This window comes from Scytonema hofmannii PCC 7110, from assembly GCF_000346485.2.
GTDB lineage: Bacteria > Cyanobacteriota > Cyanobacteriia > Cyanobacteriales > Nostocaceae > Scytonema > Scytonema hofmannii.
The window spans coordinates 9737026-9794696 of the sequence record NZ_KQ976354.1; the positions used below are offsets into that span (position 1 = coordinate 9737026).

General features: G+C 41.2%; 56 protein-coding genes and 1 pseudogene (2 of these 57 only partly in view). 28 read left to right on the forward strand and 29 right to left on the reverse strand.

Annotated features, from left to right (window positions below; genetic code table 11):
• Both murC and murB read left to right on the forward strand, forming a co-directional pair.
• On the forward strand, positions 1 to 1335 hold the 3' portion of the coding sequence (gene murC / locus WA1_RS41015; RefSeq protein ID WP_017742839.1) for a UDP-N-acetylmuramate--L-alanine ligase. It extends 129 nt beyond the left edge of the window; the window shows 1335 of its 1464 coding nt (coding positions 130–1464); its start codon lies beyond the left edge, outside the window; it ends in the stop codon at positions 1333 to 1335.
• Between the two features lie 162 nt (positions 1336 to 1497).
• Entirely contained in the window at positions 1498 to 2496 is a 999-nt protein-coding gene (murB, locus tag WA1_RS41020; RefSeq protein ID WP_017742840.1) for a UDP-N-acetylmuramate dehydrogenase, read from the forward strand.
• Positions 2497 to 2549: 53 nt separating this feature from the next.
• On the opposite strand, the gene WA1_RS41025 is transcribed toward murB, so the two are convergent.
• On the reverse strand, positions 2550 to 3026 hold the full coding sequence (locus WA1_RS41025; RefSeq protein ID WP_081403037.1) for a low molecular weight protein-tyrosine-phosphatase: 477 nt from the start codon (positions 3024 to 3026) through the stop codon (positions 2550 to 2552).
• Positions 3027 to 3120: 94 nt separating this feature from the next.
• Positions 3121 to 3471 carry a YbaB/EbfC family nucleoid-associated protein gene (locus WA1_RS41030; protein ID WP_017742842.1) on the reverse strand — a complete coding sequence of 117 codons (351 nt, stop codon included), beginning with the start codon at positions 3469 to 3471 and terminating at the stop codon, positions 3121 to 3123.
• 731 nt (positions 3472 to 4202) lie between these two features.
• On the opposite strand from WA1_RS41030, the gene WA1_RS41035 reads away from it, so the two are divergent.
• Complete coding sequence (locus WA1_RS41035; RefSeq protein ID WP_017742843.1) at positions 4203 to 4886, forward strand: response regulator transcription factor; 684 nt, start codon at positions 4203 to 4205, stop codon at positions 4884 to 4886.
• Between the two features lie 28 nt (positions 4887 to 4914).
• On the opposite strand, the gene WA1_RS41040 is transcribed toward WA1_RS41035, so the two are convergent.
• The 4 genes from WA1_RS41040 to WA1_RS41055 all read right to left on the reverse strand — a co-directional run bounded on the left by WA1_RS41040 (position 4915) and on the right by WA1_RS41055 (position 8964).
• Complete coding sequence (locus WA1_RS41040) at positions 4915 to 6270, reverse strand: AtzE family amidohydrolase (RefSeq protein ID WP_017742844.1); 1356 nt, start codon at positions 6268 to 6270, stop codon at positions 4915 to 4917.
• Between the two features lie 9 nt (positions 6271 to 6279).
• Positions 6280 to 6897, reverse strand: a complete 618-nt coding sequence (locus WA1_RS41045) for a hypothetical protein (protein ID WP_017742845.1) — start codon at positions 6895 to 6897, stop codon at positions 6280 to 6282.
• A 103-nt stretch (positions 6898 to 7000) separates the two neighbouring features.
• Positions 7001 to 7189, reverse strand: coding sequence for a DUF4089 domain-containing protein (locus WA1_RS41050; RefSeq protein WP_017742846.1), 189 nt, complete (start codon positions 7187 to 7189; stop codon positions 7001 to 7003).
• Between the two features lie 260 nt (positions 7190 to 7449).
• Positions 7450 to 8964 (reverse strand): thioredoxin-like domain-containing protein, encoded by a 1515-nt coding sequence (locus WA1_RS41055; RefSeq protein WP_017742847.1) that lies wholly within the window; start codon positions 8962 to 8964, stop codon positions 7450 to 7452.
• 143 nt (positions 8965 to 9107) lie between these two features.
• Between WA1_RS41055 and WA1_RS41060 the strand changes: the two genes are divergently transcribed.
• The 5 genes from WA1_RS41060 (at position 9108) to WA1_RS41080 (ending at position 15594) form a co-directional block, all read left to right on the forward strand.
• Entirely contained in the window at positions 9108 to 10025 is a 918-nt protein-coding gene (locus WA1_RS41060; protein WP_017742848.1) for a glutaminase, read from the forward strand.
• A 298-nt stretch (positions 10026 to 10323) separates the two neighbouring features.
• The gene (locus WA1_RS41065; protein ID WP_017742849.1) at positions 10324 to 10578 is read left to right on the forward strand and encodes a hypothetical protein; all 255 of its coding nucleotides are present in this window, start codon (positions 10324 to 10326) and stop codon (positions 10576 to 10578) included.
• A gap of 209 nt (positions 10579 to 10787) precedes the next feature.
• Positions 10788 to 12566: an ATP-binding protein gene (locus tag WA1_RS41070; RefSeq protein WP_017742850.1), complete on the forward strand. Its 1779-nt coding sequence runs from the start codon at positions 10788 to 10790 to the stop codon at positions 12564 to 12566.
• 14 nt (positions 12567 to 12580) lie between these two features.
• Positions 12581 to 15220 (forward strand): response regulator, encoded by a 2640-nt coding sequence (locus tag WA1_RS41075; protein WP_017742851.1) that lies wholly within the window; start codon positions 12581 to 12583, stop codon positions 15218 to 15220.
• Positions 15217 to 15594, forward strand: coding sequence for a response regulator (locus WA1_RS41080; RefSeq protein ID WP_017742852.1), 378 nt, complete (start codon positions 15217 to 15219; stop codon positions 15592 to 15594). The genes WA1_RS41075 and WA1_RS41080 overlap by 4 nt, the downstream gene beginning before the upstream one ends.
• A gap of 24 nt (positions 15595 to 15618) precedes the next feature.
• Here the strand turns inward: WA1_RS41080 and modA are convergent, their stop codons facing one another.
• The 4 genes from modA to WA1_RS41100 form a co-directional block, all read right to left on the reverse strand.
• Positions 15619 to 16395: a molybdate ABC transporter substrate-binding protein gene (gene modA / locus WA1_RS41085; protein ID WP_017742853.1), complete on the reverse strand. Its 777-nt coding sequence runs from the start codon at positions 16393 to 16395 to the stop codon at positions 15619 to 15621.
• Positions 16396 to 16826: 431 nt separating this feature from the next.
• Entirely contained in the window at positions 16827 to 17282 is a 456-nt protein-coding gene (locus WA1_RS41090) for a CAAD domain-containing protein (RefSeq protein WP_017742854.1), read from the reverse strand.
• Between the two features lie 98 nt (positions 17283 to 17380).
• Positions 17381 to 17851, reverse strand: coding sequence for a BON domain-containing protein (locus WA1_RS41095; RefSeq protein ID WP_017742855.1), 471 nt, complete (start codon positions 17849 to 17851; stop codon positions 17381 to 17383).
• 106 nt (positions 17852 to 17957) lie between these two features.
• Positions 17958 to 19244 carry a general stress protein gene (locus WA1_RS41100; protein WP_066613198.1) on the reverse strand — a complete coding sequence of 429 codons (1287 nt, stop codon included), beginning with the start codon at positions 19242 to 19244 and terminating at the stop codon, positions 17958 to 17960.
• 280 nt (positions 19245 to 19524) lie between these two features.
• On the opposite strand from WA1_RS41100, the gene WA1_RS41105 reads away from it, so the two are divergent.
• The 6 genes from WA1_RS41105 (at position 19525) to WA1_RS41125 (ending at position 23514) form a co-directional block, all read left to right on the forward strand.
• Positions 19525 to 19755 carry a DUF1816 domain-containing protein gene (locus tag WA1_RS41105; protein WP_017742857.1) on the forward strand — a complete coding sequence of 77 codons (231 nt, stop codon included), beginning with the start codon at positions 19525 to 19527 and terminating at the stop codon, positions 19753 to 19755.
• Positions 19756 to 20147: 392 nt separating this feature from the next.
• Positions 20148 to 20861 carry a pentapeptide repeat-containing protein gene (locus WA1_RS41110; RefSeq protein ID WP_017742858.1) on the forward strand — a complete coding sequence of 238 codons (714 nt, stop codon included), beginning with the start codon at positions 20148 to 20150 and terminating at the stop codon, positions 20859 to 20861.
• A gap of 169 nt (positions 20862 to 21030) precedes the next feature.
• Positions 21031 to 21177, forward strand: a complete 147-nt coding sequence (locus WA1_RS57675) for a hypothetical protein (RefSeq protein ID WP_158516761.1) — start codon at positions 21031 to 21033, stop codon at positions 21175 to 21177.
• Between the two features lie 103 nt (positions 21178 to 21280).
• Positions 21281 to 22054, forward strand: coding sequence for a pentapeptide repeat-containing protein (locus tag WA1_RS41115; protein ID WP_017742859.1), 774 nt, complete (start codon positions 21281 to 21283; stop codon positions 22052 to 22054).
• Between the two features lie 106 nt (positions 22055 to 22160).
• Positions 22161 to 22793 (forward strand): TenA family protein, encoded by a 633-nt coding sequence (locus tag WA1_RS41120; protein WP_026134579.1) that lies wholly within the window; start codon positions 22161 to 22163, stop codon positions 22791 to 22793.
• 301 nt (positions 22794 to 23094) lie between these two features.
• On the forward strand, positions 23095 to 23514 hold the full coding sequence (locus WA1_RS41125; protein WP_026134580.1) for a pentapeptide repeat-containing protein: 420 nt from the start codon (positions 23095 to 23097) through the stop codon (positions 23512 to 23514).
• Positions 23515 to 24172: 658 nt separating this feature from the next.
• On the opposite strand, the gene WA1_RS41130 is transcribed toward WA1_RS41125, so the two are convergent.
• From WA1_RS41130 to dpsA, 4 genes are all read right to left on the reverse strand, one after another.
• On the reverse strand, positions 24173 to 24508 hold the full coding sequence (locus WA1_RS41130) for a DUF760 domain-containing protein (protein ID WP_017742862.1): 336 nt from the start codon (positions 24506 to 24508) through the stop codon (positions 24173 to 24175).
• Positions 24509 to 24719: 211 nt separating this feature from the next.
• Positions 24720 to 25676 carry an RNA polymerase sigma factor, RpoD/SigA family gene (locus tag WA1_RS41135; protein ID WP_017742863.1) on the reverse strand — a complete coding sequence of 319 codons (957 nt, stop codon included), beginning with the start codon at positions 25674 to 25676 and terminating at the stop codon, positions 24720 to 24722.
• 604 nt (positions 25677 to 26280) lie between these two features.
• Positions 26281 to 29610 carry a carbamoyl-phosphate synthase large subunit gene (carB, locus tag WA1_RS41140; protein ID WP_017742864.1) on the reverse strand — a complete coding sequence of 1110 codons (3330 nt, stop codon included), beginning with the start codon at positions 29608 to 29610 and terminating at the stop codon, positions 26281 to 26283.
• Positions 29611 to 30127: 517 nt separating this feature from the next.
• A complete protein-coding gene (gene dpsA, locus WA1_RS41145) occupies positions 30128 to 30682 on the reverse strand; it encodes a DNA starvation/stress protection protein DpsA (RefSeq protein ID WP_017742865.1) in 555 nt (184 codons plus the stop codon).
• Positions 30683 to 31081: 399 nt separating this feature from the next.
• On the opposite strand from dpsA, the gene WA1_RS54000 reads away from it, so the two are divergent.
• Positions 31082 to 31342 carry an Asr1405/Asl0597 family protein gene (locus WA1_RS54000; protein WP_081403038.1) on the forward strand — a complete coding sequence of 87 codons (261 nt, stop codon included), beginning with the start codon at positions 31082 to 31084 and terminating at the stop codon, positions 31340 to 31342.
• Positions 31343 to 31408: 66 nt separating this feature from the next.
• On the forward strand, positions 31409 to 32077 hold the full coding sequence (locus WA1_RS41150; RefSeq protein WP_017742866.1) for a (2Fe-2S) ferredoxin domain-containing protein: 669 nt from the start codon (positions 31409 to 31411) through the stop codon (positions 32075 to 32077).
• Positions 32078 to 32299: 222 nt separating this feature from the next.
• On the opposite strand, the gene WA1_RS41155 is transcribed toward WA1_RS41150, so the two are convergent.
• Together WA1_RS41155 and WA1_RS41160 are read right to left on the reverse strand one after the other, a co-directional pair.
• Positions 32300 to 32842 carry a Uma2 family endonuclease gene (locus tag WA1_RS41155; RefSeq protein ID WP_017742867.1) on the reverse strand — a complete coding sequence of 181 codons (543 nt, stop codon included), beginning with the start codon at positions 32840 to 32842 and terminating at the stop codon, positions 32300 to 32302.
• A gap of 307 nt (positions 32843 to 33149) precedes the next feature.
• Positions 33150 to 35159, reverse strand: a complete 2010-nt coding sequence (locus WA1_RS41160; protein WP_017742868.1) for a protein kinase domain-containing protein — start codon at positions 35157 to 35159, stop codon at positions 33150 to 33152.
• 130 nt (positions 35160 to 35289) lie between these two features.
• Here WA1_RS41160 and WA1_RS41165 point away from each other — a divergent pair, with 130 nt between their 5' ends.
• Both WA1_RS41165 and WA1_RS41170 read left to right on the forward strand, forming a co-directional pair.
• Positions 35290 to 35733, forward strand: a complete 444-nt coding sequence (locus WA1_RS41165; protein WP_017742869.1) for an NADAR family protein — start codon at positions 35290 to 35292, stop codon at positions 35731 to 35733.
• 96 nt (positions 35734 to 35829) lie between these two features.
• Positions 35830 to 36918 carry a tetratricopeptide repeat protein gene (locus WA1_RS41170; protein ID WP_017742870.1) on the forward strand — a complete coding sequence of 363 codons (1089 nt, stop codon included), beginning with the start codon at positions 35830 to 35832 and terminating at the stop codon, positions 36916 to 36918.
• A 29-nt stretch (positions 36919 to 36947) separates the two neighbouring features.
• On the opposite strand, the gene WA1_RS41175 is transcribed toward WA1_RS41170, so the two are convergent.
• Positions 36948 to 37619 carry a phosphoribosyltransferase gene (locus WA1_RS41175; protein ID WP_017742871.1) on the reverse strand — a complete coding sequence of 224 codons (672 nt, stop codon included), beginning with the start codon at positions 37617 to 37619 and terminating at the stop codon, positions 36948 to 36950.
• Positions 37620 to 37794: 175 nt separating this feature from the next.
• Here WA1_RS41175 and WA1_RS41180 point away from each other — a divergent pair, with 175 nt between their 5' ends.
• The 4 genes from WA1_RS41180 (at position 37795) to WA1_RS41195 (ending at position 40533) form a co-directional block, all read left to right on the forward strand.
• Entirely contained in the window at positions 37795 to 38490 is a 696-nt protein-coding gene (locus tag WA1_RS41180; protein WP_017742872.1) for a uracil-DNA glycosylase, read from the forward strand.
• Positions 38491 to 38735: 245 nt separating this feature from the next.
• Positions 38736 to 39518, forward strand: a complete 783-nt coding sequence (locus WA1_RS41185; protein WP_017742873.1) for a TIGR04255 family protein — start codon at positions 38736 to 38738, stop codon at positions 39516 to 39518.
• A 7-nt stretch (positions 39519 to 39525) separates the two neighbouring features.
• Complete coding sequence (locus WA1_RS41190) at positions 39526 to 39930, forward strand: hypothetical protein (RefSeq protein ID WP_033335003.1); 405 nt, start codon at positions 39526 to 39528, stop codon at positions 39928 to 39930.
• 9 nt (positions 39931 to 39939) lie between these two features.
• Positions 39940 to 40533 (forward strand): hypothetical protein, encoded by a 594-nt coding sequence (locus WA1_RS41195; RefSeq protein ID WP_017742875.1) that lies wholly within the window; start codon positions 39940 to 39942, stop codon positions 40531 to 40533.
• 48 nt (positions 40534 to 40581) lie between these two features.
• Here WA1_RS41195 and WA1_RS41200 read toward each other — a convergent pair whose 3' ends face one another.
• From WA1_RS41200 to tyrS, 3 genes are all read right to left on the reverse strand, one after another.
• On the reverse strand, positions 40582 to 41181 hold the full coding sequence (locus WA1_RS41200) for a hypothetical protein (RefSeq protein WP_017742876.1): 600 nt from the start codon (positions 41179 to 41181) through the stop codon (positions 40582 to 40584).
• Complete coding sequence (pyrF, locus tag WA1_RS41205; protein WP_017742877.1) at positions 41178 to 41897, reverse strand: orotidine-5'-phosphate decarboxylase; 720 nt, start codon at positions 41895 to 41897, stop codon at positions 41178 to 41180. The genes WA1_RS41200 and pyrF overlap by 4 nt, the downstream gene beginning before the upstream one ends.
• A 123-nt stretch (positions 41898 to 42020) precedes the next feature.
• A complete protein-coding gene (gene tyrS, locus WA1_RS41210; protein WP_017742878.1) occupies positions 42021 to 43190 on the reverse strand; it encodes a tyrosine--tRNA ligase in 1170 nt (389 codons plus the stop codon).
• A 186-nt stretch (positions 43191 to 43376) separates the two neighbouring features.
• Here tyrS and WA1_RS41215 point away from each other — a divergent pair, with 186 nt between their 5' ends.
• Positions 43377 to 45299: a transglycosylase domain-containing protein gene (locus tag WA1_RS41215; protein ID WP_017742879.1), complete on the forward strand. Its 1923-nt coding sequence runs from the start codon at positions 43377 to 43379 to the stop codon at positions 45297 to 45299.
• Positions 45300 to 45355: 56 nt separating this feature from the next.
• On the opposite strand, the gene WA1_RS41220 is transcribed toward WA1_RS41215, so the two are convergent.
• Positions 45356 to 45694, reverse strand: coding sequence for a DUF1825 family protein (locus WA1_RS41220; RefSeq protein WP_017742880.1), 339 nt, complete (start codon positions 45692 to 45694; stop codon positions 45356 to 45358).
• A 211-nt stretch (positions 45695 to 45905) separates the two neighbouring features.
• On the reverse strand, positions 45906 to 46742 hold the full coding sequence (locus tag WA1_RS41225; RefSeq protein ID WP_017742881.1) for a J domain-containing protein: 837 nt from the start codon (positions 46740 to 46742) through the stop codon (positions 45906 to 45908).
• 381 nt (positions 46743 to 47123) lie between these two features.
• Between WA1_RS41225 and WA1_RS57680 the strand changes: the two genes are divergently transcribed.
• The 3 genes from WA1_RS57680 to WA1_RS41235 all read left to right on the forward strand — a co-directional run bounded on the left by WA1_RS57680 (position 47124) and on the right by WA1_RS41235 (position 48395).
• A complete protein-coding gene (locus WA1_RS57680) occupies positions 47124 to 47291 on the forward strand; it encodes a hypothetical protein (protein ID WP_017742882.1) in 168 nt (55 codons plus the stop codon).
• A 181-nt stretch (positions 47292 to 47472) separates the two neighbouring features.
• A complete protein-coding gene (locus WA1_RS41230; RefSeq protein ID WP_017742883.1) occupies positions 47473 to 47844 on the forward strand; it encodes an NINE protein in 372 nt (123 codons plus the stop codon).
• Positions 47845 to 47858: 14 nt separating this feature from the next.
• On the forward strand, positions 47859 to 48395 hold the full coding sequence (locus tag WA1_RS41235) for a ComEA family DNA-binding protein (protein ID WP_017742884.1): 537 nt from the start codon (positions 47859 to 47861) through the stop codon (positions 48393 to 48395).
• A gap of 101 nt (positions 48396 to 48496) precedes the next feature.
• Here the strand turns inward: WA1_RS41235 and lepB are convergent, their stop codons facing one another.
• The 5 genes and pseudogenes from lepB to WA1_RS41255 all read right to left on the reverse strand — a co-directional run bounded on the left by lepB (position 48497) and on the right by WA1_RS41255 (position 52231).
• Positions 48497 to 49069, reverse strand: a complete 573-nt coding sequence (gene lepB, locus WA1_RS41240) for a signal peptidase I (RefSeq protein ID WP_017742885.1) — start codon at positions 49067 to 49069, stop codon at positions 48497 to 48499.
• Positions 49070 to 49651: 582 nt separating this feature from the next.
• Positions 49652 to 50569, reverse strand: coding sequence for a c-type heme family protein (locus tag WA1_RS41245; protein WP_017742886.1), 918 nt, complete (start codon positions 50567 to 50569; stop codon positions 49652 to 49654).
• A gap of 18 nt (positions 50570 to 50587) precedes the next feature.
• A complete protein-coding gene (locus WA1_RS41250) occupies positions 50588 to 51229 on the reverse strand; it encodes a Uma2 family endonuclease (RefSeq protein WP_017742887.1) in 642 nt (213 codons plus the stop codon).
• Positions 51230 to 51317: 88 nt separating this feature from the next.
• Positions 51318 to 51530, reverse strand: a pseudogene (locus WA1_RS54005) (hypothetical protein); the annotation flags it as partial.
• Positions 51531 to 51583: 53 nt separating this feature from the next.
• Positions 51584 to 52231, reverse strand: a complete 648-nt coding sequence (locus WA1_RS41255; protein ID WP_017742889.1) for a Uma2 family endonuclease — start codon at positions 52229 to 52231, stop codon at positions 51584 to 51586.
• A 574-nt stretch (positions 52232 to 52805) separates the two neighbouring features.
• Between WA1_RS41255 and WA1_RS41260 the strand changes: the two genes are divergently transcribed.
• A complete protein-coding gene (locus tag WA1_RS41260) occupies positions 52806 to 52979 on the forward strand; it encodes a Sec-independent protein translocase subunit TatA/TatB (protein ID WP_017742890.1) in 174 nt (57 codons plus the stop codon).
• Positions 52980 to 53063: 84 nt separating this feature from the next.
• Here the strand turns inward: WA1_RS41260 and cphA are convergent, their stop codons facing one another.
• Together cphA and WA1_RS41270 are read right to left on the reverse strand one after the other, a co-directional pair.
• The gene (cphA, locus tag WA1_RS41265) at positions 53064 to 55769 is read right to left on the reverse strand and encodes a cyanophycin synthetase (RefSeq protein ID WP_033335000.1); all 2706 of its coding nucleotides are present in this window, start codon (positions 55767 to 55769) and stop codon (positions 53064 to 53066) included.
• Between the two features lie 173 nt (positions 55770 to 55942).
• Entirely contained in the window at positions 55943 to 56806 is an 864-nt protein-coding gene (locus WA1_RS41270; RefSeq protein ID WP_017742892.1) for a cyanophycinase, read from the reverse strand.
• Positions 56807 to 57301: 495 nt separating this feature from the next.
• Between WA1_RS41270 and trmD the strand changes: the two genes are divergently transcribed.
• A protein-coding gene (trmD, locus tag WA1_RS41280) for a tRNA (guanosine(37)-N1)-methyltransferase TrmD (RefSeq protein WP_017742894.1) crosses the window boundary here: on the forward strand, positions 57302 to 57671 show its 5' portion. 332 nt of this gene lie beyond the right edge of the window; 370 of the gene's 702 nt are visible here — the first part of the coding sequence; it begins with the start codon at positions 57302 to 57304; its stop codon lies beyond the right edge, outside the window.

The following is a 57671-nucleotide window of genomic DNA, read 5'->3' on the forward strand; positions in this document are numbered from 1 at the left end:
CCAAATCATATCACTCGACGTTTGGAATCTATCGGCGCTCATATATTTGGCAAGCAAGAGGCAAGTAATCTCGAATTCTTTAAGCCCCATTCTCAACGTAACGAATCGGTATTAAACACCCAAGAATTACTGAATAGCGCGGCAGAAAAACTACCTCAAGTTATATGTTCTACGGCAATTAACACAAATAATTTAGAATATAAAGCAGCTCAAGAATTAAATTGTCCTATTTTTCATCGCTCCGATGTATTGGCAGCATTAATTGCTGATTATCACAGCATTGCGGTAGCGGGCACCCACGGAAAAACTACAACCAGTAGCATGATTGGATATATGCTACTTGAAGCAGGTTTAGATCCGACGATTTTAGTGGGTGGTGAAGTAGATGCATGGTCTGGAAACGCCAGACTGGGGCAGAGTCGGTATTTAGTAGCAGAAGCAGATGAATCAGATGGTTCTCTGGTCAAGCATGCTCCGGAAATAGGCATTATTACCAATATCGAACTAGACCATCCCGACCACTATGAAACATTAGAAGAAGTGGTAGAAATCTTCCAAACATTTGCTGGAGGTTGTAAAACTCTAGTGGGTAGCATTGATTGCGAAACAGTGCGCGATCGCTTGAAGCCGACAATCAGTTATAGCTTATATTCTGATACAAACGCCGATTATACTGTTACCAACGTAGACTATCGTGCCGATGGTACGACAGCTTTAGTATGGGAGAAAGGAAAAACCTTAGGCGTTTTAAATTTACGCTTGCTGAGCAAACACAACCTAAGCAATGCTCTAGCAGCTGTTGCTGTAGGTCGGCTGTTGGGTTTAGAATTTGGAGAAATTGCCAAAGGGCTTTCCACCTTTGAAGGTGCAAGACGACGTTTTGAATTTCGAGGGGAAGTCAACGGCGTTACTTTCATTGATGACTACGCCCATCACCCCAGTGAAATTCGTGCTACTCTTGCTGCCGCACGCCTCCAAGCAAGACCGGGACAAAGAGTAGTTGCTATCTTCCAGCCCCACCGTTACAGCCGTACACTGACCTTTTTGGAGGAATTTGCCGAGTCTTTTAGTTATGCAGATCTAGTTGTCCTGACAGATATTTACAGTGCAGGGGAGCCTAATTTAGGGCAAATCAGTGGGGAAAAATTGGCTGATGAAGTTGCCAAGCACAACTCGCAGGTGACCTATCAACCAACATTAACTGCAGTATGTGAGTACTTGCTGCAAACACTGCGTCGTGGAGACTTGGCGCTGTTTTTGGGAGCTGGGAATCTCAATCAAGTCATTCCCGATGTCATGGCAACACTTTGCCAACCAGCTCAAGCAACTTCCTAGAAGAAGCGCAAGCCCTATGCTGTGAGAGGGAATCAATTCCTTGCAAGGGATTGCTCTTCCACTCGCATAGTGTCCGTAAGCTTACATAGTGACGTTGCCTTCCTAAGCGTGTCGGATTTTTACGACAGATTCAACATCAATATTTACCTCATTGTAAAAGATATGACTATTTCCCAGGCAGTTGCAAATGTCTGTAAAGTTCCTAACATTAATGACAACAGACAGCTAACGGCTAATTCCGGCGAAAGGCAGGAAATTTATTTACCAGGCACTGATTGCGTTATAAAATCCCAAGTTTCGCTTGCAGGGTATACTTCCTACAGAGTTGGCGGTCCTGCCCAATGGTGTGTTGCTCCCCGCAACTTAGAAGCTTTACAAGCCAGTATTCAGTATGCTCAAACACAAGAGCTATCAGTCACAGTACTAGGAGCAGGGTCTAACTTGCTCATCAGTGATTGCGGTATACCCGGTTTAGTTATTGTAACTCGTCATCTCCGCCACAACAATTTCGATCTAGAAACAGGTCAAGTCACTGTCGCAGCAGGAGAACCCCTACCTGGGTTGGTGTGGGCAGCAGCAGCCCATGGATGGCAAGGATTAGAGTGGGCTGTTGGCATACCGGGAACCGTTGGTGGTGCTGTTGTTATGAATGCAGGAGCACACAGCAGCTGTATCGCAGATATCTTATCTAGTGTCGAAGTTCTTCTCCCCGATGGGAGTTTAGAGACATTGACTCGCGAACAGTTGGGTTACAGCTACCGGACTTCAATACTGCAAGGCAGCAAGAAAATAGTTACCAAAGCAACCTTCCAGCTACAGCCCGGTGCAGCCCCAGAACACGTTTTAGCAGTCACCAAACAGCACAAACAGCACAGACTAAATACTCAGCCATATCACTTGCCAAGTTGTGGTAGTGTTTTCCGCAATCCCAAACCTCATGCCGCAGGTTGGTTAATTGAACAAAGTGGTCTAAAAGGCTACCAAATTGGTAAAGCACAAGTAGCACAACGCCATGCTAATTTTATCGTTAATTGCGGTGGAGCCAGTGCGTGGGATATTTTTAATGTTATCCGTCACGTTCAGCAGGAAGTACAAGAGCGTTGGGCGATCGTTTTAGAACCAGAAGTCAAAATGATAGGCGAATTTCAAGCGGCTTGTTAATCAGTGACCAGTGACCAGTGACCAGTGACCAGTTATCAGTCACTGGTCACTGTTTACTGTTTACTGGTCACTGATTTCAACAGCCCTTCACAAGCATCAATAAGTAAGTCAATCACTTGATTAAATCCCTCTGGGCCACCATAGTAAGGATCGGGAACTTCTTTAAAAGTATGCCTAGAGCAAAAATCACATATCAAGTAGACTTTGTGGTGATACATACCAGTTCGGTCAAGAGAGAGGATATCCTCATAATTCTCTCGATCCATGGCTAGTATCATGTCAAAAATTTCAAAGTCTGACTTTTGAAACTGACGTCCTCTACCACTTAGTTTAATTTGTAGCTTTTGAAAAGCTGCAGCACTCATCCTGGCATCGGGAGGGCTGCCAATGTGGTAGCTAGATGTACCAGCAGAGTCACAAATAATGCTTTCGCTTAACCCAGCCTGCTTAATGAAATGATTCATTATATTTTCTGCCGATGGTGAGCGACAGATATTTCCCAGGCAGACAAACAGCAGCTTGTAAGGCATAAATATTTTTTGTCCTTGTCATTTGTGATTATGTCATTTGTCATTTGTCATTAGTCGGATTCTAATGACAAAGGACAATGGACAAATGACAAAATTACTGGAATCCAGGAAGTTCTAGACCACTGGTTAGTTCTTCCATGCGTTCGCGCATTGTTGCCGTGGATTTGTAATAAGCGTCTTTCATTGCCGCAGTTACAAGGTCGGAGAGTACATCTGCTCCTTCATTGATGGCGTTAGGAGAAATTTCTACTCGCTTGGGTTCTTGGTTACCACTGACAATAACCTTGACCAAACCACCACCAGCTTCTCCCTGAATCTCCATTTGCTCTAATTCATCTTGAAGTCGCTTTGCACCTTCTTGAACCTGCTGCGCTTTCTTAAAAGCATCAGCCAATTCTTTCATTTTGCCCAAGCCGAAGCCAAATCCCTGTCCTTTTCCTGTCATAATCGATTATCCAAGTATGTTTTGATTAACTAATTATAGATGTGGTGAGCAAAATACCTATTGTTAACTCACGAGTCATCCATGTAGTACCGCTCAAAATATATTCTATGCTCAACAACCAATCACGCGTACCTCAACTGTTCCAAGAATAAAATTACACAAACTTTCTGCCCGCAAATCGAAACTTAGGTTGTTGATGTGCTAAAATAACTCCACTGCGAATTATTACCGTTAGCAAACAACCAAGTTTTGGGCTGCTTGTCACATAAGAGACCCGTGTAGTGTAAGATACGGATAAGTTTCCCCTCTGAAGTGGATCTACCAAAGTAAAACCAAAGATTCTTGATACAATTTACTGGAGTGGTAAAGTCTTACGTACAATTTTATCTATTTCTTTTATTTCTGCCAACTGTACTAGAGATTTATACTTAATTCTCCAGAGTTAATATACTCAACCTAACCTTACATCTATTGGATAAAATATATCTTAAAGAGGTGTCATTAGTGATACAGCAAAAGATGTAAGAAAGTGCCAATGGTTGTTAATGTTCATTGTATTGCAAATCTAACTTAAAAATTTTAAGTTAGAACCAGTAAATCTACTATTGGGAAGTGATTCAGTAAGAATCATGTCATAGTATGAAACATAGGAGTACTATTTTTATCTGTATTTATTGATAGTGCTTGAGCGAGCAAACTTATTGGTAAAAAATGCTAGGGGTGTACTGTCCATGCCCTTGACAATCCTTGTAGTGGATGACGACCTGGGCACTCGTCTGTCTATCAGCGATTATCTTGAACTGTCTGGCTATTCAGTGATTACGGCAAATGACGGTCAAGAAGCTTTGGCTATGGTAGAAGAATACCATCCCGATTTAATAGTCACTGATATTGTCATGCCACAAATGAACGGTTACGAACTCGTGCGCCGGGTTCGGCAACAACCGCCTTTTCGGTTACTTCCTGTTATTCTCTTAACAGCACGAACAAAGACTCAAGAAAGAATCCTGGGCTACCAATCAGGATGCGATCTCTACTTGCCCAAGCCTTTTGAATTAGAAGAGTTAGCCGCAGCGATTCGCAATCTCTTAGAGCGATCGCAAATCATTCAATCTGAATATCGGTTTCCCCATCATGAAAATCTGGGAACTTCTGTTCCAACAAAACCTGTGGATATTCACTATCCACAGGTTACAAATATTCAAAAATCGCAAATATTTTCTGAATTGACTTCAAGAGAACAGGAAGTTTTAGAGCTTTTAACTCACGGTCTTTCCAATGCTGAAATGGGTCAACAGTTGCATCTCAGCCCTCGGACTGTAGAAAAATACGTTAGCAGTTTATTGAGAAAAACAACAACAAGCAATCGTGCTGAGTTAGTACGTTATGCGATGAAGCACGGTTTGGTAGAGTAGTATTTTGTGCATATTATTGGGATCTACCTCATAATGATCCTTGCTCTAGCACTCTCGCTATCCGTAAAATCAACCCTTCATTATAAGGTGCAGCTATTAACTGTACACCCAAGGGTAGGGCATCTGAACGCTGGACTGGAACTGATAAAACAGGTAATCCAATAAAAGATAATGGTTGAGTAAATAGTCCTAAGTGAGGACGAACAAGAATTTCTTCTCCGTCTAAAATCATGGTTTGCTGACCAATTAAGGGAGCAGAAATTGGTGTGGTAGGTGCAAGAATAACATCCACCTTTTGGAAGATTTCTTGGACTTTATCTCGATACGATCTCCTAAATCGCTGCGCTTGAATATACCAGCTACTAGGTATTAATGCACCTGCAAGAAAGCGATCGCGTGTTGCAGGATCGAAATCTTGGGGACGAAAGCGTAATTTTTCCAAATGTAAGTTTGCGCCCTCACAAGCTGTAATGACAAATGCAGCTGCCCTAGCACGGTGAGCTTCAGGTATAGTGATATAGTTGAAAACTCCCAAAGCATCAGCAACTCTTTGCACTGCTTCTAATGCTTCCGGGCTTGCTCCTTTAGTAAAATATTCTCCTGCAATAGCAATTCTTAAACCCTCAATACTGCGATCGATCTGTGACAAACACGGTTCGGGAGGACGTTTTGTACAAACTGGATCTCGCTCATCTTCTCCCTGCAGCACGTCAAATACTGTAGCAATATCCCTTACCGAACGAGCAAAGGGTCCAATGTGGTCTAAACTGCTAGAAAATAAAGCGACACCAGCGCGAGACAGCCTTCCATAAGTTGGTTTTAAACCAAAAACGCCGCACAACGCTGCAGGTACGCGGATAGAACCATTTGTATCAGAACCCAAAGTCAGAGGAACTAAGCCAGATGCAATCGCCGCCGCCGAACCACCCGAAGAACCTCCAGCCACCCGCTTGCGATCGTGGGGATTGTGAGTAGCGCCATAATGTGCATTTTCGGTCACAAATCCATAAGCGTACTCATCCATATTCAAAGCACCCACGAGAACAGCACCCGCTTGTTTCAACTTGAAGACTGCGGTTGAATCTTGTGTTGCAGGAGGATTTTCGGCATTAATTTTTGCGCCCGCCAGTGTTGTGACTCCAGCAATATCAAACAGATTTTTAACAGCGAAAGGGACACCAGCCAAAGAACCAAGTTGATGACCTAGAGCAACTTCCCTATCAATTCGTTCTGCATCTGCCAAAGCAGTATCAGCCGTCACAGCAGTAAAACAATTCAGTTCCCCATCTCGGTCTGTAATTTTTGCCAAAGCCGATTTGACAACTTCCACCGCGCCGATTTGACCACTTTTTACAGCAGTTGCTATTGCCACAGCATCATCCATAAGAGAAATTTATATGAGCGCACGTTTAGTTTTTTGAGCAAGTGCAGTTTGCATGGTTTTTGTTAATTGCAGCAACGTCATAACCAGACATACCTCTACAGCAGAGGCCGAAAATGATACCCAAGGTGAAACTTGTTCTTGAGAATTACTGTTTAGTATTATACGACCTAGAGTATTAGAAATGATTGTGAAAGCATAAAGCAATGGTATGCATGAGCGTAACTGATGGCTCAAACTTGTTAAATCGCCACCTTCAGGTAATAGACGATCGGCAAAGGTAGACAGTGTTTTCCAAATTCCCCAAAGACTATAGAAGGGAATAACAAATCGAGCTATGGCTCCCCATGGTGTAATTGGGTACTCTGAGAATACATCCTTGAGATCGGCATGAAAACGGTGTAACCAAACTAGAAAAACCAAAGACGAACTCAAGATGACAAGAAATGCCACCATTGCTTGCAAACCATCAAGCGTAATAAATAATTTATAAATAGATGGTACTGTAACTTCTACTATAGAAAACACGAGAGCAACAAAGCTAAATCCGAGACGCAACTTCAGCAAAAGCATTAACAGTTTACCTGCACCTGTTGAATGACAGGAAGCAGAAATTTTCCAATTCTCCATAACGTTTTTCCCACTGCACAATTCCTCCATATCTTAAGCGTGGAAGTAAGATTTAGCTGGCAGTGGATTTGCTTAATTGTAGCTAGTAGCTAATTATTGCCAATCATGGGTGAAACTCCGTAGAAACTTCTAGTTCATCTGGTAAGGGAAACTCATTGACAACTTGAGCGATCGCCCTAATTCTCTCAAAATTTGCCACCACCCCATCTCGATACTCATCCTGCAATTTCAAATCCAACAACACAGCCATTAAATCTACGTAGTCTTCTACCTCAAAGTTCTTCCCTTCCATATTTCTCCTAGCATTGAATAACTAGTAGGTAGGGCTAAAGCCCACCATTTCATTATCCTATAAACATATAGAACTCCTATTTGATTTTTGAATTATACGTAGGTAGGGCTAAAGCCCACCACATATAATTTAAGTCAGATAGGCATTGCCTACCCTACTTCGACTTCAATTTCTCATCAGTGGTGGGCATTGTTACTTCGACTTCAATTTCTCATCAGTGGTGGGCTTTAGCCCTACCTACTTCTTTAGGATGGGGAGTGTCAATAATTTGGAATGCACAGAGTAGGAGAGCATAAACTGGGGAATTGTAGTGTTGTTACCGTGAAAGTATTTAAATCTACACGACGAATAGCATGATTGTTTGTATCAGCAATGTATAATTCAGAACCTATAACACTCAGCCCTGAAGGTTCGGAAAAACGAGTATTTTTACCTTGACCGTCCTGCAAACCTGCTACACCATTTCCAAGAACAGTTTGACAATTACCAGTTTGGGGATTAACGAGTTTAATCTTGTGGTTGTAGGTATCGGCTACCCACAAGAAATTCTGGGCATATTCGACTCCCAAGCAATGCTGCAACCTGACATCAAAACCCTGTCCGTCAACATCACCAAAACCGAACAAGTCACCACTACCGCAAACAGTTCTGACTGTTAAAGGTTCAACTAGTCCTACAGCGCGAATTGTACTTCCTTCACTGTCAGCAACATATAAGTCTTGTCCATCTGTCGTGATTCCGCTTGGTTGGGCAAAGGTAGACTCGGTCAGCGTACCATCAATACAAGCTTCTGCACCAGTACCAGCATAGGTTCTCACAATGCCAGTTTCCAAATTCATTTCCCAAATTTGATGAGAACCAGCCATGGCAATAAATAAGCTATTTCCAACTTTTTGCAGATCCCAAGGGGAGTTCAATGCTGTTTCTGTTGCAGCACCACTATGAGGACGAATATTGCGGCTTTGTTGTCCTGTTCCAGCAATAGTTTCTACAACCTGGCATTTGAGATCGACTCTTCTCAGTGCATGATTTTCTGTATCTGCCACATACAAAAGTTGATTCTCTTCATCAAATGCCATTCCTTGAGGCGCAGAAAACTGGCATTCGTTGAAAGAACCATTAATTAATCCTGGTTGTCCGGTGCCAATTGTATGTAAAATTTGCCCATCTACACGACTTATAACAAGACGATGATGCCCGGAATCAGCAATAAACAAAACCTCGTTTGTAGCCAGAACTTTACTGGGAAAAGCTAAGGGAGTCACAAGTGGTTGGCGCTGTTTTTCTAAAGTGAGGCTGAGTTCTTGAAAATTAATAGTGCCTTTCTCTTGATGTTGGAGAATTAACTTTTTTATGAGTTCATCTAAAACGTCACGATTGCCTTCACCTGATACAGAGCCAATCACGTAACCTTCTGGATCGATCGCCATTAATGTTGGCCAAGCACGCACGGCATACTCTTGCCAAACCCTAAAACCGCTATCAACTAAAACGGGGTGTTGAATGTCGTAACGCAAAATTGCTTGACGGATGTTTTCGCTTTCCTTCTCATTGTCAAATTTAGCACTATGTATGCCAATAACTGTCAAGCTATCTTTATATTTTTGTTCTAGATATTTTAAATCTGGCAGGATGTGGAGGCAGTTGATACAACAGTACGTCCAAAAGTCTAGAATAATAACTCTACCCCTAAGTTCTTTAAGAGACAATGGTTTATCCGTGTTCAACCAGGGATAATTTTGGGGTAGTTCGGGTGCTCTAACACGAGGCGTCATTTGAAGTATAAAGTATAAAGTAGATTGTAAATCTTAATTATTAAAGAAGTCAGAGGGCAGAAGGCAATCCCGATGAAAAAATTTCATCATCCATTATTAAAAAGGTATCTTTTCCACTCCCTACTCCCTTTGTCAAGCTAGTTATGAGAGGATTGGAAACTTTAACCACCACTGAGTTGTCCACTTGGGTACAGCAGGCTAGAGCCTTTGCAAGTCAAGGAAAAGTTATCGATCGCATTCCACAACTGGCTTTGGCTAATGCTAATTGGTTCGCGGTTTGCGTTCATTCTGCAAACGGGCAAGTTTATAGCGATGGTGAGACTTCTCGTGTTTTTCCGTTGATGAGCGCAATTAAACCGTTTTCGCTGTTGTATTTGCTACAACGTTTGGGAGCAGAAACAGTTTTTCAGTGGGTTGGGGTTAAACCATCTGATGTCGCATTTAATTCTTTAGAGCAACTAATCAAGGATAATGGAAGACCTCGCAATCCCATGATTAATAGTGGAGCAATTACCCTTGCTGATAAGTTACCAGGAAATAGTGCTAGCGATCGCTGCAAACATTTGTGTCAGTGGTTGAATCAGCAAGCCGATTGCCAACTCCAGTTAGATGAGATAATGCTGACTTCCGTGCGTTTGGTAAACTCTCAAGTCAATCAAGACATTGCCCGTTATCTTGCTCAAGCAGGGTATCTTAAAGATCTAAAAAAATCTCTTGACACTTACGAGCAAATTTGCTGCTTATCTGGAACGGTAGAAGATTTAGCCCATTTGGGTTTGCTTTTGGCTTGCGATCGTGGACGAGTTGCAGCCCAGTATCGCCGTAGCGTGAATGCACTAATGTTAACCTGTGGGTTGTATGAATCTTCTCCCCAATATGCTTTACAGATCGGTCTACCGATGAAATCCGGGATCGGTGGCGCACTCTTGGCTGTGGTACCCGATCGAGGAGCGATCGCTTGCTACAGCCCTGCGTTGGACAATGCAGGTAACCCTGTCGCCGCACTTGCTTTTGTTGAGGCTATATCCCAGGGCTTGGGACTCAGTGTGTTTGGGAATTAGTTCCAAATTCAATTAATTTTTTCCGTATAAGTAGCGTTTCTGACTGTATAAGTAAATGAAGCACTTTTAAATATACCTGGTTCGTAGTTGCGCTGTCTTCGCTAAAGCGTAACTACAAACTAGTAGCCCACCATAAGATCCCCGACTTCGCAGAAGTTGTCGGGGATCTGAGCAAACTTACCCCTATTTAGACTAAAGTAAAAAAAACACATTTTGAACAATCTGTATCAGTGTTTCTGGCAGAAGGATAACAAAGCGGGGTGTATTTGCCAGCAAACAAAAGATAGAGGTTAAAAAGATGGACTTTATTGTCGTTCCTTTTCTCGTAGGCTTCTTCCTGTTAGCGTATAATTCCTGTTTAGAAGAAAATAAAGACAAAGACGCATTCACCAAGCTATTTACCTTTGTCATATTTGTATTTGTTGCAACAGGGTTGACAGCGACTTATCAAGCTAGTTCTTCAAAACGAACGCAAGAAGTTAACGAAAACAACACCACAACCCAACAAATAGACACAAGCAACAATGAGCGACCAGTAATCAGTGACCAGTGACCAGTGACCGAAAGATAAATTTGTTTTACTTAACAATCGAGATGTTACTGAATCTATCCTCGATGGGAACTATAGATGTGTCCCTATAGAGGCAGAATGATGTGTACGCGTCTTGCTGTTGCTTTCAGCATGAGCAAAATCGCGAGTCCATACGCTCAGCATTGTCTCTGTTTTGGATGGCAATGTTGAGCTGATGGTGCCGAAATTAGATGACTCATATCAATTTCAGAAAGCTAGTGACCCAAAAAGAAGTTATCAATATACTCATTAACCTTGCTAATGAGATGGGTTCTTCTTTCTGCATAGAAGATACAAGTGGCAAATTACTAATCGGTACAGACAACAAGGTATTAGTCAATAAACATCCAGTCAAGCTTTTAGACGAAGTCGTTGGCTGGGTTATTGGCGATAAGAAGGCAGAAACTATTGCCTTTTTACTTTCCTACCTAGCACAACAGCAGTATGAAAAGAAGTTACTAGCCAATGAACTGTTAGACAAGTATCAGGAAATTGACTTATTTCATGACATTTTTACACAGGTAACTGCTAGTTTAAATCCCAAAGAAGTTGCTCGACTGGTCATTGAAGAAGCTAGAAAATCAATTCAGTCTACAAGTGCTTCAATTCTCTTATTCAACAACAATACAGGTCAGTTAGACACTCTCTGGAAAGACGGTCAGAACGGTTGCTTTGAAAAGCCTTTGATACAAGCTCAAGGAATTATTAGCACAATTGTAAAATCGTGTCAAGGTGAGATTGTTAATGATGTATTCTCAGATCCAAGGTTTGTAAATAACCAAGTTAACTTCCATTCTTTCATTTGTGTGCCTTTGATAACAAAGAAGCAGGTGATTGGAGCGATCGTTATTATTAGTGAAACTCCTACCACTTACTCTACTCAAGACTTAAAACTGTTAACTATACTGGCATTACAAACAGCAGTAGCTATTGAAAAAGCTGTGCTTTACGAACAAAATTGCAATGCACTTCATGTAGCCCAGGAGCAAACACAGCAACTCCAACGAACTCTCTACGAACTACAGCAAACACAAACACAGCTAATTCAAAGTGAAAAGATGTCTAGCTTGGGTCAACTAGTTGCTGGTGTTGCTCATGAAATTAACAACCCAGTTAACTATGTTGCTGGTAACCTCAATTATGCACAACAGTATACTCAAGACCTTCTTAACTTATTACATCTTTATCAAAAATATTATCCACAGCCAGTTTCTGAAATTGAAGATTTACTTCAAGATTTAGATCTGGAATTTCTCAAACAGGATTTTATAAATCTGCTGTCCTCCATGCATTTAGGAATTGAACGCATTCGTAGCTTAGCATCATCATTGCGGAATTTTTCCCGATTGGATCGAGAAGAAATGAAGCCCGTTGATATTCACGAAGGAATAGATGCTACACTGTTGATTCTCCAAAGCAGACTGAAGCAAAATGAAAGACATCAGGGCATAGAAATCGTCAAAGAGTATGGCAATATTCCCCTAATTGAAGGTTATGCTAATCAGCTTAACCAGGTGTTTATGAATTTGATTGCTAATGCAATTGATGCTATTGAAGAACAAGAAAAACCAGGCATTATCAATATTTATACGGGATTGATAAATGAGTATAATTTTCAGCAAGCAATAAGTAGGAATTCTCAATTAAAAGACTTATTCAAAATTTCTAGTTTAGAATCTGAACACCAAATATTTTCCAGCGTTTTTGTTGTCATTAGCGATAACGGAATGGGTATAGATGAAACTGTCCGGAAACATTTGTTTGAGCCGTTTTTTACAACTAAACCAACGAGTAAGGGAACTGGATTGGGATTATCCATTAGCTCTCAAATTATTGAAAAGCATGGTGGAACACTACAATGTATTTCCCATCCCGGACAAGGAACCACTTTCTGGATTGAAATTCCTGTCGAGCAAACAATCCGGAAATCTTCGGAAACAAATGTTACAGTATTTCAGCCAACTCTCTAGAGAAAATCACAACAATGACAAATGCCATCAACTCAAACAAAGCGTATTCTAAACATAGCGATCGCTCTACCCGACTTAAATGTAAAATTAGTATTCGCGATCGCTTAAGTTTGTTGTTTGGCAGTCTAGTTTTTATTAATTTGGTTGCTGTTGGTATTGGGGGGATAGGATTAAATCGCGTTCGGAATAGTAGCCCGTTAATTAACACTATAGGTTCCGAACAGATGCTGACTTACAGATTAGCTTATTGGGCTAATCTACGTTCTAAAAAAACAAACTCTGGAGAGCGTATCACCATTGATGTTAGTATTAGAGATGACATTCAGAATTTTGAAACATCACTTTCTGCTATACATAAGGGTTCAAAGAAACTGGGGTTAAATCCCATTTCTGACCCAAAAGTGCTTGCTCAACTGGAAAAAGTTGCAGATGCTTGGCAAATTTATCGCCAGAAGATAGAAAATTATTTGATGAGTTCTCCTCAACAAGAACAAGAATATCTCGAACAAATTAATAATTTGACCAGCTTCTTAACAAATTTAATGGATGTGACAACAAGAAGTGTGGAAACACAGACTGCTGACACTGCAATTCAAAGTCAGAACTTACTTTTGATGGCTTTGGTGCTGAGCTTGCTGTCAATACCCATATCACTAGTAGTAGTTTCTCAAATTATTCATGCTCTTACTCAAGTGACTGTAACTGCTGACCAAATGGCTAAGGGCGAGTTACATATAAGAGCCAAAGTCACCTCTAGGGATGAAGTCGGCGTTCTTGCTTCTACGCTTAACACCATGGCGGAGCAAATTGACGACTTGCTGCGAGGACTTAAAGTACATGGTCAGGAACTTGAAAATGCTCTCATTTATTTAAGTACTATCATTGATAATTTGGTAGATGGTCTTTTAGTCACAGACACAGAATCTAAAATTAAGCGCTACAACCCAGCATTACTGACAATGTTTGGATTGGAAGACACAGATTTAGCAAATCGAGACTGCAAGACTTTAGCAAATTCCAAAGTTGTTGAACTTGTAGAACAGACACGGAGACGATTTGGAGAGGTTTTCACAACAGAACTCGAATTAACAAATGGACGTATTGGTCAGGCTGTGGCAAGAGCAATTGTTAAAGATGCAGCAAACACACAGGACAATAATTCGCTTGGTTCGATTATTTTGATTCGAGATATTACTGCTGAGAAAGAAGTGGATCGAATGAAAACTGATTTCATTTCCACAGTGTCCCATGAACTGCGAACACCCCTCACTTCAGTCTTGGGATTTGCCTCAATTATTCAAGACAAGTTAGAGGAACTTGCTCCACAGATCGATCCAGAACATCGCAAAGCTCAACGCACTCTCAAACAAGTTCAAACAAATATCAATATTATTGTGTCTGAAGCGGAACGATTGACTACGCTCATCAATGACGTTTTGGATGTCGCCAAGATGGAAGCTGGCAAAGTTGAGTGGTATATGGAGCCACTTTACATTGGAGATGTAATCGAGCGAGCAATAGCAGCTACGTCTTCTCTGTTTGAGATGAAAGGATTGGAGTTACGCAAGGTCATTGACCCCGACCTACCTCTTATGATTGGGGATAGCGATCGCCTGATTCAAGTTATGATTAACCTGATTTCCAATGCTGTCAAGTTCACCGAGCGAGGTCATATTACCTGTCAAGCAAAAATCGCTCGTGGCACGATGCTTTTAAGCATTACTGATACTGGCATTGGCATTGCTACAGATGACAAACCTAAAGTGTTTGAAAGATTTAAGCAGGTGGGAAACACTCTAACTGACAAACCCAAAGGCACAGGTTTGGGGTTACCTATCTGCAAACAAATCGTAGAACATCATGGGGGTCGCATTTGGGTTGAGAGCGAGCAAGGCTTGGGCAGTACTTTTTTCTTTACTTTGCCTCTGATGAATAATGTAGAGACAGAAAAACTCTCTATTAATACTTTAATTAAGCAATTAAAGGAGCACGTTGTCACTGCCAATTCTGATTTTATTCAAAAGTACAAAACAATTCTTGTTGTTGATGATGACGCTCACATTCGCGAATTGCTCAGACAGGAATTAGAAACCGAAGGCTATAAAGTTCGAGAAGCTAAAGATGGTATGGATGCGATCGCTCAAGTTAAAATAGCTCAGCCCGATCTTATTATTCTAGATGTGATGATGCCTCAAATTAATGGGTTTGAGGTAGCTGCAGTACTCAAAAATAATCCACAGACAACAGCTATTCCAATTATTATCCTTTCAATTATTGAAGATAAGGAAAGAGGCTATCGACTGGGTATCGATCGTTACTTAACTAAACCAATTCATAAAGAAGATTTACTCGGAAATATTGGTGTACTACTTTCACAAGGAGTCTCCCAGAAAAAAGTACTAATAGTAGATACAAATGCCTCTACTTTACAAACATTATCTGACGTATTGCAGGCGCAAGGTTACAATGTTGTAGAAGCCTCTGACCGTCAAGAATGTATTGAAAAGGCATTAGCAATTCAACCCGATATGATTATAGTAGACTCATATTTTCAGGAGCAACACAACTTAGTGAAAACACTGCGATTTGAAAAGGGAATGGAAAATGTCTTTTTTATTTTACTTACAGATAACCACACAGAAAAATTTTTATGACTAAAAAAATCTTGATAGTTGATGACGAACCAAATATTTTAATCCTTATGGAGCAAGCATTGGAGAGTTTAGAAGACGAAGGAGTAGAGTTACTCACAGCTAAAAATGGAGAAGAAGCATTGGAACTTATTAAAACAGAAAAACCATTACTCGTGTTTATGGATGTTATGATGCCAAAGATGAATGGATTAGAGGTTTGCCATACTGTTAAACATGAACTAGGGCTACAAGATGTGTATATTATTCTATTAACTGCCAAAGGACAAGAGTTTGATAAGCAAAAAGGAAGCGATGTTGGTGCAGATTTGTATATGACAAAGCCTTTTCGCCCTAAAAGTGTTTTGGAAACCTCTAGAACTGTACTTGGTTGTTAGTCTACGTAGTTTGATTAGAGCTACTTAAATCTTCATAAATCCAAATTTTTCAAAGATAGATATCGCGCGATCGCTTTTGAGAAAATTAATAAATTCACGAGCTTCAGCAATATGCTTGCTATTTTTTACAACTGCGATGGTGGAAATGACAGGAGCATGGGAACCCTCAGGTGAGATCGCCAAAATCTTGACTTTTCTGGAGCGTTTAGCTTCAGTTAAAAAAGTAATTCCAACATCTGCATGACCTGTTTCAACATACTTAAGAACTTGCTGTACATCTTGTTCTTCAAAAATCCCTTTAGATTTCACCTGGTCGTAAATTTTGAAAAAATCAAGAATTTGTTTAGCATAAATTCCTGCATCAATATTTTCTGTTCCTAATGCAATTCGTTTTACCTTATTGTTAAGTATATCCTGAAAATTTGAGCTCCCAGTAAAGTTATTTAATGAAATCAGTACTATTTCATTCTTCATAAAATTTTGACGAGAATCTTCTAAGATAAAACCTTTCTTCTGCAATTCGTTCATTGGTCTAACAGAAGCTGGAAGATAAACATCCACAGGCGCTCCAAGTTCAATTTGTTTTTTCAAAACACCGCCACCAGTAATGTTGTAATTAACGAGGATATTTGGTTGTTTTTCTGTGTATAGTCTACCAACTTCTACCATTGCATCTCTAAATACAGCAGCAGCAGAAATAGTCAAAGCTACTGGTTTTGTCTGATGTGTGTTACAGCTATTTAAGCCTAAATATAAAATAGTAATAGAACTAGTCAAGATAAGGAATTTTCGTCTTTTCATAAAGGTAGCTTGCTTCTTTAAGTACTAGAATACTCTCAACATCATTGTTAAAAATGCCTTACTTTTTAAGGACTTACGCACTCACACGAAAGGAACCAGGTTTCTGGACAGAGACTTATGACTGAAACAACAATTTTTGGTAAAGAAACCCGGTTTCTGCGTAAGTCCTATTTTTATTGTTCCCAAATTTAGCTAACCTCTAACAAAGCATAATTAAGTCAACATAAAAAACGTGAGATATAGAAACCCGGTTTCTCAAAGAAACCGGGTTTCTGACGACAAGTAGGTAGGGCTAAAACCCACTCAACACTAAAGCTCTGATAACAAAACGGTCAAGCAAAACATTCCATTTTTGCTTGACCAATAGCATTCAACTAAGTATTCATGACAAAAAACGAGCTTTGGAATTTATTTTCCAATTAGCTCAAAAATTATGAATCTTGAGTTCCTAAAATGTCATTTTTGATGGATTGAATTTGTTCTGCTAACTCTTGTCGGGTCGAACCTTTAAGAAGATAACGAAAAACAAACCAAGTTGTGTAACTAATTCCAATTAATTCAAAAATTGGATATAGTAACGGAATATCATTAATGGCGTCAAGTATTGCCAAAACTACTTTGCCTGTAACAATTGTGGCAGCAATTAAAACAATAGTAACAGTTAATTGCTGATATTGATTAAAAAACTTACCTAAGTTATCTGGTAAATCAGCTAAAAACTGTGAGACTTGTTCTCCGATATCTTGCCATTTTTCTTGAGATTTTGCAGCAGATGGTGGTAACAAAGACTGGTTTGGTTTCGTACCTTCAATTGCTGCTACAGGGGTGGTGATGGTTGTATCTGGAACGTCGTCAAAAGATTGCAGTTGCTGTACGTTAGCGTCCATACTCTTCCTCTATTAAGTAACTATCGCTACAATAAGTCAAAAGTCAAAATAAAGATTTTATCAGCAATATTTTTTGACTTTTGACTTCTCACAACGAGCTAGCTTGATGGCTGACCTACTTTTGCTTTATTAACTACAGTTGTAACACCTTTGATTTCCTTTGCCAAAGGCTCAATCTTGTTAAGTTGCTCTTGGTTTGTCACAGTTCCCGCAACTGTAACTGTTCCGTTATCTTCAGCTTCAACAGTTAACTGACCGTTAGGAATGTTAGCTTCTAACTTCGTGCGAACCTCACTTTCTAGATCGTCTTCACTTCTGTTTGTAGCCTTGCCATCATTCAAAACATTGTTGCGCTCTTCACGAGCCTTGATGTCAGCATTAAGTTGGTCTCTACGAACTTGACTTTGAGCATCCTTAAGAGCCGCTTCTGTTGCTTCTGGTGCTGGTGCTTGTGCTGCTTCGTTAGTATTGTTAGGTGCATCAGAACTGCTCTTGGAAACATCGGGACTACAAGCAGCTGCACCAAAAACTAAAAGGGAACCAAATACGAAGGGAATAAGCTTTTTCATCTTGAATCAATCCTTTGTTAATAGTTAATGGTTGGTGGTTAGTTGTTAGTTGTTAGTTGTTAGTCGTTAATAGCTACTAACCAACAACTACTAACCACTAACGCTCTTAAACTCTCTCGTTCCGATGGTCAACGATTATGACGGCGGGATCGTCTTTGTCGTACCCTACTCCATGTTCGGTGGAGGTGGTATTTACCACGGGTGCGTCATGACGAATATCTCTGTCAGAATCGCGGCGATGAGCACCAGTTGTATCCGCCGCATCGAAGGTATCAAACTCTTGAATACCATGACGTTTGAGAATGGTTTCCGCACGACGGACTTCATCTTCCGTACCATCCACAATAATTAGGTAGTCGCCCCTGTTCAAGCGATCGTTATAGACTTTGGCGCGGTTCTCAGGAATTCCCAAACCCACAAGTCCGCCTGTGACTCCACCAGCTGCGGCACCAATTCCCGCACCAGCTGCGGTGGTTGCCAATGCTGTTGCAACTGCACCACCTGCAATCACTGGTCCAATTCCAGGAATTGCTAAAGCACCAAGACCGACTAACAAGCCGCCCAAACCGCCTAAAGCACCGCCTGTGACAGCCCCGGCTTTTGCACCCTCATCAGCCTTATTACCTTTGCCAACGTTTGTGCCGGTCAAATTAGTGTTGTGATTTCCGTCCTTACCAATCAGTGAAACCTGACTGAGAGGAAAACCAGCATCGCGCAATTCGGTGAGTGCGACTTCTGCATCTCGGCGATTGGGGAATACACCAATTGCTCTTCTTCTGTGTATGGTGGGTACTGTACCCACTGAAGCAGGAGTAGCAACCACAGGGTTAACTGCTCCTTGCTTGTGTTCGGGGCGATCGTAAACGGCAAACTCTTGTACTCCCCGATGGGTCAAAATATTTCTTGCTTTAGCAATTTCAGCATCAGTACCATCTATAATGACGAGATAGTCCCCTCTCTCCAATCGCTCGTTGTAGACTCTAGCCCGTTCTTCGGGAATACCCAAGCCAATTAATGCGCCAACTATGCCACCAGTTGCTGCACCAATTCCAGCACCCGCTAAAGTTGTTGCCAGTGCAGTTGCAGTTGCTCCAGCAAGCATGATTGGACCGATTCCTGGAATAGCTAAAGTTCCTAAGCCAACTAACAATCCTGTTAAGCCGCCTAAAACTCCTCCAGAAACTGCTCCAGCTGTGGCACCTTCATCGGCTTTATTCCCAACATTTTCCCGGACTTCAGCACCTGCAATTTCATCTTTGCGATCGGCATCCCGTTTAATAACAGATACCCTGTCCATTGGAAAGCCAGTACTTCTTAATTCTTGTAAAGCGTTTTCCACTTCTTGACGGTGTGAAAATACGCCTACAGCACGTCTATGTACACCTACAACCATGCCCTCTTACCTCAATAAGAAACAACTTTAATTGGCAGATTTTTTTAATGCTATTAATTCTATTTCTACAGATTTTTCTTTAATTTCCATCAATCCCTTGGAATAAATTTTATATCTATCAGGAGTATTAGCTTTATCGCTTTATACAACGAGTTAAGAAAAGTTAAGAAAGTGAGAAGTGTTTTTTTAATTTGTAATAGAGATGCAATCATACAACAATTTCTGAGTAAAAAATAGTATAAGAGATGTGTAATCTTATAAAAATGCTTTTGTTATAGATATGCAACAAAGACCTGAAGATTGGTGGGTTGAAATTATGACAACTAAGCCGCACTGTATTTATTATTTTGGTCCTTTTTTAAATCGTGAAGAGGCAGTTATTGCTTACTCTGGCTATGTTGAAGATTTAAACGATGAAGGAGCACAAGGAATTGTTGTCGTTATTAAACGCTGTGCGCCTGAAGGTTTGACAATATGTGATGAAGATGATGATGAAAAAGAGATTAATTAAGTAAGTCGGCACAATTAAAGTTAACTAGTTAGGCTCGTAATTTGTCATTTGTCAAGATTTACGGTGTGTTTATACTGTGTAATATGGTTCTGTTTTTCCAATTAGCTACTTAAGAGAATAGCAAAACTTATTCCTTGACAAGGCTTATCCTAGATTTTTGGTAAATATTTTTATTACCAGTAAGCTTTAAGAATCACATTCAATACTTGTGGTTTAACGATAGTTAAAGTTCAAAAACCCGGTTTCTTCAAGAAACCGGGTTTCTCATTTTTGCTTAACCGAACAGTATTGGAATCGCATTTATCGGAAAGTACAATCATCATATTGTTCCTACCTTCCATTTCCTATTTTTCAGTAGTCCTCATGAACTGTGTAAACTAGAGGATATAAAAATGGTCACTGGTCACTGGTCACTGGTCACTGGTCACTGGTCACTTTCAACTGGCACAACTAACATTCAAAAAACTGAGGTAGGACAAATGTATCCCCCAAAACAGCGACAAAGATTGCTTTTTACCCTTTCATCTGTGATGACTGGGGTAACTCTTCTAGCTACAATGGGAGTTTACATGACTCTAAAAGGTTTACAGCCACAAGTGGAATCGGTCAAGCATTCTTTACAAGGCAAATTAGTCGTTGAGTCAGACACCTCACAACTACCTGTAGATACATCTGTTCCGCCAACAGAAACACATATATCTATCTCAGAATCAGAAGACTCACTAGCACCACCAGCAATGGAACAGCAAAACGAACCGGGAAAAAACCTTGGTGGTGTCAATTGGCAAGGGAAGAACTTGCAAGGCATGAAACTGCATCACGCGCATTTAGGCGGTGCCAATCTTGAAAATGCCGATTTAAGAAATGTTGATTTAAGCGGTGCAACCCTTGCTGGTGCCAATCTTGCCAATTCTAACTTAAGCGGTGTTAATTTAAGCAACGCAAATCTCAGTGGTGCGAATCTTGACAATGCTAATCTGAGCAATGCTAATCTGAGTAGTGCCGACTTAAGAGGAGCTAATCTTGATGATGCTAACCTTGAGGGAGCTCGTTTAAAAGGAACTCTTTTAGATGGTGCTAACCTCAATGGTGCAAGTTTACCGTAGGGCAATCTATATGCAGCCAGCTTTTGTCTTGTAGCTGTGACTAATGTCACTTGGGTGCAAGACACGTATCACTTTCCCCTTATTTGTTTATCTCTTAGGTTGAAGTGAAATAAATTATTTTAATCGAAAGACATAAACCAACCTAAATAGGGGTTGTAGGGGAACTATTATGTTTGAAAAATTACTGCTAGCTGCGACCTTAACCTTTGCCCTAAGTTTATTTGCAGAACTAAGCTTGTCTTCTTCATGGCAAACGGCTAGAGGAAGAACCGATCAAAGTCAAACTGTTATCACTTTGACGCCGCATAAAAATTAAACAAGTACTTTTACGGCAGTATAACTGCTGAGAGTACACAGAAATTATAAACCATTTTCCTGATTTTGAACTAGTCAGGAAAAGATGCACGCGATCTTCGCATATGAAAAGCCAAATTTTAGCCACAACCGCATTTTTAACTATTCTCACCCTCAGCCAAACTGCCCAAGCAGCAAATCCCGAACATCTCAGACAATTACTTGCTAGCAAAAAATGTTCGGCTTGCGATCTATCTGGTGCTGGTTTGGTCATGGCTGACTTATCAGGGGCAGATTTGAACGGAGCAAATCTTGCAGGGGCTAACCTCAGCCGTGCTAACTTAATTGGTGCCGATTTAAGAAATGCTAACTTGAGCGGTGCTAGTTTCTTTGGTGCTAACCTGAGTGCTGCCAAACTCACTGGAGCAAGTTTAGTGGGTACCGATTTAAGACACAGCTATCTTTATAATGCAGAGTTAACTAGTACAGATCTCAACAGTGCTAACGTGCAAGGCGCGACAGGCATACCCTTACAAAGTGCTAAACCAGAAGAATTTTATGCCTGGGGTGTAGCAGAAGCACAGAAAGGGAACCATCAGGCAGCTATTGACTATTTTAGTCAGGCGATCGCAACCAAACCCGATTATGCTGGTGCGTATCTTGCTCGTGGTATAGCCCGCTATCAAAGCATGGACAGACAAGGCGCATTCCAAGATGCCCAAGTTGCAGACAAGTTATTTACGTCTGAAAAGAATGCTGCAGGAATGCAAACAGCGCAGGCATTTATCAAAGAATTACAAACGCCTTACACCGATCCTGCACTCAAACCAGCTAAACCCACTTTTGTTGATTTTGTAGGGAGTATTGGTTCTCTCTTACTACAATTTTTGCCATTTTAAAATTGGTTAGTGGTTAGTGGTTAGTGGTTAGTTGTTGTAGTTGTTGTAGGATGGGCATTGCCCACCAAAAGTTAAAAGTATTTGTATGTACTTGACTAAAAAGCGAATGACTCTTTCTAGTAATTTGTGGGAAGCCAATCAAGATATAGCCCAAGCTTGTCTTCAGCATCCTTTTGTCCAAGGTATAGGGGATGGTACACTTGCTCGTCAAAAATTTGCCTACTATGTCGGACAAGATGCCTTTTTCTTGGAAGCTTTTGCTCGTGCTTACAGCATAGCTGCAGCTAAAGTCCCCAACTTTTCGGATTTTCTTACGTTTCACTCCTTAGCAACTGGAGTTTTACAAGAACTCAAGTTACATGAAGGATATGCTGCTCAGTGGAAAATCGATTTACGTTGTATAAAACCAGGAGGAGCAACCCGTCGTTACACAGATTTTTTATTATCAACTGCTTGGAGTGGGGATGTAGGTTTAACTGCTGCTGCTATGTCCCCTTGTATGGGTTTGTATGCTTTTTTAGGCAAACAACTAGCTCTTCATGGTATTCCCAGCCATCAATATGCAGGTTGGATTCGTACTTACAGTAGCGATGACTTTTTACCGCTAACACAACAATTAGAAAGTTTGGTTGACAGTTACGCCACTCATACAGCATTGGTAGAGTCAACTTATCGCTATGCCATGTTTTGCGAACAAGATTTTTTTCAAGCAGCATGGAGCTATGGCAGTGAACAGTGACCAGTGACCAGTGACCACTTAACCATTTTTATAAATTTAATTGTTTTTTATCTCAATAAAGTAATTTAAGAAGAGTTATAAAATAACAATATCTGTGCTGTCATTAAAGCATATGACAAGGCTTGTTCCTTAACAAATCAGCATTATGGAGTTGTTCAGAAATGACTGTGTTGGACTTGCGGTGATGGTAATTTTATAGTAAATAATGACAATATTTGTCAGACTCACACATTGTAACACAATTAACTTATAGAGTATGTTGTCCGAGGTTGACTGCAAAGGTTTATATGACGATCGCGCAATGGAAGTAAATGAATTGTTGAGACGCTATCAGGAAGGAGAGAGGGATTTTAAGGGTGTCATCCTGATAGGCTGTTACTTAACAGAAATCAATCTGAGCGGAGCTAATTTACAAAGAGCTTCTCTAAGTGAGGTTGATTTAAGCAGAGCAAATTTGGTAGGTACCGATCTCACAGAAGCATCTCTAATCAGAGCCAAATTAACTGGAGCTAACCTAACTGGTGCTAATCTGAGTGGAGCTAATCTTTTTGAAGCTAAGCTCACAGGGGCGACACTTGATGGCGCAGAATTAAAAATGGCGGATTTGATAGATGCAGATTTTACGGCAGCAAGTTTACAGGGAGCCAATCTGTACGGGGCATACATGATGGGAACTTTGTTACAGGGCGTAATTATGCCAGATGGGACAATTCACTGCTAGATCGCTGGTACAGGTTTGAAAAAGTTGCAAAAAACCAGGTTTCTCCTTGCTGCAAAGTAGAGACTAAGCATGCCTAGTCTCTACAAAGAAACCGGGTTTTTGTGATTTCTGTATTCGGCGCTTTAGCACATCTTTTCATAAATTCGTAGCGTTTTGGTTCGTAGTTGCGTTTTAGCGCTAAAGCGCAACTACAAACGATTTTTACAATCTTTATTTCGTTATCAACCTGTAAAATTAAATACTATAGGAATCATAAATGATTTATGAAAAAATCTCAGTACTGTAGGGTGGGCTATACCGCACACATAAAGCTTGTGGTGGGCTTTAGCCCTACCTACGTATATTTCAAAAATTAAATAAAAGTCCTATAAGATCTTATTCCCTAGGAATTCCGTAGGATTAACCTACAGGTGAGAACTGTATAGTTCCAAGCTTGTAATTGTTGATAGATGCTCCCTTTCAATAAAACTTATTTCAACTGTTTAACCATAAAAGAAACACTCACTTTAGACGAGAGAGTGCTCTGTTGCAGCTATTGTGGCTTTATTTTCGATAGAAATGTTGTGGTAGAGATAAGAAAGCGCTGCAATCAACTTGAAAACTATTCGTTTGTATCCGCTAGTTAGATGGTGAGATTTTTAGAGATAACTTGTCAACTTCACTCCTCGTTACCTTCAGTACTTTGCAGAACCATTTCAAAATTCATTCTTTGTTCTACGTTACGTAAAAAATAACCACTAATCATGGCGGAGGCAAGCAGACGACCTAAATGTTCGCGGTTAGTAGTGATGGTAACTCCAAAGTGCTCTGAAGGTAAGTTCCCTAATATTCCCATAATATTACGCTCCATAGCTTGGAAAACTTCTGGAGAAGAAGGTTGGGATAGCTGGCTAACTGTATCTGGGCATAGAGATTTGACATATTGCAATAACAGATTGCCTGTTTCTGACTCACCGTTAAAGAATTCTGAAACTCGGTTAGATGGGTTACTCACTGTTACCTCCTTCAAATACCACAACTGTGGTCAAAATTACTTAGGTCACGATTGCCTGTTTAGGTTTAGACAATGCTTTCGCTTCGTATGTTCCTATCATCTAATGTAACAAGTAAGTTTTCGTTTGGAAGTCGTTGTAACCGTACCAAGAGTAACGGGTTTTTCACCTCCAGTGACCAGTGACCACTGACCAGTGACCACTGACCAGTGACTAACTTGCTAAGTATTCATTCATACCAACTTTGGATTTGCGGAGTTTACTCAGGGCTTCTCTCTCAATTTGCCGGACTCGTTCGCGGCTGATGTTAAGAATTTCACCAATTCTGGAGAGTGTCAGCGCTTGTCCATCCTTTAACCCAAATCGTAGGGATAAAACTTCTCTTTGTTGTGGTGTCAGTTCCGCCATAAGACTTTCCAAATCCTTAGATAAGGATGATTGGGTAACAAAGTCTTCTGGAGACGTTCCTGGATCTTCCAGCATTTCCCCTAGTTCTGTATCGTAGTTATCACCCAATCGCAAATCTAAGGATAATGGTAACCTTGCTTTTTCGAGATACTCTCGCACTTGTCTTGGAGTTAGTTCTAATTCTTGGGCTAGTTCAGAAGCTGTGGGCGCACGTCCCAATCTTTGGGATAAGTGACGCTGTGCTTTCTTGATTTTATTGAGCTTTTCTGTTATGTGAATGGGCAATCTGATGGTACGCCCTTTTTCTGCGATCGCACGAGTGATAGCTTGACGTATCCACCAATAAGCGTAGGTAGAGAACCTGTATCCTTTTGTGGGGTCAAATTTTTCTACACCCCGTTGCATTCCTATGCTACCTTCTTGTATTAGGTCAAGCAAATCAACATTGCGCTTAATATATTTTTTAGCTACAGACACAACAAGTCGCAAATTGGCCTCCACCATCTTGCGTTTCGCTACCTCGCCGTCTGCTATGGCTTCGTTCAACTCTGTGGGGTCTAGTTGTGTCGCCTTTGCCCACTCTTCTAGAGATGGTTGACGATTTAACTGAGTGGCTAAAGATTCCCTGATTTCATGTAATGCTGTTGAACGTTGTACTTGCTTTCCATAAAATATTTCTTCCTCGTGCGACAGGAGTGGCACTTTGCCAATCTCACGTAAGTAAGTCCGCACTAGGTCTGTAGCTGTCTGAGCGGTCTTCATGGCGCTACTCTTTTTTGTGATAATTGGGGTTTAATAGTGGGGGTTAGAACTGATAGATGCCTTTTAGAAGGTTACTTCCGGTGTTATTCACACCGAAACTTATATTGTGATTCGCAACTGACGCACAAGGACTGTTCTGCGGCTATTGGTCATCATATTTTGGTTCTTAACTGCAAAAAATTACAGAGATTTTCCATTTTTTACAAGTATCTACAGTTAGATATTAAAGTCACTAAGTAAACACTTTTTATTTTTTATTATTAATTACTGTAACATTTATGATAACTGCTTGGCTAGCTGTCAGTCCAAATTTCTTTTACATACAGGTCATCTAAGCCTAATATCCTCCTCATAGGATTTATAACCTTATCTAATAAATCTATCTTGAAAAAGAAAAATTTATAAGATTTTTAAAAAAAATTCAAGATCGACTATGAGTATTTCTCTATTGTATTTATTTAATTTTTACTTAAAATTACGGTTAATGCGGAAAGGGATTAGGGGGACAAGGTAGAATTTTCTCCCTCACTCCCTCACTCCCTCACTCCCTCACTCCCTCACTCCCTCACTCCCTCACTCCCTCACTCCCTCACTCCCTCACTCCCTACTCCCTACTCCCTGTTTTGTAATCTTGAATAACTTTCACGTCCAAAGTTGTACTTTGAAGCGAACGGATTGCAGCGACAGTAGCTTTTGCCCCAGCAATGGTAGTAATGATAGGGATTTTATAAGCTAAGGCTGTACGGCGAATAAGTTTAGCATCACTGTAGGCATCTTCTCCAGATGGCGTGTTAATAATCAGTTGAATTCTGTGGTTCTTGATTGCGTCTAAAACGTGAGGACGCCCTTCGTGCAGTTTCAGCACCAACTCAACATCTAAACCATGTTCCCGAAGAACGGTACGAGTTCCTTGCGTTGCCATGACAGAAAAACCTAAATTAATAAACTCTGTGACAACAGCAACTGCAGGAGCCTTATCGCGATCGTTCATTGAGACAAATACTGTTCCACTTAAGGGTAAACGTTCCCCAGCGCCAAGTTCTGCTTTGGCAAAGGCACGTCCAAAATCCTTATCGATACCCATGACCTCACCTGTGGAACGCATTTCGGGACCTAAAATGACATCAGTACCGGGGAATTTATTAAACGGCAAGACCGCTTCTTTGACGGCAATATGATCGGGAATGATTTCTTTGGTAAAGCCTAACTCCTTTAAAGTTTTACCGGACATAATTAAAGATGCCAGCTTTGCCAACGGTACACCTGTTGCTTTGGAAACGAACGGAACAGTACGGGATGCACGGGGATTGGCTTCGAGGATATAAACCTGGGGTGAATATGTTTGAGAACCAACAATGGCAAACTGAATATTCATCAATCCCACAACATGAAGGGCACTTGCTAATTGCGTTGTCCAAGCACGAATTTGGTCTAAAACCAATGGCGGTAAAGAAATGCTCGGCAAGGTACAAGCGGAATCTCCAGAGTGAATACCCGCTTGCTCAATGTGTTCCATTATACCACCTATGACCACTTGTCCGGTATGGTCGGCAATAGCGTCTACATCAACTTCGATCGCATTTTCGAGAAACTTATCAATCAAAATTGGATGTTCTGGTTCTACCTGTACGGCGAAGGTCATGTAACGTTCTAACTCAGTATCGGAGTAGACAATTTCCATTGCCCGTCCACCCAACACGTAGCTAGGACGCACAACAACTGGATAACCAATGCGTTTGGCAACAATCAGAGCATCCTCATAACTCCGGGCAGTTCCATTTGAAGGTTGGGCAATATTCAAGTCTTTAAGAATCTTTTCAAACCTCTCCCGGTTTTCAGCCATGTCAATAGAATCTGGTGAAGTCCCCCAAATCTTTGTGGGGAGTGGTGAGTGGGGAGTGGTGAGTGGGGGTGAGGAGGAATTTTCCCTACTCCCTACTCCCGATTCCCTACTCCCTACTTCTTGTAAATATTTTTGCAACGGTACTGATAACTTTAAAGGTGTTTGACCGCCAAATTGTACAATCACCCCAACAGGGTTTTCTGCCTCAATAATATTGAGTACGTCTTCTTTTGTCAGTGGCTCAAAGTAAAGGCGATCGCTTGTATCGTAATCTGTGGAGACGGTTTCCGGATTGGAGTTGACCATGATTGTTTCATACCCTGCATCTTTTAAGGCAAAGGCAGCGTGACAGCAACAGTAGTCAAACTCAATACCCTGTCCGATACGGTTGGGACCACCTCCCAAAATCATGACTTTGGGTTTGGTTGTTGGTTCAACTTCAGATTCTTCTTCGTAGGTAGAGTAATGGTAGGGGGTAAACGCTTCAAATTCAGCAGCACAAGTGTCTACTGTCTTGTAAACTGGAATAACACCTAGTTGTTTGCGGTATGCACGCACCTCATCTTCTGTTGTTTTGGCAGCGTAGGCAATTTGGCGATCGCTAAAACCCTGCCGCTTCACCTCAAACATCTGCTCTTGTGTCAATTGCTGCAACGGTGTCCGTTTGAGGAATTTTTCCACCTCCAGCAATTCCTGCATTTTATCGAGGAACCAGGGGTCAATCCCCGTCAACTCGTAAATTTCCTCAATAGTCATACTCAACAGCATGGCATGACGCACGGCGAAAATGCGTTCGGGGTTTGGTGTCCGGAGATGGGCGCGAATTTGTTCGCCACTGGGCAATTTTTCTTTCATGTCACAACCCCAACCCGCACGTCCGGTTTCTAAAGAACGTAACGCTTTTTGAAACGATTCATTAAAAGTTCGCCCAATTGCCATTGCTTCCCCGACAGACTTCATTTGTGTTGTCAGTACGGCTTCAGCACCGGGAAACTTTTCAAAGGCGAAACGCGGAATTTTTGTGACTACGTAATCAATAGTTGGCTCAAAAGAGGCTGGTGTTTTCTTGGTGATATCGTTATTGATTTCATCTAAGGTGTAACCCACAGCCAACTTTGCCGCCATTTTAGCGATGGGGAAACCCGTTGCTTTAGAAGCCAACGCCGAACTGCGGGAAACACGGGGATTCATCTCAATAATAACGACATCCCCATTGATGGGATTGATCGCAAATTGAATGTTAGAACCACCCGTTTCTACGCCAATTTCACGGATGATTTTAATTGCCATATCCCGCAAACGCTGGTATTCTTTATCAGTTAGGGTTTGGGCTGGGGCAACGGTGATGGAATCTCCTGTGTGGATACCCATCGGATCGAGGTTTTCAATGGAACAGATAATTACAACATTATCTGCCAAATCACGCATAACTTCCAATTCATATTCTTTCCAGCCGAGTAGGGACTGGTCAATAAGAATTTGTGAAACCGGGCTGGCATCAATACCCGCTTGTGACATTTCTGCAAATTCTTCCTCATTGTAAGCAATACCGCCTCCAGTACCACCTAAAGTAAAAGCGGGACGAATAATCAGGGGATACGTACCAATTTTTTTGGCAACCGCTTTGGCTTCTTCTAAAGATGAAGCTGTTCCGCTAGGGCATACGTTTACCCCTATCTTGGACATAGCCTCGTTGAACAGTTTTCTGTCTTCGGCTTTCTCAATAGCTGGTAGTTTAGCACCGATTAACTCAACGCCATATCGTTCCAACACGCCATTTTTTGCCAAAGTCACAGCAAGATTTAGGGCAGTTTGTCCTCCCATCGTTGCTAGAAGGGCATCGGGGCGTTCTTGGACGATGACTTTTTCCACAAACTCTGGTGTTAGCGGTTCAATGTACGTGCGATCGGCTGTTTCTGGATCGGTCATAATCGTAGCAGGATTGGAATTGACCAACACCACTTCATAACCTTCTTCTCGCAATGCTTTACAAGCTTGGGTACCAGAGTAGTCAAACTCACAAGCTTGTCCAATTACGATGGGACCAGACCCTAGCAGCAGAATCTTCCTGATGTCGTCACGGCGGGGCATAGTTGTTGCCTTCGAGTAGAGAGAATATAAGTCTTGATTATTGTAAGGGTCTTACAGATTTTTATTTTGCCGTTTTTTGTAGGTTTTATGACAGATGGGGGGTATTGGGCATTAGGCATGGGGCATGAGCATAGGGAATGGGGCATTGGGCATGGGGCATTGGGCATTGAATATTAATATTTCCCCTATTCCCCATTCCCCATTCCCTAACTTTTGCAATTTGTTTGCATTTACACTGAAGATTTTTCTCAAAAGTAGAGTAGCTTTTTTTGAAGCATATTTCAAACAAGAATTTAGACTCTTCTGAACATTGTTAGGAATTCTAAATAAGAATAATTATTAACTAGCTTAATGAATTTTTTTTGAGATTAAATATTATGTTGTTTTGTAGATTTTCATGAAAAATGGCAGAGAGGATTAAAATCTACCTCTCTGCCATTTCTTATACTTGTTTAAGGACGAGTATTTGTAGCTTTTATAAGTCTTGTGTTAGATAGCTCTATATCTATAGAATGCTTTAGTTTTGAGCGAGTTGAACAAAACCTAAGGTTAAGCTATCCTTAGCAAGGAAGTGAGCTAGGTGGTAAGCTCTTTCTTCAGTTTTTAACAAGATTTTTTCGTACAAATACCGTGTAGCGCGATCGCCTAAACTCTCAGCCTGAGCGGCTTGACGGCGAAGAACACCGATAATTGCTTGCTCTGCCTTCAGATCATTTTCTACCATTTGACGGCTAGAGAAGACGCCATCAGCTTCAGGCTCAAAGCAGCACAATTCCGCTAATTTGCTAAAGGTTGCAACTGGCACTCCACCCAGTCCATCCAAGCGTTCTCCAATATCATGGACGTGTTCTTGTGCTTCACCATAGCTGTCGTTGAAGAACTCATGCAGTGAGTAAAATTCTGCGCCTTCAACTACAAAATGATGCTTTTGGTACTGCAAGTACAGTGCTTGGAAACTGGCCAACAGGACATTAAATCCTTCACAAACTGGCTCAGTTACACTTTTGTCCAGGAGGACAGGATTGTCATAAACATGACCAAAATTTCGTAACACAGTTTGCGTTTCAGACATGGTTTTCCTCGCTTTATGGCAGTCGCAGTTTTTAACTGCTTTAGTCTTTACATATTAACATTTTAAAAAAAATAACGAGACCTATCAGCATCAAATAATTTTGACCTTTTTATTTAAAGAATGCTCAATGTATCTTATATATTTTTATTTTAGTAAAAAATGTCATATAGAACACCGACATTCTCAATAAAAAATGCTATGGAAACAGTGACCAATGACCAGTGACCATTAACCAGTTAATCGTCACTGGTCACTGGTCACTAATTTTTCAAAAATTACTGAGAAAGGTTTGCATTTAAGTTATCCTTATGAATGAAGCTTAGGTTCCCAAATCAGAAAACAATGGGAGCGAAAGCGTAGTAGTTACTGCAAAACTATTGCATATTTAGGGGGATTGTCTTGAAACCGTTAACTTCGCAATCACATGAGGAAAAGTACAATATAGAGGTCAATAGGGCAGACCGATGGCAGGTATATCATCGTTTGCGGGAGTTAGACATTCCCTGTTGGTGTGAGACGAATCAGCCATTGACAGTTGACATTAGCAATATCACGGCTGCCATTCAAATTTGGAGCGTTGTACGGCAATCTACAGCCTCACGTCAAGAGTTGGTTTCGACTCTAAAAAAGTGCTGGCAAACTCGCTATCGGCAATCATAGTCGCGGAAACCACTGCTAATAAGTACCATGCTGAAATTAAAGTCTTTGTTGAAGAGAGGTAAAAAGATGGGGAAATCTCACATGACAGAAGTTTCGGAATTCCGTCTAGAGGGGCGGTTTCTCGATTTTGTTATCAAAGATGGGTATAAGCTCAAAGGCTTGCTATTAGAGACTTCTGAAGGCGAATGCTACGTTAAACTAGATAAACACTTACGCGTTGCTTTTGACTTCAGATTACAAAAGGGAACTTGGCTGCAAGTCTTGGGTGAGAAAAAGCACGATTTGAAGACAGGTGAAGTCAAACTCAAAGCTTACCAAGTGATGGCAGCCCGAATTGAGTCAAGGAGACAAGAAGATAAAGGGACAAGGGAAGAAACAATTTCCTTGTCTTCTTCTTTTTCCACGTCTCCACGTGCTGATGTCCCCGTGTCCTCTTCTAGTGAAGTTAGGACAAAAAAAGCCACTATATTGGTGTGTCAAAAATCTGACTGCATGAAACGAGGTGGTAAGCAGCTTTGCCAAGCACTAGAAGCATCTGTGAGTGAGCGTGGTTTGGAATCAGAAGTGACAGTTAAAGGAACGGGTTGCATGAAAGATTGCAAAGCCGGACCAAACTTAGTGATGCCAGACAAATCTCGTTACAGCCGAATTCAGGCTGCACAAGTCCCCGCACTTATGGATAAGCATTTTTCTCCTCAAGTGCAAACAGCAAGCAAAAAAGAGAAAACGAAGTGATGCCTGCATATCGCTAAGTTCACGGTTACTGTTGGTTATCTACCTTTTTCTTAATGCGAATATATACTAGTAAATTTCTTGGCATTGGTGTTCAACTACTCATCCGTAGTTGTTGCAAAACCTTTGCAAGTTTGGAAAACCGACTGATACAAACGGCGAGGTGCAATACTACCAAAGTAAAAGCTCATTCTTTTTGGGGATGAGCTTTTATTATGTGGGGATTTAATCAAATTCTGGTGTCCATAAATCTGAAACCTTCACGAACCAGCCGGGTAAAAGTTCAGGAACTGTCAAAACATCGCCATCTCGAAGGATTATTGCTTCTTGTTCGGGATAGTAAACCTCAACAACCCGCTCATCTGGATTAATTAAAATTCCCACACCAGTTCCCAGTGCAAGAAATTCTCTAATCTTTGCCCTCAGTTCCTCTATGTCATCAGTAGGTGACTTAACCTCAACTGTTAAATCTGGAGCTAGTGGAGCATAAGATCTCGGGCTGCGAGGCAATCGTTCTGCCTTGACAAATGAAGCATCAGGTGCTCGTAAGTTCGAGTTTGGTAACCTAAAACCAGCACTCGAAGCAGTTACTCGCCCCAGTTTGCGAGGCGTCACCCAGTTATATAGCTGAGCGATCATCCCTGCTGCAATTTCATCTGACTCATATCCTGATGGACTCATAACGACGATATTTCCCTTGACTAATTCCATGCGATAGTCGGGATGCTGTTGCTGCATTTTTTCCAAATCTTCAATGGTTAGAAACATAAATCCTCTCAAATCAAAGCCTGTCTTGAAAATAGGGAGTAGGGAGTAGGGAGTGGAGGAAGAAAACTTTTCCTGCAAATTAGTGTAATAAATCAATACAGTTCAGTTAAGCAGTTATTTAGAAACCCGGTATCTTGGAGATACCGGGTTTGGTGCTCCCCTCGCGACCCTTAGCTGAACCGTATTGTGTAATAAATTACATGATAGCTACTTAGTAAGTGGGCGTTGCCAAGGGTTTTAAACCCACGCAGGTGGGTTTTGCCTGTATAGCCGCGAATTCTATTCGCCAAGGATGTACAAAGATCTTCTAAGGCATTTGCCAAATCTTAATTGTTTTATCTTTACTACCACTGATTATATTTTTACCATCTCTACTAAAAACGACGGCAAAAACCTCTTGTGCATGACCTTTGAAAGTTTTTATTTCTTGTCCCGTGCTCAAGTTCCAGATTCTTACAGTCGTGTCATCACTTCCTGTCGCAATTTTTTCACTATCAGGGCTAAATGCAACAGCGTTCGCATCAGCTGAATGACCTGTTAGAGGAGGACGTAGTTCTCGCCCTGTATTCAGATTCCATATTCTAATGGTTCTGTCATCGCTAACACTAGCTATAATCTTTTGATTGGGACTAATAGCAACGGCATTTACATCCCCTAAATGTCCAGTCAAAGTTCGTAATAATTGCCCGGTCTTTACATTCCAAATTTTAACTGTTCTATCTGTACCACCACTAGCAAGAATGAGACCATCCGAGCTAATAGCAACAGACAAAACCTCTCCTTCATGTCCTTTGAGAGTGTGAATTTCTTGTCCTTTCTTTAAATTCCAAACCTTAATTGTTTTGTCATAACTACCACTAACAAGAATTTGACTATCAGCACTCATAGCCACAGAATTAACATAACTAGAGTGTCCCATCAGTGTACGGATTTCCTGCCCCGTATTTAAATTCCAAATTTTGATTATGTTGTCTTTGCCTCCACTAGCAAGAGTTTGACCATCACCACTCAGAGCAACAGCATAAACAAATTCTTTATGCCCTTTTAACGTGCGAATTTCTTTTTTATTTTTTAAATTCCAGATTTTGATAGTTTTGTCATCACTGCCACTGACTACTAGTCCTATCAAATCTTCTTTAAGAGAAGAATTTGCGAGGTTTAATTTGACAGCAAGGGAATTGACTTCACCTAAATGCCCATTTAAGGTTGGCGTATACCCCTTCATTTGCCAATATATGATTCCACCTAAACCCATGATAGCCAGGGCAATACCTCTGATTAAAACTTGTTTTTGAATTAGTATTTTTGGTTGAATAACTGTACTGGGGAAAATAGAGGATTTGTGAAGATTTTTCTGTGATATTAAAGTGACTACAAAATCTTTTGGCGTTTTTTTTGTTTTTTGAGACAAATCTCGTAACACTTCATCTGCTGATTTATAGCGTTGTTCGAGATTCTTTTTTAACAGTTTGTCTAGGACACGTTCCAGTTGAGTGGAGATAGAAAATTTGAGATGTTTTTGCCACTGAGCTACCCAACTATATCCGTCTTCTACATATAATTGTGATGGATGAACTCCAGTTAGTAAATAAAAGCTCGTGACACCCAAACTAAATAAATCGCTAGCGGGATATGCAGAGCCATATTTCATTTGTTCCATTGGCGCATAACCGTAGGAACCAATAGTTGTTCCTGTTTGTTCTAAAGAAGTTGCTGTTAACTGTTTGGCAACTCCAAAATCAATAAGTACTAAATCTTCCTTTCCTCTTTGAGAAAGACGACGGATAATGTTTTCTGGTTTAATATCTCGGTGAATGACTTGATGCTCGTGGATAAATTTGAGAATGCGTAATAATTCACCTAACATTTCCCAAATCTTTTCCTCATGGAAAAGCCCATGCTGATTCAATTCTTGCCGTAAAGTTTGCCCTTCAATAAACTGCTGTACTAGGTATAGGTAATTTTCTTGCCTAAAGTAAGCATACAAAGTTGGAATTTGTGGGTGTTCTCCTAACTGTTGCAAGCGCCGCGCTTCTTCTTGAAAAAGTTCGGTTGCTTTTTGTAAAGCGCTAGTTCCTTGGGCTTGTGGTGCTAGTTGCTTGACAACACAATGCTCTTTGAGCTTGTCTTCATCTTCTGCCAAAAAAGTTCTGCCAAATCCTCCGCCCCCCAATGGCTGAATAATGCGATATCGGTTTCGCAGCAGCGATATCAGTTTTGTCCCACAATTTTGGCAGAATTCCGCACCATTTGGATTCAAAGGCTTTTCACAACTGGTATTGAGGCAGTAGATCATAAATAAGGCATTTTGGGCCATTGTTCTTTAATAATATGTTCTTCTGTTCCATGGTTTTGCAGTTGCGATCGCTAATTTATGTTGCTAGTAGCTGTTGAGATTGGCAGCTTTCATGAAAGTACTTTATAATACATAAATAAAAGATATACTTATGACTGTTTACTTTTACAACACTCGCGAACAATACGGCTGTTTTTCTAATTTTTCATATCATGGTTTTGAATTAGACGCTCTCTATTGGTATACAAGCGAACATTACTTTCAAGCACAAAAGTTCGTAGGTACACCTCATGTAGAACAGATACGCCTTGTAAAAACACCATCAGAGGCGGCCAGAATGGGACGGGATAGGAAGCGTCCTTTGCGTCCTGATTGGGAACAAGTTAAAGACGGGATCATGAAGAAAGCAGTCCTGCGTAAGTTTCAAACTCATGCTGATATTAAAGAAATTTTGCTTTCCACAGAGGATGCAGAACTTGTTGAGAATTCGCCTATCGATTACTACTGGGGTTGCGGTGCTGATGGTAGTGGGAAAAATATGTTAGGCAAAATCTTAATGGAAGTTCGAGAAATATTGCTTAACAGTGACCAGTGACCAGTGACCAGTGACCAGTGATTTTTTTTGGATGTAAAGATGTAACTTAATTTTGGGAAGACTAAATGTATTACCACTATTAACAGAGAGCGGTCGATGTGGAAAGGCGGATGGAATCTTAGCTCAAAAAACACGGTTCCCTTGCAACCACCTGCGGCGTACCTAAAAGCAAGGAAACCTGAGGCAATTACTCAGGATGATAGCCAAAATTCACAAGGGGAAGTACTGCTTCCACAGGCGCAAGATGACCACTCTTTGGAAGCTTCCAGACTTTTGCGTCAAGGAATTCGACAGCAACAAGCTGGTGATTTGCCTACAGCCATGAAGTCATTACAAGAATCTCTGGCACTTTTTCAGGCGGTTGGAGATGGTGAAAGACAAGCACAGGTGCTTTCCTGTTTGGGCTTGATAGCTTATACCTTAGGAGACTACAAAAGTGCGATTTCTTACTCCCAACAATGTTTGAGTTTGGCAAAAGATGTCACGGATTTGCGGATACATATGCAGGCGTACTCCCATTTGGGTAATGCTTACCGACACTTGGGGGACAATCACAAAGCAATGGATTGCTTGCAAGAGTGTTTGAAAATAGCCCAACAACTACAAGACAAGCGCAGTGAGGTTGCAGGGCTGAATAATTTGGGATTGGTTCATAAAGCATTGGGTAATCTTCCACAAGCGATCGAACTCAAGCAGCAAAGTCTAGAAATTGTACGGGAACTACAGGATCACTGGGGAGAAGAGCAAGTCCTAAAGAATCTTGGCAATGCTTGGTATGCTTTGGGGGACTATGGCAAAGCGATCGCTTACTACGAACAGTGTGTCAGCATCGCGTATTCCCTCAACAATCGCCGCAGTGCCGCACAAGTGTTAAAAAATTTGGGTAATGCTTGTTATGCTTTAGGGGATTATGCTAAAGCTATTGTCTACTATGAAGAACGTTTGCAACTTGCAAGAGACATCAAAGACAAACGCAGTGAAGAACAGTCTTTGGGAAGCCTGGGGGTTGCTTGTGAAGCTTTGAGTAATTATGCTAAAGCCATTACATACTACGAACAACGTTTGGAGATAGCAAGAGTTCTGAGCGATCGCCGTAGCGAAGAACAAACTCTTAACAGTCTCAAAATAGCTTGTTACGCTTTGGGTGACTATGCCAAGGCTATGAAATACCAGAGAAGTTCGTGACCAATTATGAATGATAAATTTGGTTTTTTTCAGAATTCAGAATTCAAAATTTTTAAAGCTTCGCTTGTTTCTACTTGCGGAAATTCTGAGTAAAAATGGCTCACGCTCAAGAAATGTTTTGGTGTTGCCAATACAATTAAGCGATCGCCCCACTGATGCAGCCAAGGTAGCAATTTTAGAGGTGCGACTGGGGAACAAAGCCAAATTTCTGCAGGAGAAAGTGTTCTCAAAGACTTTGCTGCTACTGCCATTGTCATACCTGTTGCAATACCATCATCAACCAAAATGAGCGTAGCACCCTTAGGATCGACTTGGGGACAAGCAGAATCTAATTGAACTTGAAGAAATTGAGCTTGTTCTATGGCAGAGTTTAACGCGACTTCTTGCAACTGCGAGGTTGGGATTGTGCGAAAGATCCCTTGCTCCTCCCAAAGTACATTACCTGAAGCAGTGACCGCACCAATCGCCAACTCAGAATTTTTTGGATGGCTAATTTTTTTGGCCACTTCTATCGTTAGCGGACAACCCAAAAGACGTGCGACTGGGGAAGCAACTGGTATTCCTCCTCGTGGTAAAGCATAAACTATTGTTCTTGGCTTCACCCCAGAGTCAATAGTTTGCTGGGTCAAAATATTGTGAATTGCCTCCGCTAGTTTTTCACCAGCTTGGGTGCGATCGGCAAAAAGTGGATTTTGTGGCATGATTCTTGCCCAGCAGATGAAAACGCCATTGCTTTATATAATGACTGATTTTGGCTCAAGTGTATGGATGCGATACTATGTTAGTAAGTTACAAAATCATCTAAACAAAATCCGAGTAGCAAAGTTTGTTTATTTATAGCAGCTTGCACCCGAACCCATAAGATATTTCATTTTCATGAGTAGCGAACAACAACTTAGCCTCTTTAAGGAATCAGACTTTGAGCAGTCTAACTTTGACCAAAAAGAGTTAATTCCCACAAGTGTTAAAATTCCAATTCCTCGTGGAATCTACGCCAATGTAACTGAAATCGCACAACATTGCAACCAGTGCCACCGTTGTGATTTAGGAGACAGCCGTACTCACGCTGTCGTGGGACGAGGCAATTTGAAAGCACTAATCATGGTTGTGGGAGAAGCACCAGGGCAAAACGAAGATGAAACAGGATTGCCATTTGTTGGTAAAGCAGGACAATTGCTCGAGAAAATTCTTGCCTCAGTGAAGCTAGATACCGAGAAAGACGTATATATTTGTAACGTAAATAAGTGCCGACCGCCAAGCAATCGCGTTCCATCTACGGAAGAGATGGAAGCTTGTAAACCCTATCTCATGGAGCAAATTCGCCTTGTCGATCCAAAAATCATTCTTTTGACAGGGGCAACTGCTGTCAAAGGTGTGACAGGTGAGAAGCGAGGTATTACCCAAATTCGCGGCAAATGGATGGAATGGGATGGGCGTTTGTGTATGCCAATTTTTCACCCCTCCTACTTGTTGCGTAACCAAAGTCGTGAAGTCGGTAGCCCAAAGTGGTTAATGTGGCAAGATATACAAGCAGTCCGTGCCAAGTTTGATGAAATTCAGAATAACATCTGAGGAGTAGACCTCGTACACTCAAATATCTCTTGTGGTATGGGCGTCCCCTACCGTTCTATACTAGTGACGGCTCGTGTCGCCCGTACCACAAGTAGTGGTAATTTATTTCTTGGAAATCCCTTAACCCTCTGCCATCTGCCTTTATGAGCTCTAAATGTGGTAAGCATCACTGACTAATGGGTTTGAAGTCAGCTAATCTAGAGTAAAGAGAGATTGTTCTGATTGGCGATCAATAATTTTAAAACATGAAACTCCCAAACTATGAAAGAGTAATTTATGAGTACAACCCTCTTATTGAGGTTATTGCTCAACTTAGATTTCCGACTATTTTAAGAATTACCAGTCAACAGCCTGTAGATTTTCAAGATAGCGTTAGGTTTGATTATCCAATTTTTGAAGCTTCTAGAAACTTACCAATACCAAATGAACTCTCTAATCTTCTTACTCAATTTAGTTCAAACATTACAAGTGATTTGACGTATCATTTTAAATCAGAAGATTTAAGTTGGCAGTTATCTATAGATAAAGATTCTATAACTCTTGTTACAACTAAATATGAAAGGTATGAAAATTTTATCAAAAAATTAAAAATAGCTGTAGAAATTTTTGAAAAAATATATAATCCATTATTTTATTCAAGAGTAGGATTGAGATATCGCGATTTAATTATTCGCTCGAAACTAAATATTCAAAAAGAATGGACTGAATTAATACCCAAACATATTGCTTCGGAGCTACACACTCCAGAAATAGCCGCCTCTATTCAAAATTTTATTAAAAATTTACAATTGAAAACTGAATTCGGTCAAGTCAATTTTAATCACGGCTTTGTTATGGTTAGAGATACGGAGAAGGGAGTAGATGAAACAGCTTATTTACTAGATGCAGACTTTTTCACAGAAGATAAGATAGAAAGAGGTGAGTATCTTTGGAACATACTCAATCAATCTAATCGCACAGCTAGGAATCTCTTTCGCTGGAGTATTACTGATGATTTATATAGAGCAATGCGACCTCAATCAATATAAACCTACCATGCAGATAACAACTAGTGGTATTAAGAGCAAGAATATTATTGGGCAAAGGTACGAAGTTATATCAACTCCTACTCAGACTTCCTCAAAGTCAAATTTAGTATCTAATATCCCTAATTTGAAAATTCAAGTTTTCATTGAATCATCTCTTAGTGAGGATTGGTCTAGTCAATTAAATCAAAACTCTATTCTTCTAATTAAGTGTTTAACAATACTTCAGACCCTTTTTACGACTTCTCCCGAAGGATTACAAGAAGCATCTGAAGCACTTGAAACTATATTGGAATACTATCAGGAAAACCAGAATTATTTGCAACAGACCAATTTGTCCAAAGAATTAGGAGCAGTTACGGGTAATGTACTGCCAAGTGTTGTTAGACCGCCTTTAGTAATAGATTTTGAATAATTCTTAACCATGCCTAAAAGTATGATTTACAGAGCTTCTAGTGAAAAAGAGGCTTTTAGGCAAGGGGAGATTTTGACTGGAGTTATACAGTTTAAACCAATTCCAAATGAATTATCCCCAAACCTTGAAAACACTAAGTTTAAACCTATAGTTCATCCTTATGGGATTATTGTGACTCAAGATTGTGACTTAGATTGGGACTATACTGCTAGGCAAAATCAAGATAAAACTTACAAGTTACTGAATTCTATACTTTTTTGTGAAATATACACCGCTCAAGACATTCGCTTTAACAAAACTCTTCAAATAAATTCATCAGAATGGAACTTAGTTAAATCTAATCGTCATCAACAGTATCATTTTTTTGAAAAAGTACCTTCAGAATTTGAGTCAATTCAGGAAGGTTTACCAGAATTAACAGCTGATTTTAAAAAAGTTTTTGCAATAGATGCTGAGTTTTTATATCACCAGATAAATAATAAGATAGCTAAACGGCGTACAGTACTTGAAAGCCCTTATTTAGAACACTTCTCTCATCGTTACCACGACTTTCACGGGCGTATAGGACTTCCGGCACAACATGAAAGTGACAAAGGAGGATAGAGAATTTAGATCAGAATATGATACTAGCAACTATCACTCTGGTGGAGGTTATAACTGAGGTTTGGCTTCTAAATTGCCAGAACGCCCGCGCACACTTTCTGCTCTACAATCGCGCAACCAATTGCTAATCCCTTGAGCAATAACACCATTACTGCTATCCCTTGGGGGTGTGGGGGGTTGATTTTTTGGATAAGAACCAATTTGAGAAAACATCATCACAAACAGCCAACTGTTTTCTGCTTTTGTTAAAAACAGCCAGTGGAATTCCTGCAATTGAATTGCTTTTCCATTAACATACTGTCGCTCTAAAGTTGTAAAAAAGACTTGCTCTACTCCCTCTGACTGGGTTTTCACTGAATCTACTGTATGTTCACTAGGGTTCAGAGGTAGTGGTTCGAACTCAGGTCTTCCTGCAACGACTATATAACTAAAAACCTCATTTTTCCGACTAAGACGACGGGAACGTTGAGAAGCGCGATTTGCATAGCTAGGTAAATCGCGCAACATTTGTGTTGTTAATGCTTCTAAATTCTGATTTGAGCAAAAATCTTTCTTTGCTCCTACCCCTGGGAACGAGAAAAATCCTAGCCAAAAGCCACAGCAAAGAAGCCAAAAGCCATAATTTTTAAATTTGACCCCTGACTTCATGAGACTGTTGCCAACTCCTCGCAAATCTTTTTCCAAGCTAATTCTGGATTGTCAGATGCAGTAATGGGACGCCCTATTACAAGATAATCTGCTCCTGCTTTGAGTGCTTGTGCTGGGGTAAGCGATCGCGCCTGATCTTTTGCTGCTGCCCACGTTGGGCGTACTCCCGGACAAACGAGTAAAAAATCTTTTCCACAATTTTGTCGCAGTTGTGAAACTTCTTGAGGTGAACAAACGGCTCCATCCAAGCCGGTCTCTTGAGCCATTAATAACATCTCAAGAACATACTCTGGTAATTCTAAAGGAATTTTTAAATCAAATGCCAATTGTCTGGAAGAAATACTCGTCAGCAGTGTAATGGCAATTAACTTTGGCGGTTTTACACCTGCTGATGATGCGCCCACCTGTATCGCTTCAGTTGCAGCTTTAAGAGCTTCTTTACCAGAGATAGCATGAATTGTCAATAAATCCACACCATAACGAGATGCTGCACGACACGCACCTGCAACAGTGTTGGGGATGTCATGAAACTTTAAATCCAGGAAAATGCGCTTTTGCCGAGATTTTAGCAGTTCCAGAATTTTTGGTCCCGTGCTTGTAAACAACTCTAGACCAACTTTCCAAAAACTGACTTGCTCAAGTCTTTCCACAAGAGCTATTGCTGAGCGTTCATCTGGTACATCTAAAGCCACAATAACTCGATCTTCGGCATTCATTGGCGGTTCCTTTCAAATTGGGCATTGGGCATCGGGCTAGGGCGGTGAGTAGTGAGTGGTGAGTTGGGAGTAGTAAGTTCTTTTTCCCCATTCCCTACTCCCGATTCCCCATTCCCAATTCCCTTACGGTATCAGTCGAACAAACTTATTTTTCCCAAGTTGTAAAACACGCCCGTGTAATTCACTAGAATCGTTAACATTAGCATCTGCATCAGATATGCGATCGCCATCCAACCGCACTCCACCTTCAGTAATTTTCCGTTTGCCTTCCCCAGTACTTTTGCACAAGCCACTAGCATTCAAGAGAAAAGCCAGTTTTGCTGGAAACTGAACTTGTGCCAAAGAAAATTCTGGCATATCCCCAGCTTCAACATCTTTAACAGCTTGCTCGCCATGATATTGTTTCACGACTTCTTGCGCCAATAATTTTTGGCGATCGCGTGGACTTTCTGGCAGCTTGTCTATTGGTAAGTTTGTCAGCAGTGTAAAATATTCTTCTAGAAGATGGTCGGGAACTTGTTGTAGTTTTTGATACTTTTGAGTTGGGTGTTCTAATAAACCCACATAATTCCCCAAAGACTTAGACATTTTCTGTACGCCGTCTGTACCAATTAAAATAGGTAACAGCAACCCATATTGAGGTTTTTGACCGAAATGGCGTTGTAAATCTCGTCCAACAGCAATATTAAACTTTTGGTCAGTCCCTCCCAGTTCTACATCTGCCTCCAAAGCAACAGAATCGTAGCCCTGCATTAGCGGGTAGAGGAACTCATGAAGAAAAATTGGATTCTCTTTTTTATAACGTTCGGCAAATCCTTCTTTTGCCAGCATCTGCCCCACCGTCATAGTCGAGAGTAACTCTAGAATCTTACCTAAATCCAGCTTCGAGAGCCATTCCGAGTTGTAACGTATTTCCAGTCTGCCCGGAGTATCAAAATCTAAGATGGGCCGTACTTGATCCAAGTAAGTCTGGGCGTTATTCTTCACATCTTCTTCTGTAAGCTGGCGGCGCATTTCGGACTTGCCTGTAGGATCGCCAATGCGAGCTGTAAAATCGCCTATAAGAAGGACAGCTGTATGACCCGCATCTTGGAACGCTCGCAGTTTTCGCATTGGTATGCTATGACCGAGATGAATCTCGGCACCGGTAGGGTCAATTCCGTATTTGACCCTTAAAGGTCGCTCGGTTGTTGTCAATCGTTTTTCTAAACTTTCGATTTCAGTGTCAGAATCAGTAGGCTGAGGAAAAATTTCCGCAATACCACGACGCAGCCAAGAGAAATCTTGCGTCATACTAGGGGATTGACTGTTAACTACGCTTTGCACTATCAAAGTATGGTTGGTTATGGTCACTAGCAATTTATTTCTATCTTATTTTCTTGTGCCAAACTAACAAACTAATATAATTGCAAAAAATTAACTGCTTTGCGCGGGGCAAAGAAATTACACTTATATATAAAGTGAGGAAGTGAAATCGCCGTGTCGTCCAGAACTTTTGATAATAATCGCTCTCAACAACAAGGATCTTCAGGCTTTGAGTTTCTTAAAGGAGTCGGTCAGGTAGCTGGCGGGACTCTACTATCCATCACTATGCTGACCAGCTCTATTGTAGCTGGAGGACTGGTTGGTTTAGCCGTAAGTTTCCGTAATTTGCCTGATGTCAGACAATTACGTAACTTCTTTCCTTCGGAAACTACTTATATTTATGATATTAAAGGCAAACTCTTAGCGAGCATTCACGGGGAAGCCAACCGCGAAGTTGTGCCTTTAGATAGAATTTCTCCAGAACTCAAGAGAGCCGTTTTAGCGAGTGAAGATAGCGACTTTTACTACCACCACGGTATAAACCCCAAAGGCGTTGGTCGTGCTGTCGTAACCAACTGGACAGCAGGTGGAGTGCGCGAAGGTGGTTCGACCATTACCATGCAGTTAGTAAAAAACCTGTTTTTGTCCCGCAAACGTGCCTTCACCCGAAAGATAGCAGAAGGCGTCCTGGCAATTCGCTTGGAACAAATTCTTCCCAAAGACCAAATTTTGGAAATGTACCTCAATCAAGTCTACTGGGGACATAACAATTACGGGATACAAACAGCAGCCCGCAGTTATTTCAACAAGTCAGCCGAAAGTTTAAACTTGGCTGAGTCGGCAATGATAGCGGGTTTGATTCAAGCACCAGAAGAGTACAGCCCCTTTGTCAGCATGACCAAAGCTAAGTACCAACAGAAGGAAGTTCTGGGGCGGATGCTTACCTTGGGTTGGATTACGCAGAAAGAGTACGACAATGCCCTAAAACAACCAATTAAACTGGGCAAAATCAGATCGTTCCAAGGTAGTGCCTTGCCTTACGTAACCAATGCTGTGGCACAGGAAATAGCTAGGAAATTTGGTCGTGAAGCCCTTCTCAAAGGCGGTATGCGGATTCAAACCACCATAGATGCCAATTTTCAACGCATGGCAGAAGCAACTGTAAGACGTTGGCATGAAAGATTGCAAGGCCAAGGGTTATATAGAAACCAAATTGCTCTCGCCGCAGTTGACCCCCGGACTCATTTTGTGAAAGCGCTCGTAGGTGGTGTCGATCCAAAAACAAGCGAATTCAACCGAGCGACTCAAGCACTCAGGCAACCAGGCTCCTCATTTAAGCCGTTTGTTTACTATACCGCTTTTGCAACTGGTAGGTACGGCCCAGACTCAACAGTAGTCGATTCTCCAGTTAGTTATCGAGATGGTAGCGGTTGGTATCATCCACGAAACTACGATGGTGGCTATGCTGGGGCAATGTCAATCCGTACCGCCCTCGCTATGTCTCGCAACATTCCTGTCATTAAGCTTGGTAAATCAGTAGGAATGAATAGAGTTGTTGAGACTTGTCGCACCTTGGGCATTATGAGTCCAATGGAACCTGTCACTTCTTTACCTTTGGGTGCTATTGGTGTTACACCATTGGAAATGGCTAGTGCTTATTCCACTTTTGCCAATTACGGCTGGCAATCTCCCACAACAGTTATTGCTCGTGTTACAGACAGTAGTGGTAATGTATTACTCGACAACACTCCCAAACCACAGCTTGTCCTCGATTCTTGGGCGTCCGCAGCCGTTGTTGATGTGATGCGATCGGTCATCACTAGCGGTACTGGTAAAAACGCTGCTATAGATCGTCCAGCCGCAGGTAAGACAGGAACAACATCCTCTGAAAAAGATATTTGGTTTGTCGGTACTGTACCCCAGTTAACAACTGCAGTTTGGGTCGGTAGGGACGATAATAGAACCCTAGCTCATGGTGCTACAGGTGGCGTGATGGTTGCTCCTATCTGGCGTGATTTTATGACAAAAGCTCTCAAGGGCGTACCTGTTGAGAACTTTAAGTCACCTTCTCAGTTTCGCCGCCCGAAAGCAAATTAGGGAGTAGGGAGTAGGGAGTAGGGAGTAGGGAGTAGGGTTCAACTACTCCCCATTCCCTATTCCCCATTCCCCATTCCCTTTCTTTCCAGTTCGGCTTTCATGCGTTGTAGCGTGAGGTGCATTTGGTCGAACATTTGTTGAGGCGTAATGCCGAACTGACCTAATTGTGTCTTGAGTTGCTCTACAGTCATTTGTGCCATAAAATCTTCTGATAGCTCAAAGCGCTTCATAAAGACGCGATAGCGATCCATCATGGCTTCCATCTGTTCAATAAACAGTTTCTTGCCTTCACGGTCAAATTTGCCGTAGCTGCTACCCAACGCGATCAGTGCTTGATAATCTTCAAACAACTGCTTCGCTTCTTGCTGAACTATTTCTGAGTCAAAGAATCCCATCTTGCCCACACTCCACTGAGTAATGTCGCTCAGTAGCTTTTGTACTTGCGATCTTAGTTTTATTCTAATCTAGGGAAATCATCTGGAAAATAGCCTTCGGTTTGAGTACGGGTTTCTACCGCAATTTCAACACTTGACCCAAAAGTATGAAGGATAAAGGAGAAAAAAATTTGTCTTTATACTCTTTAGAGTGTACTTTATGCGACCTACTTTATACTTCATCCTTCATCCTTGAAGTATATTTTAAGGCAAGTGGTTGTTTTGGGTTAAGTTTTAATGCTTGACGTAAATAAACTTTTGCCATTCCTGTCAGATTTTGTTTGAGATGCACAAACCCCAGTAAAGCTAGATAATCGCTATTATTTGGCTCTAACTTAATGGCATCTCGCAATTCTTGTACAGCTGATTTCCAGTTAGCTTGTTTAACGTAGTGAATTCCACGTTGGTAGTGCCGTTGGGCATAATTATTGACAACTGTTTTCTCTTCATATAACGTCAATTTTACTGACTCAATATTCGGTTCTGTCCTCTCTATAGGGTTTTCTTGAACCAGAGCATTGGGTGCAAGCAAACAAAAATATACTAAGTTAAGTTCCCTTAGCTGCTGAGTGATTTGATAAGAAGCAACTAATGATCTATATTGAGCTTCTGCTAGAGAAGCGATCGCAGGTTCGTAAAAAATGTCTACTTCACTTGCTGGCATTTGTATGAGTTCTTGTGCCAAAGCCGTTTGTAAAGATGCATCTTTCAATAACTGCAAGAAGATTGCGTCTAAACGCAGCTTTGCTATTATCTCGTTTCGAGAGTTTGGGTGTTTTAATAGTTTATAAGCTGGCTCAATCAAGTAAGTAAATACAGATGTTGCGAATTCCTTATCTGCTTCATGGCTTCTCAGAAAACTCTCGGAATGCAGCTGTTTGGCTAAAGAGTGATAGCGTTTGAGAATCTGATGTTCAGTAGCAGTCACAGAAATTCCCAGTACGGCATAAGGATCTGAAAGTTGTTTTAGCCATTCTGGAGGTAGTAATGTCTGGTTGTCATTTGTCATTTGTCATTCAATACTGCGTAGGTTTTGGGTAAAAATCCGAAAATACGTAGGTTGGGTTGAGGAACGAAACCCAACATTTACAGGACATTGTTGAGTTTCCCCAAAGGTTTGCCTAACCCACAAAATTCTTATCCAAGTAGTATTGATTTGTCATTAGTAAGGATTTTAGGTCTAGTTACATTTTTTAATATAGTTCTGTTTATTTCTGCCTAGCTACTTACAGTTAGCTCCAATCTCGATAACACCTGCAATTTCGGCTTAATTTAACCATTTTTTATATCATGTAATGACTTAGACTAAGTAATAAATCCGTTATGCCTAACATAATCTTTAAAGTTAGCGCAAGAAGTCTTAAGATTCAGTATATTCAAGGAAAAAGGTATGTTATATAAAATACAAAACAACGAGGAATATTTACAGCTTGTGTTTGTGTCAGCACAAACAGCAATCTATACTGCTCGGTTAACGATCGCTGAGGTGCCAGAAACCCGGTTTCTAGTTTTCGCTTATCCAAGTAGTATTGCAACAGAACTATGTTACAAAATATAAATATATCCAAAACACTTCCCAAAGACAAATGACAAATAACCAAACGTAAAGTGGTACAAGCCCCAAAATTCATTTATGGAAAAAACAAGAAATTACTTCATTATTCAAATACCCTACTTTCAAGTCTGAAAATTTACTGGTCACTGGTCACTGGTTACTGGTCACTGTTAAAATAAAAACTATGTTTAATCAGCGCAAGAACAGAAGTATCGCCGCAATACTAGCTTTGTCTGGTACGTTGACAATTTCAGGATTACACAAATTTTATTTAGGACAACCACTTTGGGGTGTGTTGTACGTACTGCTTTCTTGGACACCTATTCCCAAAGTGGCTTGCGCCATAGAAGGAGTTTGGTACTTAGCTCAAGATGAAGAAACTTTTGACCGTCATTTTAATCTGGGTAAATCAGTTATCAAAAGTTCACAGTATGTCCCCGATCAAGTGGGATCGCTCGCAAACGCTTTGCGAGAGTTAGAAAGTTTACGTCAGGAAGGGCTGATTTCTGAGTATGAATTTGAGCAAAAGCGCCGTCAGTTGCTCGACCAAATGTAAGAGAAGAAAGAGCTATGAAAAATTGGCTATCTTGGAACCCGAGGCTGCAAAAACTCCGCGCTCAACTGATTCACAACCCTTACCACCGACTGCAATCAGGAGAAGAAATTGCGATCGCAGTGGAACTGGGTATCAGTATTGATGCCAATCAAGCAACTGTAGATGATTGGTTGCGTTTACCAGGATTTTCCATTCATCAAGCGAGATCGCTTGTGGAACTCTCCCGTGGCGGAGTGAAATTTTATTGTGTTGAAGATATTGCAGCAGCTCTAAGTTTATCTGTACAGAGACTCGAACCCCTCAGACCCCTTCTTAATTTTAGTTATTATGACGAGGAAGCTTTAGCACTTCCCAGTCAGATTGTTAACCCAAACGTAGCAACTGTTGAAACACTAGCAAAAGTACCTTTTATTGATTTATATCTCGCGCAAGCCATCGTAGAAAATCGTTTATCAGAAGGGCTTTTCCGTAATTTAGCTGATTTTCAACAAAGGCTCAATCTACCAGGCGATGCGATCGCCCAGTTGATGTATTATCTGAGGTTTAGTTAATGGTTAGTAGTTAGTGGTTAGTGGTTAATGGTTAGTGATTTGGCACTCAACTAACAACTAACAACTAACAACCAACAACTAACAACCAACAACTAACCAATTTATATAAACCCTATTCGGTCAAGAGGCCAAAAGCGAAATACTGCCCGACCTATAATATTCTTTCTAGGCAAAAAACCCCAATAGCGGGAATCGTTACTATCGTTACGATTATCTCCCATAACAAAAAATTCATTTGCTGGAACTTGTCGCCCTTCCATTGGTGAATTTGGCGGTTCGGCGATATACTCCTCCTGTATGGGTTTACCGTCGAGATAAACTTTGCCACTGGCGATGCTAACTACCTGTCCTGGCGTACCAATCACACGCTTAATGAAAGCTTGGTCTTTAGGATAGCCCCGACGCTGTAATTCTTCTGATGGCTGAAAAACCACGATATTGCTGAATTCAGGGGGGTGAAAAAGGTAGGAAATCTTTTCCACAACCAAGCGATCGCCTCTATACAAGGTTGGTAACATGGAATCTGAGGGAATGTAGCGAGGTTCTGCAACAAAAGTGCGGATGAGAATTGCCAAGCATAAGGCGATCGCAACTAGAGTTAGATTTTCCTGTAAACCGCGCCATACTCGCGATGACACTGGAGTTTCTTTTGCATTACTTTCCTGATGGGTCATAAAGTTGAATGAAGAATCTAAACAAATACCTTGACTATTGTGACGCTAAAAGCCGCCTTATAAGCAAGAGGAGTTTTGCCTATCGACTTTATTCTCAGGAAATTTACGCACGTAATGTTCGGGAATGACTTAGAAATGCGATGGAGAATAGATAGTTAAAGTATTATTTATAACCAACAAAATCAGAAAAGAAAATTTTTAAATTAAAGTCATTGGAATTACAGCAATTATAAAACAGAGTTTTAAACTATTTACATTATTTGGCTTCCTCCTCCTGAAAAAGAAAGCTAGTTACCGACTGCTATTGCTATGCAATCAGTCGGTTTTTTTTGGTTTGGATTTTGAATTGAGAATTATCTAAAGTTAGTTACACACCAGCAATCAACCTTGCTTTTCTAAGAGGATGTTTTAAAAGTCCTGGTTTCATATAATGAGCTACTATACAAACGCTCGTCCGCCTGCGCGGATTAGTATTTTGAAACCCACGTAGGTGGGTTTTGCCTGTATAGACGCGAATTCCATTCGCCAAGACTTTACAAACATCCTCTTAGAAAGATTTGATATGTAGTCAATTACACTAAATTACTTTTTCTGTTTTTTAAGATAATTCATAGATATTTCTAAACTAGACTTCATCCGATCCAACGCGGTTACTAAGATACCAATTTCATCCTTAGATTTTTCCTCAAAAACAACATTCATTTCCCCAAAACTAACTTTTTGGGCAATCTTAGCTATTTTTTTAATTCGCTCAAGGATAGTTTTCCTTAAAAGAAAATTAATCAAAAAAATAACTATCGTAAAGATAAAGATTAAAATTCCTATTACGAAAACAAAAGAGTGAAGTGTGCTAGCAAAAACCTCTTCAGCAGGAAGAGAAACTATTTGAACAGCAACAATCTCATTCAGTTTCCAGCCAAAACCATTTTCCGATCCATAAGTTGCTACCAAACTTTTGGGAGCGATCTCTGGTTTTGAATGGCATTGTAAGCATTTCTGTTCTTTAAGAGCAAATGGTCGTGCAATATAAAATAATCTACTTCCTGGAATGGTGCGAAATCCAGAACGTTCTTTAATCTTGGGATGTGTCCGAAAATAATTCACAAGCTCTGTTTCAAAGTCATCAGCTTTATCCCGCAAATTAATTGGGTTTGGTGCTGCATCTTTAAAAAAGAAGTTTTTGTACTCTTCAGTTTTACGCAAATCTTCAAAAATTTCTCTTGCGGAGAAGGTTGGTATAGCTTCTGGAATAAATGCTGCTTCGGTTTCTAGTTTAGAGAACAATAAGGGATTTAGACGTTCTTGTGTATAATTTCTAACTGAATTGATAGTTTGCATCAGCATCTTGGCTTGAGATGTCACTTCATGTTCGGCTCTTTGCTCGAGTACAGTTGATAGAGCCGCACCAGTTAAGGAAATGCCGATCGCAAACACAACAACCAAAAACCAATTAAACTTAGTGCCAATTTTGGCATTTAAAAAATGATTTGTTAAAAACATAACTTTCAACCAACTGTACTAATTATGAGTAGCGCCTAAGGACGCCGCATCAAAAATTTGTTGGGCGGTAAGGTTAAGTTGAGGGAAGGTAGGAGACACAATTAAATCATGACTTCTAAACTGAGTCATTTGGTATTCGCCGTCAATCAGCTGACATATAAATACAGTTGGCTGTTTTGGGTTACCAATGAAGTTGCGTCCCCCTAGGGCTGCGTAATCCACAATCCAGTATTCTGGAATGCCCATTTCTTCGTAATCAGCATATTTGACGTGGTAGTCATCCCGCCAGTTAGTTGATACAACCTCAACAATTAATTTAACTGAGCTAGCATTCTCAATCACTGATTCCCTTTCCCAACGTGGTTCACTGCCTATGTTTTCCTGATTTAAAACAATAATGTCAGGTTCATAACCAGATTTTGCACTACTAGATTTTACAATTGATTCTCTGGGAATTGTCCAAATACCGCGTTTTCCCATCTGTATGATGGTCAAGACTAACTCCTCAATCAGAAAGCCTGTAACATTACCATGTTGTCCCCTCGGTTTTGGCATTTCGATAATTACCCCATTGTGTAGTTCATAGCGTATCTCAGTGTTTTCCGGATACCATGCTATAAATTCATCAAAAGTTACTAGTTTAGGTAAGGCTTGAGCCATAGATTTTCTCAAGTTTTCTCTACATTATCCAATAGCAAAACTATTAAATTGTGCCACCACTAAAAGTAAAAACTTTTGGACATTACTGTACAACAGGTACTCTAGGATTAAGTCCCGTAGTATGATCTAAACCCATGTCTACACCAAAGAACTAATCCATTTGATTTGCCCAAATCGAGTTTAATAAAAACAATAGAAGGTTAGGCAAAAAATTTTGCTCTTCATTATCCACTGGTGTATCGTCCGAACAAGGTAGTTCTTCAGTTGAAGGTAACGCTTGTTTAATATGAGGTAACAGCATAGCCGTGAATAGCGTTCATTTTTTCGATTATAAAACTTACAATCTTTAAAAATTTAATTAAACTTAGCTAGTAACCAACGAGTAATAGCTCCATCATCTTCAGTTAGAGAGCGCTTCAGAGCTTCTTCAACCAAGGCAATTTCCAATCCTAGGAGTACTTGAGATTCGCGAATGGGGGTGCTTTGTGTTGGCGACAATGAATTTGCAATCACCTTACCAGCATTGACATCAACTACCCAATACTCTTGAACTCCCAGGCGTTGATAGAGTTTTTGTTTGCGCTCAGTATCGTCTTCTAGGGAAGAAGCGGCAATCTCAACAACTAATGTAGGTGGAGTTAACTCATTGAGATTTACTGGGGAATTATTTCGGGGAGGAAGTTGGAAATTTGTGCCAATATAAAAAGCAATATCAGGCTGAGAACCACTAACTCTAGCTTTTCGGAAACTAGTATTCGTTAGCTCCTTAATGGGAATATTTTTAATAGCTGCATACAAGACAATAACAGTTGAAACAATAGAATTATCATAACCATGTGCAGGACCTAGTGGTGACATCTCAATCTTCATGTAACCGCCATCATAGTAAAATCTAGCACTTTCCAAGGTGGGATCATCTGCAAAGGTAAGAAAATCTTCCCAGGCTGCTTCTACCCAGGTATCGGTAGGAACAGTATCTATTACTGGCGCTTGATTAAGCATAATTCTGAACCTGCATAGTTTCTTTGCTATTAAACTTAGTTTAACAACGCTTCACCACGACGATAAAATTCACGGGCACAATGAGGGGTATTTTTTGTAAGTGTTTACCCGAACTTAATACGATCGGGACTTACGCAAAGCCCCCCTTTTTAAGCTATGCATTGGTCACATCTTTCTTTACAATCTTGAAACCCTTGACTATATTGCATTGTGGACGCTGAGATTGTCTGCAGACTTGACAAAATGACGCTGATTCTTCTCGCAAAAACTCCATGTTTATTGAGAATGAACGACGAACGAATCAGGGTTAGAAAAAACGTTCGTGATTACTCTCGTAAATGTTGAGAAAGATCCGGACAATGCATAGCCTTTTTAAGGGGGGTTGGGGGGATCTCCAAAACGTGAGATCCCTAAAATACCGTTGAGGTTGCGTAAGTCCTGATAAAAAATCTTGAATATTTTGAGATTTGTTCTTTAGGCGACAAAAAATAAATTATTTCTTCTTGTGGGATGGGCGTCCCTGCCCGTCCCTAATTATACCTATAATAAGAGAGAATTATGACAGGAGAGCCTTATGTTTGGATTGGGATGGCCAGAAATTGCAATTATTGGTCTGGTTGCTGTTGTCATTTTCGGACCGAAAAAAATTCCAGAGTTGGGAAGCGCACTGGGAAAAACTCTTAGGGGTTTTAAGGAAGAACTGAACAAGCCGAGTGAAGATAGCGATCGCTCTGAAGAAAAACAGTAGTCAATTGTCATTGGTCATTAGTCATTGGTCATTAGTGAAAATTATTTAACAAAAGACAAATGACACTTGACAAATGACACTTGACTACAAACGCGTATTGACTACCGAAGACGGTACACCGATTTGAGAATCTACGGTGGAGGAATTGGTATTTTGTTGGGCTAACTCCTCTTTAACAACTCCGCGTCCTTTAATTAACTTGATGGCGCGGTTGACGCTTTCTGGCAAAATGACGACTAGACTGTTGTCGGGAGCAGTATCTAACGCTTTACCAATCGCTTCTGTTTCACCCAGAATAACTTCGTGCTTGCAATCGGGGTTAGATTCTTTAATACCTCGAACAATTAAATCGGCAGCCGATCCCCGTTGGCGTCCTCGCGTGTCATCATCTTCTTTGATAATGATGTAGTCGAAGATTTCCGCAGCGAGTTTGCCTAACATCACAAAGTCTTCATCGCGTCGATCGCCAGGTCCCCCAACGACTCCAATGCGATCGCCTGAAGTCCAGTTACGAACAAAAGCGCCTAATGCTTCGTAAGAAGCAGGGTTGTGGGCATAATCTACCAAAGCATGGTAGTTCCCCAAATTGAATAAATTCATCCGTCCCGGTGTTTGACTTACCGAAGCGCGGAAAGAATTCAAACCCGCACGAATTTGTTCTATAGAGACATTTTGCACAAATGCTGCCAGAGTCGCTGCTAGAGCATTGGCGATCATAAACGGCGCACGTCCGCCCATTGTCAGGGGTATATGTTCCGCCCTTTCAATTCGGTGCGTCCAATCCCCTTTCAAAATAGAAAGATAGCCATTTTCGTAAACTGCGGCAACGCCTCCCTTTTGAATGTGCTTTTTAACCAACTCCGAATCCGGGTTCATGGTAAAGAAGGCAACATTAGCTTTTGTTCTCTCTGCCATTTCAGCGACTCGTGGGTCATCGGCATTGAGGACACTGTAACCGTCGGGAAAAACAGCTTCGGCAACGATACTCTTGAGATGCGCCAACTGGTCTAGTGTATCTATGTCGCCAATGCCCAAGTGGTCGGCAGCAACATTTAATACAATACCCACATTAGCAGCTTCAAAAGCGATCCCAGACCTCAGAATCCCGCCACGAGCTGTTTCTAGTACTGCCACTTCCACAGTGGGGTCGCTGAGAATCAGTTGAGCGCTTTGAGGACCAGTGTTATCACCGACTTCTACTAAATAATCCCCGATATAAGTTCCGTCTGTAGTTGTATAACCAATGACTTTACCAGTTTGTTTAAAAATATGTGCTAACAAACGGGTGGTTGTGGTTTTGCCATTGGTACCCGTTACTGACAGAATAGGGATGCGGCTTGATTTATCGTTTGGGAACAGCATATCCATGACTGCTCCTGCAACATTGCGGGGGATACCCTGACTTGGAGCAACGTGCATCCGGAAACCAGGCGCAGCGTTAACTTCCACAATTACGCCATCCACTTCTCGCAAGGGGCGGCCAATATCTTGTGTCACGATATCAATTCCCGCAACATCTAAACCGATAATTTTCACTACCCTCTGTGCCAACCAGACGTTTTCTGGATGAATTTCGTCGGTACGGTCTACAGCGCTGCCCCCTGTACTTAAGTTTGCTGTTGCTCTTAAGTAGCAAATTTCACCTTTAGCTAAGACAGTGTTGAGGGTATAACCTTGTTTTTCCAGTAACTGATAGCTGGTACGGTCAAGTTCAATTTTGGTGAGGACGTTATCATGTCCGTCACCGCGACTTGGGTCTTTGTTAGTTTCCTCAATCAATTCAAAAATAGTGGCTCTGCCATCACCAACCACATGAGCGGGAACGCGTTCTGCGACTGCGACTACTTTGCCATTGACCACCAAGACTCGATGGTCTCGTCCAACGTAATATCGTTCGACGATGATCGAGCGGGAGATTTGTCTGGCAGAATCATATGCTGCTTCTGCTTCTTCCCAAGAGGTTATGTTAATGGTGATACCGCGTCCGTGGTTGCCATCTAAAGGTTTGATGACAATGGGATAACCGCCAACGTATTCTATGGATTCTTCTAAATCATCTAAGAAGTTAATGACCGTACCGCGAGGAACGGGAACTCCGGAATTGCCAAGAATACGTTTGGTTGCTTCTTTGTCGCAGGCGAGTTCTACTCCGAGTATGCCAGTATTATCTGTCATTGTTGCCTGCATCCGCTTCTGATTCACGCCGTAGCCCAGCTGAATCAAAAAGCGTGCGCCAAGTTGCATCCAAGGAATACCTCTTTTTTCTGCTTCTAGAATTAGCGCTTCTGTAGAGGGTCCTAGTGCTGCATCACGCCATAAGTCTTTCAGGTCTTGTATGTCTTGCTCTAGTTCAGCTTTTGGATAACGTCCCCGATCGACAATGCTTTGGCACAGCCGTACCGCTGCTCTGCCAGCATAGCGTCCTGCTTCCTCATTTAGATACTCGAACACCACCTGGTAAACTCCGGGTGTGGACGTCGTTTCACGAGTACGCCCAAAGCCCGTGTTCATTCCAGCCAAATCTTGCAGTTCTAGGGCTACGTGTTCCACAACATGACCCATCATGGTGCCTTCTCGCACGCGCATTAAGAAACCACCACGACAGCCCGGAGAGCAAAAGTGACCTTCCAGACTAGGCATTGCCTCAACTAATCCTTCATAAAAGCCAGGAATTTCGTTTGTTGGCGTCTCGGCAAGGTTCTCTAAATCGAGGCGCATGACAATTAACTTGTGGCGTCGAATGCTCCAATAGTTGGGGCCGCGTAAGGTCTGGATCTTGAGGATTCTCATGGGAAATAGGTAGATGGAGATTCGGAACCAAAATTCTAGTTTCTTACTGGAATTGACCGCTTAACTGTTCATGGTAAACAGTTTTTTCTACTTACATCGTATTATCTTCGGTTTTTTGGTCAAAATGTGGCAAGGAGCGGTCAACCCAGTGTAGCTCCAGCTACTGTTTTCCGTCAGCTGGAGATGCGGTAAACCGCAGGTAAAACAGTACGCTGGTAAAGGTGATAGCGATCGCCATGACTCAGGAGGTGCATCCGGAGATTGTGTAAATTCAAAGGATCGGTTGCTCCGACATGGGGTTCGTTTGTATGAGTGACTTCTGTTGGGTCAACAACTGTCACACTTCCTTTGCCCAGAACTTGCAGCCAACCATCTCGTTCAAACATGGCACAAGTGTCTTCATCGATACCAATGCCCAAGCGATCGGGATGGGAAGCAACAGCGCTCATCAGGCGTACCATGCGATTGCGATTGTGGAAGTGTTGATCCACAATCACTTCTGGGATAAAACCCAAGCCAGTGGCCATATCAACAAGAGAACGATTTGGGGATTCGCCGCTACCACCTCCTGCTATCATATGATGACCCATTACAGCTGCCCCTGCACTAGTTCCTGCTAAGGTGAGCTGTCCGGACCTAACCCGTTGTCGAATAATATCCATTGCTGGAGTATCTGCCAATACACCACAGAGGCGCAATTGGTCTCCTCCTGTCATAAATACCCCAGAACAGGCTTCTAAGGATGCTTGGATGTAAGGGTCTTCACACTGATCCCTTTCCCGAATGTCTAAGATTTCGACCTTCTGAGCACCCATTTCTTCAAAAATACGGATATACCTGCCACCAATAATGCTCGGCTCGCGAGATGCCGAGGGAATAATTGTAATATGGGCATTACTGGCACCAGAACGACTGACAAAAGTCCGCAAAATTTCACGTCCATGAACTTTGTCTTCTGCGCCTCCGATGACCAGAACAGCGGTTTTTGTTGCTTGGGGTGTCCTCATTTCCAGCGATTTAGCTTTAAGTTGCGGCATTGTGTTTCTCCCGTCAACAACTTCAGGTGAATTAAACAAGGTCGTTCGCCTTTATGATTTTGCGCCTCGCCTCCTAAAGAGGACAGTGCTTTATGCACAACATGCCTCAGTTTTATAGTGTCTTTGCCATTCCGAAGAAGTCAGCACCTTATTTTTCACCTGATGAGTGTTGGCTTATGAAAGCAATCTCCATTCCAAAACCCTTCTGCATCCCTAATAAAGGGGGAAAAGTAGGTCATGAGACACTTTTTTCTGAGACTGGCTTGATGCATCCTGGAAGTTGTCAACTCGGTTAGTTAAATAATTTAAATGTAGATGTGACAATATTTAAACATAAATTAAGTAGTTAGAAAAACTTGTATTGCCACGGAAAATGTTAGTTTTCCAGTACTTTTAGATACTCTTGATGTCGATTGTATGTGTAATACAAAACATCGAATTCTATGTAGTACAGAGATCCCAACTTTAGAATAGTGTCCTCCAATACGAAATACTGTGCGCTTTGATATAGTTACGCTATTTCCTGACTGTTTCACTTCTGTTCTCACTTCCGGGCTGATAGGTAAAGCCCTGGCAAAACAGATTGCCCAAGTAAATTTGGTTAACCCAAGAGACTTTACTACCGATAAACACCGGAAAGTTGATGATGAACCTTACGGGGGGGGTGTAGGGATGCTGATGAAGCCAGAACCTATCTTTACCGCCGTAGAGTCGCTACCGACTTTACCCAGAAGAGAAGTTATCTTGATGAGTCCTCAAGGTCAAACCATAGATCAATCCCTGTTGCGAGAACTCGCTACAAACTACAACCAGTTGGTCATCATCTGCGGGCATTATGAAGGAGTTGATGAGCGAGTACTGCATT

Excerpts from the sequence above, each read along its gene's own strand:
- WA1_RS41075 (WP_017742851.1), top strand. The coding sequence starts at position 12,581 with ATGACAAATGCCATCAACTCAAACAAAGCGTATTCTAAACATAGCGAT.
- lepB (WP_017742885.1), bottom strand. The coding sequence starts at position 49,069 with ATGACCCATCAGGAAAGTAATGCAAAAGAAACTCCAGTGTCATCGCGA.
- WA1_RS41040 (WP_017742844.1), bottom strand. The coding sequence starts at position 6,270 with ATGGATGATGCTGTGGCAATAGCAACTGCTGTAAAAAGTGGTCAAATC.
- WA1_RS41120 (WP_026134579.1), top strand. The coding sequence starts at position 22,161 with ATGACTCTTTCTAGTAATTTGTGGGAAGCCAATCAAGATATAGCCCAA.
- WA1_RS41110 (WP_017742858.1), top strand. The coding sequence starts at position 20,148 with ATGGTCACTGGTCACTGGTCACTGGTCACTGGTCACTGGTCACTTTCA.
- WA1_RS41100 (WP_066613198.1), bottom strand. The coding sequence starts at position 19,244 with ATGGTTGTAGGTGTACATAGACGTGCTGTAGGCGTATTTTCACACCGT.
- WA1_RS41150 (WP_017742866.1), top strand. The coding sequence starts at position 31,409 with ATGGGGAAATCTCACATGACAGAAGTTTCGGAATTCCGTCTAGAGGGG.
- WA1_RS41070 (WP_017742850.1), top strand. The coding sequence starts at position 10,788 with ATGACTCATATCAATTTCAGAAAGCTAGTGACCCAAAAAGAAGTTATC.
- WA1_RS41225 (WP_017742881.1), bottom strand. The coding sequence starts at position 46,742 with ATGACAAATGACAACCAGACATTACTACCTCCAGAATGGCTAAAACAA.
- WA1_RS41065 (WP_017742849.1), top strand. The coding sequence starts at position 10,324 with ATGGACTTTATTGTCGTTCCTTTTCTCGTAGGCTTCTTCCTGTTAGCG.
- WA1_RS41115 (WP_017742859.1), top strand. The coding sequence starts at position 21,281 with ATGAAAAGCCAAATTTTAGCCACAACCGCATTTTTAACTATTCTCACC.
- WA1_RS41155 (WP_017742867.1), bottom strand. The coding sequence starts at position 32,842 with ATGTTTCTAACCATTGAAGATTTGGAAAAAATGCAGCAACAGCATCCC.
- WA1_RS41255 (WP_017742889.1), bottom strand. The coding sequence starts at position 52,231 with ATGCTTAATCAAGCGCCAGTAATAGATACTGTTCCTACCGATACCTGG.
- WA1_RS41175 (WP_017742871.1), bottom strand. The coding sequence starts at position 37,619 with ATGCCACAAAATCCACTTTTTGCCGATCGCACCCAAGCTGGTGAAAAA.
- WA1_RS41055 (WP_017742847.1), bottom strand. The coding sequence starts at position 8,964 with ATGACGCCTCGTGTTAGAGCACCCGAACTACCCCAAAATTATCCCTGG.
- WA1_RS41270 (WP_017742892.1), bottom strand. The coding sequence starts at position 56,806 with ATGCCGCAACTTAAAGCTAAATCGCTGGAAATGAGGACACCCCAAGCA.
- WA1_RS41045 (WP_017742845.1), bottom strand. The coding sequence starts at position 6,897 with ATGGAGAATTGGAAAATTTCTGCTTCCTGTCATTCAACAGGTGCAGGT.
- cphA (WP_033335000.1), bottom strand. The coding sequence starts at position 55,769 with ATGAGAATCCTCAAGATCCAGACCTTACGCGGCCCCAACTATTGGAGC.
- WA1_RS41235 (WP_017742884.1), top strand. The coding sequence starts at position 47,859 with ATGAAAAATTGGCTATCTTGGAACCCGAGGCTGCAAAAACTCCGCGCT.
- WA1_RS41260 (WP_017742890.1), top strand. The coding sequence starts at position 52,806 with ATGTTTGGATTGGGATGGCCAGAAATTGCAATTATTGGTCTGGTTGCT.
- WA1_RS41250 (WP_017742887.1), bottom strand. The coding sequence starts at position 51,229 with ATGGCTCAAGCCTTACCTAAACTAGTAACTTTTGATGAATTTATAGCA.
- WA1_RS57680 (WP_017742882.1), top strand. The coding sequence starts at position 47,124 with ATGTTATATAAAATACAAAACAACGAGGAATATTTACAGCTTGTGTTT.
- WA1_RS41095 (WP_017742855.1), bottom strand. The coding sequence starts at position 17,851 with ATGAAAAAGCTTATTCCCTTCGTATTTGGTTCCCTTTTAGTTTTTGGT.
- WA1_RS41135 (WP_017742863.1), bottom strand. The coding sequence starts at position 25,676 with ATGAAGACCGCTCAGACAGCTACAGACCTAGTGCGGACTTACTTACGT.
- WA1_RS41035 (WP_017742843.1), top strand. The coding sequence starts at position 4,203 with ATGCCCTTGACAATCCTTGTAGTGGATGACGACCTGGGCACTCGTCTG.
- WA1_RS41030 (WP_017742842.1), bottom strand. The coding sequence starts at position 3,471 with ATGACAGGAAAAGGACAGGGATTTGGCTTCGGCTTGGGCAAAATGAAA.
- WA1_RS41185 (WP_017742873.1), top strand. The coding sequence starts at position 38,736 with ATGAAACTCCCAAACTATGAAAGAGTAATTTATGAGTACAACCCTCTT.
- dpsA (WP_017742865.1), bottom strand. The coding sequence starts at position 30,682 with ATGTCTGAAACGCAAACTGTGTTACGAAATTTTGGTCATGTTTATGAC.
- WA1_RS41180 (WP_017742872.1), top strand. The coding sequence starts at position 37,795 with ATGAGTAGCGAACAACAACTTAGCCTCTTTAAGGAATCAGACTTTGAG.
- WA1_RS41245 (WP_017742886.1), bottom strand. The coding sequence starts at position 50,569 with ATGTTTTTAACAAATCATTTTTTAAATGCCAAAATTGGCACTAAGTTT.
- WA1_RS41170 (WP_017742870.1), top strand. The coding sequence starts at position 35,830 with ATGTGGAAAGGCGGATGGAATCTTAGCTCAAAAAACACGGTTCCCTTG.
- WA1_RS41230 (WP_017742883.1), top strand. The coding sequence starts at position 47,473 with ATGTTTAATCAGCGCAAGAACAGAAGTATCGCCGCAATACTAGCTTTG.
- WA1_RS41200 (WP_017742876.1), bottom strand. The coding sequence starts at position 41,181 with ATGAAGTCAGGGGTCAAATTTAAAAATTATGGCTTTTGGCTTCTTTGC.
- WA1_RS41125 (WP_026134580.1), top strand. The coding sequence starts at position 23,095 with ATGGAAGTAAATGAATTGTTGAGACGCTATCAGGAAGGAGAGAGGGAT.
- tyrS (WP_017742878.1), bottom strand. The coding sequence starts at position 43,190 with ATGACGCAAGATTTCTCTTGGCTGCGTCGTGGTATTGCGGAAATTTTT.
- WA1_RS41195 (WP_017742875.1), top strand. The coding sequence starts at position 39,940 with ATGCCTAAAAGTATGATTTACAGAGCTTCTAGTGAAAAAGAGGCTTTT.
- WA1_RS41060 (WP_017742848.1), top strand. The coding sequence starts at position 9,108 with ATGAGAGGATTGGAAACTTTAACCACCACTGAGTTGTCCACTTGGGTA.
- WA1_RS41220 (WP_017742880.1), bottom strand. The coding sequence starts at position 45,694 with ATGGGATTCTTTGACTCAGAAATAGTTCAGCAAGAAGCGAAGCAGTTG.
- WA1_RS57675 (WP_158516761.1), top strand. The coding sequence starts at position 21,031 with ATGTTTGAAAAATTACTGCTAGCTGCGACCTTAACCTTTGCCCTAAGT.
- modA (WP_017742853.1), bottom strand. The coding sequence starts at position 16,395 with ATGAAAAGACGAAAATTCCTTATCTTGACTAGTTCTATTACTATTTTA.
- WA1_RS41080 (WP_017742852.1), top strand. The coding sequence starts at position 15,217 with ATGACTAAAAAAATCTTGATAGTTGATGACGAACCAAATATTTTAATC.
- WA1_RS41105 (WP_017742857.1), top strand. The coding sequence starts at position 19,525 with ATGCAACAAAGACCTGAAGATTGGTGGGTTGAAATTATGACAACTAAG.
- pyrF (WP_017742877.1), bottom strand. The coding sequence starts at position 41,897 with ATGAATGCCGAAGATCGAGTTATTGTGGCTTTAGATGTACCAGATGAA.
- WA1_RS41165 (WP_017742869.1), top strand. The coding sequence starts at position 35,290 with ATGACTGTTTACTTTTACAACACTCGCGAACAATACGGCTGTTTTTCT.
- murB (WP_017742840.1), top strand. The coding sequence starts at position 1,498 with ATGACTATTTCCCAGGCAGTTGCAAATGTCTGTAAAGTTCCTAACATT.
- WA1_RS41025 (WP_081403037.1), bottom strand. The coding sequence starts at position 3,026 with ATGCCTTACAAGCTGCTGTTTGTCTGCCTGGGAAATATCTGTCGCTCA.
- WA1_RS41160 (WP_017742868.1), bottom strand. The coding sequence starts at position 35,159 with ATGGCCCAAAATGCCTTATTTATGATCTACTGCCTCAATACCAGTTGT.
- WA1_RS41090 (WP_017742854.1), bottom strand. The coding sequence starts at position 17,282 with ATGGACGCTAACGTACAGCAACTGCAATCTTTTGACGACGTTCCAGAT.
- WA1_RS41050 (WP_017742846.1), bottom strand. The coding sequence starts at position 7,189 with ATGGAAGGGAAGAACTTTGAGGTAGAAGACTACGTAGATTTAATGGCT.
- WA1_RS41190 (WP_033335003.1), top strand. The coding sequence starts at position 39,526 with ATGCAGATAACAACTAGTGGTATTAAGAGCAAGAATATTATTGGGCAA.
- carB (WP_017742864.1), bottom strand. The coding sequence starts at position 29,610 with ATGCCCCGCCGTGACGACATCAGGAAGATTCTGCTGCTAGGGTCTGGT.